Here is a 57,671-nt window from a genome sequence, read left to right on the forward strand (position 1 = left end):
AATACTCGGTTGGCAGCCAGAGTTAAAGTCTCGGGATCCACGCCGCTTTTTCCACTATATACTTCGATTGTATCTTTTATGGCTTTCCCGTCTTTTGCTTTTTTTATTTCAAAAAGAGTAGCTCTGTTTTCGTTTTCTGAAGAGAAAATAAGCAGATGTCCATCGTTCAATCCTTGTGCCTCTACGGCGGCCATCATTTGGTTGATGTTGTTTGTTAAATGGCCGTTGTAGTCCAGGTCGCTCTTTACCATATAGACCAGTACAGTACGTCCATTCTCTTTGATTATAATGTCATCATCGTTGTCTCGGATACACGAAGAGAAAATTAAAACAAACAAGATGAAATATATCCAATTTTTTATTTTCATAATTATTTAAAATATAAACGGTTGTGTTTTAGTGAGAATTGTATTTTTTAGTTCTTTGGAGCGATAAATAGTATCATCTCCTGTTGAGTAGATGGGTTAGTTTACAGGATGAACCTGTTAGTCATAGTTAACCTCTTTCTGTTCGTATGGCTCTTGGCGACTGTCCGAAGTTCGCCCGGCAGAAGTGGGAGAAGTTCGACAAAGACTCAAAGCCGAATTTGATACTGATATCCGAAATAGACATTTCTGTCGTCAATAAATCGTTCTGAATGTCCTCGCATTTCCTTTTTAGCATCCATTGATAAGCCGGTTCGTCAAAAGTCTCTTTAAAGAGGCGTCTGAAGGTCGGTACACTATATCCACCCAATTGTGCAAAGGCTTCCACATCTTTAACTTTCTGATAGTTCTGCATAATAAAGTACTGAAAACTTTTATTATAACGGAAGATGGTAGAGAGGAATGCGGCCAGATCCTTAATCGGGTAATAACAGTTCAATAAATAAAGTAATTCGGTCTGTTTGGCCTGTAAAAACATGGAGCAACGCAGGTCGTTGTCCAGAAATTGTTTCATGTTTTCTAAAAAAGAACGCATGGGTGTACAGCAGTCCAAAACGATCGGCCGCAGGTGACCGCCAGAAACCATATTGGTACTTTTCGTGAAACGATCATTACAGACATTCTGTATACGTTCGAAGAGGAAAATGATACATTCGCATTGTTCGAGCACTTTAAATTCGACCTGCGACCCTACCGGTTGCAAGATGAACTGCCCTTCATGAAAAATCGTATCAGGATACTCTTCACTATTTACTTTAACCTCTCCTTTGACAAGAAAATACATCGTATTTTGCAAACATCGTTCCTGTGGTATCATAATACCCTTCGGATAAGAGCGATATTTGAATATCTGCTTCTGGTAGAATTCACAAGAAGCACAATCAGTGTATTTCGTACATCTCTGGTCTATGATCATAATGCAAAGTTACAACTTTATTTTTTTTCTTTTCCCTTTCTTGCTCTCATTATGAAATCTATCCACCGCCGTGACCACGTAGGTATAGATTTTTTCACCTTTTTCATAAGGTAGTTTGTACTGTTTATCAGAGGTTATCGCTATAATTTTTGAAGGGTCGTTTAAATTAATTTTTTCTCCACGAGCAAACTTGTAGATAACAAAATAACAAGGAAACTCCGGATTTGTTCGATTCTGTCCGGTTCCCCAGCTTAAAAAGTACTCCTCTTTTCTTTTCTCCACGTATAAAACTTCAACCTCATCAGGGGATCTTTTATGTAAATGCGTGTATGCCGGTATAAGTGCCGGATGACGGTGGTAATGGCGCTTCAAACTATCCGCAACTCCTTTATTGTTCCACAAAATTTCATTCGCCGGCCAGAAGCAGTTCCCTTTGACATGGGGCAGTGTCCGTTCATAAAACATTTTATCCGTTAACTGATCCGCTTTCATTGTCCGACTGACATCCTGCCCGATATAGAGATGTCCGCCCCGATTATTTCTTGCCCACCATTTGGCCAGGGTGGTGTAATTGGCGGCCTGATGTCCGATCTCCCAATAAATTTGTGGAATGGTATAGTCTATCCATCCTTGTTTTTCCCAATGTAAAACATCGGCATACAGATCGTCGTAGTTCTGTAGTCCGTTTGTATTGCTGCCAGAACCATCCGGTGTACTTTTCTTGTTGCGATAAATACCGAAAGGACTTATGCCAAAGCGCACCCAAGGTTTGGCCAACAGGATCGTATGTTTTATTTCACTGACTAACAAGTTCACGTTCTCTCTCCGCCAATCACCGCGTTGTGATTCCGAATATCCTTGTTGTTTTCCGTACCGGCGAAAACTCTCATCGTCAGGAAACGGCTCACCTGCCGCCGGATAAGGGTAGAAATAGTCGTCCATATGAATGGCGTCCACTTCGTAGCGTGTGACGATGTCACGGACTATACGGCAGATGTATTGGCGATTCTCAGGCAATCCGGGGTCAAATAAAATTTGATTGTTATAGGTGACAAAACGTTGTGGATAGCGATGATAAATATGTGAATCTGCCAGTTTTGTGTTTCCGGAAGTACTTACCCGGTACGGATTCAGCCAAGCATGAAATTCCATGCATCGCTTATGGCATTCTGCAATCATAAAGGCCATCGGGTCAAAATTACCTTCAGGGGCTTTCCCTTGCTCGCCTGTCAGGAAGCGACTCCAGGGTTCTATGTTGGATTGGTAGAAAGCATCGGCCTCCGGTCTTACCTGAAAGATGATCGCGTTAATGCCGCATGCAGAAAGGAAGTCCAGTTTTCGGATAAAATCGGCTTTCATCTGAGCGGGAGTCATTCGCTGATACTCTTCCTGATGAACCGTTTGTATCCATGCCCCCCTGAACTCTCTTTTAGGGTTCCTCTGAATCGAGGCTGAAGAGTTTTTGCGAATGGAGGAGCATGAAATAATTGTAAGCAAAAAACATACCGTCAATAAATGACGGAAATATGGTATATACATCGTTAACGAGTAATGTGAATCAGTAATATTTTGGCAAAAATAGGGTTAATCTCTTAATTAATAAAGTAAATAGGTCATAGAAATTCGTTTATTTCCCCTAAAAAAATGAAAGAAGGAGTGGCCGTACTGCTTTTTTAATAATCCGAATCGGTCATTGAGGTGGTGTGGACTCAACTTATAAGACTCAGGCAAGATAGCGGAAAGAAGGGCGAGTTACAATCTGTCAGTTTTAACATATTGTCAATTGACCCCCTTCGAGATTCGTCTATTTGGAGTAAGCCGTGGGTTTGTTCGGAAAAATCGCAAGGATTTGAAGTTTGTTTTTGCAAGATGCTATGAATTTCATATTCTATAGCCCCTTTTTTTGTGATCTGAAAAAAATGTCGTTCTGGAGAAAAAAGAGCCGATTTTAACGCTGTTTTTTCACTCTTTTTCGACCCTGAAAAAATGATGCTGATGATTGGGTCGAACTATTTAGATGTTCTTTCAAAATTATCTGCATCATTAAAAAAATCATTAAGATAAATTCAGTGTGAGATGCAGAAGAAATAGGCAAACACCAGCATTATTTTGGTAAAAAGCAAGAAAAAAGCACCTGTTTGACTTAAAAAAGGTAAAGTGTGAGTTAGAAAAAGGAACATTTTTGTTTATTTATATCGCAAATATTTTGCTTTTTGCAGCAAAATGATAGAGTTTATTCGTCGTGTGAACCTGTCGTTTGGATTGTATAGTTAATGTGAATTTGATAGAACGATTTATCTTCAAATGGGTAAGATTGAAAGATGGGAACAGTTTGTGTGATCTTTAGATTGTGTAATGTTTGAAGATTTCAAAATTAGTAAGTGGACATTCTCTGCTCCTTGCCTGGACAGGCGAGGGGGACCGCTGCTCCGCAGCGGTGGAGTGGTTGTATGGTGATTGAGTGGTTGATTGTATTGTTAGTGTGTTGGCAATAGATGTTTAACCCAAAACACAACCTCTCCACCCCCGCAAGCGGTGGTACCCCTCTCCTGGCCAGGAGAGGAGCCCAGATAGTACTGGTCGCTACGTTTACATCTTCAAATTTTCTTCCATTTGAAGAATACGCCCATCAAACAAAATTCCGCAGAGGCATAACGCAATGTATGACGAATCAAACCGGCTTACACCATAGATATGTTGGAAAAGCGTCTCTATTCTCCGTACAATTAAATACGTAGAATTATGCATCAATTGTAAAATAATGTATATTTGCAGCGAATAACACCTATATTGGAATGAAACATACTACTTCGCAACTTTTTTTTGTTTTTTGCATTTTCTTGCTTCATCTTACGGGATGCCGCAATGCTTCTGAATTCATGGTGGAAGGAACTGTTTCCGGGGCAGATGGACAACTGATTTATCTGGAAAATGTAGGGATCTCTTCTATTACAACACTTGACTCTTTACGCCTTTCGTCTTCAGGGAAATTTAAATTTAAAGAACAGCGTCCGGATTATCCCGACTTTTACAGGTTGCGGCTGAATAATCAGTTGATCAATTTTGCGATTGATTCGACCGAAACGGTCTCTTTTGTGGCTGATGCGGGTACTTTTGCGACTTCGTATAGTGTGGAGGGGTCTGAAAACAGCAAAGCTATTAAAAGCATTACATTGGCTCAGTTGGATGCGAATCAGGCCGTAAAGAAGTTGCGGAAGGAACATGAAAATGATCAAATAGCAGACTCTACATATAGTCGGGAGATTAATGGGGTGGTTGATGCCTATAAAGCGGTGGCACGGCAATATATTTACGCTGCTCCAATGTCCACAGCTGCTTATTTTGCATTATTCCAGCAGATAGACGGTTTATTGTTTTTTGATCTTTACGACAAAGAGGACTCTAAAGCGTATGGAGCGGTAGCGACCAGTTTTGATTTCCGGTATCCGGATAGTCCCCGCTCAAAACATCTGCACAATTTAGCGTTGCAATCGTTAAGGGTGACTCGGGCACAGCGTGAGCGTCAGTTGGAAATAGAAGCGAATGAGATCTCATTCCTGGAGATCGACTTACCGAATATCCGGGGAGAACAGGTGAAGTTGTCGTCTGTGGCCAAAAACAGACCGGTGATTGTGAATTTTACCGCATTTCAATCGGAATGGTCGTCGGCTCTCAATTTGGAATTAGGAGAGTTGTATACGAAATATCAGAACAAAGGATTGACCATTTATCAGGTCTCTTTGGATAGTGATTTGCACCTGTGGCAAAACAGAGCTTCCAACCTGCCATGGACTTGTGTGCGTGACCCGGAATCGGTCTATTCGCAAATTGCAGCGTTGTATAATGTCAAACAACTTCCCACGATTTTTATTCTGGATCGTAAAGGGAATTTGATCGAAAAAATTGAAGACATCCGATTGCTTGAATCAGCAGTAAAAAAAGTCTTGTAAAAACAGATGGTATGTTATAAAGCATTTTTGTAAAATTTGCTTTGTAATGTTTTAAAGCCTATTTTTGCGTAGACATAAAATAATGAACAGTAAGAGTTCCGGCCAGTAAAATGGTCGGGATTCTTTTTTTATTTGCATAACCAGAAATTAAAAATATTAAACTAATAAGGAGGATTCGATTATGGCGGTTAGTTATATGACAGAAGAGGGTTACAATAAATTATTGGCTGAAATAAACTATCTTGAAACCGTAAAACGTCCGGAAATCTCCGCTCAGATTGCTGAAGCAAGAGACAAGGGGGATTTATCTGAAAATGCTGAATACGACGCGGCAAAAGAGGCACAAGGGATCATGGAGGCTAAATTGGCTCAATTGAAAGAACTTATGGCCAATGCGCGTTTGATTGATGAATCGCGTATTCAAACCGATGAAGTTCAGATTCTGAATAAAGTAAAGATAAAAAATACACAAAATAATGCGGTCATGTCTTATACGCTTGTCGCTGACTCGGAAGCGAATCTGAAAGAAGGCAAACTGGCTGTCAGTACCCCTATTGCCCAAGGGTTAATGGGTAAAAAAGTGGGTGACGTGGTGGAAATAAAAGTGCCATCGGGAGTGATGAGTTTTGAAATTATGGATATCTCCATTTAAATATATTTAGATTATGGCTTCTGTTTTTAGTCGTATTATTGCTGGTGAAATACCAAGTTATAAGATCGCAGAGGATGATGAATTTTATGCTTTTTTGGATATAAACCCTGTAGCCAAAGGGCATACACTTGTTGTCCCTAAAAAGGAGACTGATTATCTGTTCGATGTGGAGGATGATGAACTGGGACGGATGATGATCTTTGCCAAGCGGGTGGCGAAGGCGATAAAAGAAGCGATTCCTTGTAACCGGGTGGGGGTGACTGTTATAGGTCTGGAAGTGCCCCATGCACATATTCATCTGATTCCGATTAGTAAGGAGTCTGATATCTATTTCAACAAAGGAAAACTATCATTATCACAGGAGGAATTAAAATCAATCGGAGAAAAAATAAGTGGAGCATTCAAATAAATTTAGATTTATTTGTTTATTCTTAAAAACATTACTTATATTTGTCTCCGATATCCTGTTATATGGTTTTTACAGGATATTATTAATGAATTTGATTCATTAGTGGTTTTTACTCATAAATTTGTTAACCTTAGGAGAAAGGCCCCTCTGAGATAGAGCGGCCTTCTTTTTTTACACACAATTTATAAGTACAATCATCATCACAGGCGAACCTCTCTTATATATGATGGAAATTGGTATTCCAATGCCATCCCTCTATATTATAAACCGGAAATCCGTATTTTATGGCAAAGAATGTAAAGAAAAGGATTGATATCACCCAGAGTATGGTAAATGCCCATTTGGCGCCTTGCGATATCGGTTTCCATTTGAAGAGTCGTATACATAATATATAGATGGATACAACAACAGGAATGCCAATCATAAGGATCATTGATACGGCGGCAATAATAAGGGCTGTTTCGGGGAAGCTGGTAATCATACTCCAATCAGCAAAGGGGAATAGTTCGGATAAAATCCCTATGCCTCCACCGATTAGTCCAATGCCTCCACCAAATAAGCCGATAATAACGGCAAACAAGACGATGAATAAAATAAATAAGACGAATAATAGCGGAGGAATAACCAATATCCCGATCAAAATAGCAAGTGCTTTGATGATTACAGCAAAAATAGTGACAAACGCATCGGCCACTTTCTGCAAGATGGAGCGCGGTTTCCCGGAATTGACGTAGTCGTTTACGTTCGTTGAGACCCGTTCAAACCCATCTGTGACTGTTTTTCCTATGTTTTCGATCGTGACACTTTCGCCACGCATCTGCAATTTCTCAGCGGCCGTTCGTGCCGGTGGGATCACCAACCAAAGCACAAAGTAGATCGGGATAATCAATCCCCAAAAACACATCAATAGGATTAATGCCAGGCGTATCGCTGTCGGATCCCAGCCTGTATAAGCTGCAAAACCACCGGCTACACCTCCCAGAATTTTATCATCTGGATTCCGGAAAAGGCGTTTACTTGTTCCTTTGGTTTCTGTTCTTGCCTGATAGGTTTCCTGTTGATAATCTGTCTGGTCGTTGTCAAAAATCTCTTCCGGTCGACCCATTCGTTTGATCACTTCTTCCACTTGTTCTATGGTAATCACTTCATATCCCAAGCGAACGCGTTCGCTCAATAACTCAGATATACGCATCTCGAAGTCGTTCATGATTTCATCTGATCCTTCCTCTTTCCGGAAATGAATGCGCAGATTGGCCAGATATTTATCTAATAATTGGTATGCGTCTTCATCAATATGAAAGACTGTTCCACCTAGATTTATGGTAAGTGTTTTTTTCATCGTTTATTGAATTTTAATTGTTTTTGAGATGGTTGATTGTGTTATTCAGCTCCTGCCAGGAAGCTTCTAATTCACCTAGAAAAAGCTCACCATTTTCGGTCAGGCTATAATATTTTCGTGGTGGTCCCTGAGTGGATTCTATCCATTGATAGCTTAATAACTCACTGTTTTTTAAACGAGTCAATAAGGGGTATAATGTTCCTTCGACAACAATCAGTTTGGCTTCTTGTAACTTCTGTATTATGTCAGAGGTGTAAGCCGGCTCTTTCCGAAGAAGTAAAAGGATACAATACTCTAATGTTCCTTTTCTCATTTGTGATTTTACGTTCTCTGCATTCATTGTTTCAATTTTATGCAGCAAATATATGTAATGCCTATGTACTATGCAATGCATGCTACTGTATTTTAGAGATTATTAACCATAAAAGGTGTCATATTGCACATTTTCGAATGATTTGTGTAAAAAAACGTCTTGTTTCATCTGTTGAACCCCGGAAAATTTTACTTTTGCGGAAGAATTCAAAATTTAAAAGAGATGGTCTATTATCATTATGCAGAACTAATCCATCATCAGGCGGATAAATATGGTTCACGTACCGCACTTAAATACAGGGATGATGAAAGTGGAAAATGGCAAAAGATTTCCTGGCGGTGTTTTTCTGATCAAATCATGTTGGCGGCTAAAGCGATGGCTGAGTTTGGCATTAAGGAACAGGATAATATCGGACTCTATTCTCAGAACCTCCCGCAATGTTTATATACCGACTTCGCCTGTTTTGCCAATAGGGCAGTAGCCGTTCCGATGTATGCCACCAGTTCGCCGGCGCAAATCGATTATATTATAAATGATGCATCTATAAGTACATTGTTCGTTGGTGAACAATTACAATATAATAACGCATTTATTGTCCAAAAAGAGTCTAAAGTACTTAAACGGTTGGTCATCTTTGATCCTAAAGTCCGGCTGAATCCGGAGGATAAAACGTCTGTTTATTTTGATGATTTTCTCCGTTTAGGCGACAATGCAGTGGTCGAAGCAACGGTCAAAGTGCGTATGAAAGAGGCCTCGCCTGAAGATATCGCCACTATTATTTATACATCCGGAACGACCGGACAATCGAAAGGGGTGGTGCTTCATCATTCAAACTTCCTGGAAACGATGCGTATCCATGATATTCGTCTGCCGATTATTACCGACAAAGAAACCTCTATGTGTTTCCTTCCGTTGACGCATATTTTTGAGAAGGCATGGACCTATCTTTGTCTGCATAAAGGAGCAACGGTTGCGATCAATCGGGATCCCAAAATGATTCAGCAAACACTTGTGGAGATACAACCCTCTATGATGTGTAACGTTCCCCGTTTCTGGGAAAAAGTCTATGCCGGTGTACAGGAAAAGATCGAATCGTTTCCCGGCTTACTGCGAAAAATGGCTCATGATGCCGTAAAAACCGGATATAGTTACAATCTGGAGTATAAAAACAAAGGGAAAAAAGCACCTTTAGGATTAAAATTAAAATTTCATTTTTACGACAATACAATCTTCCTTGCGTTGAAAAACAGACTTGGAATAAAGAATGGCCGGTTATTCCCTACAGCAGGTGCTCCGCTTTCGGATAAAGTCAATACCTTCTTACAATCGGTAAACATCCCTATTGTTTATGGTTATGGACTAAGTGAAACGACTGCTACCGTCTCTTTCTGTCCGATGAAAGGGTTTATTATTGGTTCTATTGGAGAAGTCATGCCGGATGTACAGGTACGGATAGATGAAACAAACAATGAAATCCTGGTTAAAGGTAAAACGATTACCTCGGGCTACTATAACAAACCGGAAGAAAATGAGAAGGCATTTACCGAAGACGGCTTCTTCCGGACTGGTGATGCCGGACGATTGGAAGGGAATGTCTTATATTTTACCGAACGGATAAAAGATCTGTATAAAACATCTAATGGAAAGTACATCGCTCCTCAGGTCATTGAAATGTTGGTGGGGAACGATAAATATATCGAACAGGTTGCTGTTATCGGTGATCAGCAAAAATTCGTCGGTGCACTGATTTATCCCAATCTACCGCTACTGGAAGAGTATGCACAACAGAAAGGTCTTTCTTATACGAATCACGAAGAACTGATTCAGAAACCTGAAATTATCCGTTTGATTGAATCGCGGCTGGAAGAGCAACAGGTCGATCTGGCCTCGTATGAAAAGATCAAACGTTTTATCCTGCTTGCACAACCTTTTACCATGGAAGGGGGCGAGTTGACGGATACGCTGAAGTTGCGCCGACCTAAAATTCTTGAAAAATATGCGCAACAAATAGGTGAAATATATAAGGAATAAAGCGTACCATCCGATGTTCCTGATTATTGGCAAAATTAAATTGCTAATTAATTCATATCTTTGTGCCCGAATAAAAAACAGAACAATTATGATTACATCAGACCAACTACATAATGTGTTGGAGCGCGAGCAGGCGCTGAGGGGGTACCTTTGACATCGATGGAAAGACCATCCAGTTAGAGGAGGAAGAACTCCGCACACAAGATCCTGTCTTTTGGGAAGACGCCAAACGAGCTGAAGCTCAGATGAAGGTCGTCAAAGAACTCAAAAAATGGATTGAGTTATATAATGAACTCAAAGCCGCCACCGAAGAACTCGAATTAGCCTACGAATACGTCAAAGAGGGAATCACTTCCGAAGAGGAGGTAGATACGATCTATATCAAAGCGTTAGCCCTTGTCGAAAATCTCGAATCACGGAATATGCTTCGTCAGGAAGCCGACCAGTTAGGGTGTATTCTGAAGATCAATTCCGGAGCCGGCGGAACGGAAAGTCAAGATTGGGCTTCCATGCTTATGCGTATGTACATCCGTTGGGGAGAATCGAATAACTATAAGGTAAATATCAGTAACCTGCAGGAAGGGGATGAAGCGGGGATCAAATCGGTGACCATGCAGATCGAAGGCGATTATGCCTACGGTTATCTGAAAGGCGAAAACGGTGTACATCGGCTGGTGCGTGTTTCACCCTACAATGCCCAAGGCAAGCGTATGACATCGTTTGCTTCTGTCTTTGTCACCCCATTGGTCGACGATTCGATTGAGATTGAGATCAATCCGGCTGATTATACCTGGGATACGTTCCGTTCGGGAGGAGCCGGTGGACAAAATGTCAACAAGGTTGAAACCGGGGTACGTCTCCGATACAATTATAAAGATCCCGATACCGGTGAAACCCGGGAGATCCTGATTGAAAACACAGAAAGTCGTTCTCAGTTGGGTAATCGCGAAAACGCCATGCGTTTACTTCGTTCGATGTTATACGACATTGCGCTCCAGAAAAAAATGGCTGAACAACAGAAAATAGAGGCCGGTAAAAAGAAGATTGAATGGGGATCACAAATTCGCAGTTATGTCTTTGATGATCGTCGTGTCAAAGATCACCGTACCAATTTCCAGACATCAGATGTCAATGGTGTTATGGACGGAAAAATCGATGGTTTCATCAAAGCCTATCTTATGGAGTTCGCAGCAGAAGAAGCTGCTGAAAAGTAACTATCGACACACCATATACAAAAAAAACGGTTTAAACAAACCGTTTTTTTTGTATATGAACTTTTCTGTTTATAATCCCAATACCTCCTCCGCATATCGGGCATAATGTCCCTGCAAAGAATTTGCATAACGCTTCAATATCATTTCACCCATTCCATCTTTATCCCCACACAGATAAAGGGCACGAGCCAGATGAAGTTCTTTCAATGCTCTGTTTCGGATCGTTACGTCTATCTCATCGGGAACGACCTGGTTGCGGGCTGTTACATATGAGTCAATATCGTAAAAACGAACTCCCGGGGCAGTCAGCATTTCCGACAGGATCGGTATAGCCTCCTGGCTATTGACAGACTCAAAAGCTTTGGTGATCGCCCTGAAATGCGAAAAATAATCTTCAGGATTCAACAACTTCGCTTTCTCCAGGATGACCGGCAACGATTTTTTATCGGCAGCATTACCCAAAGCGATTAACAAAGCATCCAGGCGACTCATACTCATCCCGAACTGATGCATACCGGTATAATGCCACCCTTTATCCCAAGCGGTATATTGACGTATCTTTTCTTCCAATACATTGCAGTATGTCGCATCTCCTAAAATGCAAAGAATACTGGCATAGATTACCCGGCTATCAGAAGTTGTCGTCTTCTTAATCTGCTCATGTAACAGTTTCAGACAGCGCTCCTTATCCGTTAGCAAAATCTCCAGTCCTTTGTAATTCTCCACTACAGACTCCGCTGCCTGACGCATCTCCTGATGACTATACCCTTTAAACGCCTTGTCTTTTAACACACGTTCGGGTAGATTACCGATACGCACAAGATGTTGTTGGATTTTCTTGATGTCCACTTTACGTAACGGTTTCCCCTCTTTAACACTCACTGCCGAGAGGTAGCCCACAGCATATCCCTGATTTTGTAGGCAAGGCTGCATACGGATCACCGGCATGGCATCCCGGTGTGCACTGGCTCCTAATCCGGTTGTCAGAATTCCTTCCAATCCTTTGGGTAATAATGCCCTTAGCGGCACATCCGCATCATAGACCGTATGTCGCTCCATAGGCGGACTGAGGATAAAAAACGGATCAACAATCATTCCGTGTGTATCAAACGAACTTTTATGATAAGAGATCGTATCAGGGTATCGCCTGTGGTTCAATACGTCATATACCGAAACAATATGTTCACCGATGACCCTCCGCCGTTCGCGCGTTTGTGGCATCTTTACGATATCATAATGTCCTTTGAACTTCACTTTGGATTGAACATACACCCGCGAAACATCCAATATATCAGTATCATCGGTAAACAACCAATCATTGTTCACATAAAAATCTTCCGGATCTCGTTTCCCCATTCCGGCTCCTTGAACCGCTAAGGTCTTTTTACCGGTATACTCATAAGAGGCGCCTGCCGCGATAGCGATATCGGCACTGCCGGAACTATCTATCAGTACTTTCGATAGAATCACTCCCCGTCCGAAAGGAGTAGAGACGACCACCCCTTTTACCTGTTGATCCTCCACCAAGGCTCCACATCCTAATACGCCGAACCAGAGTTCACCTTTTGCTTTTAATAATTCACGGCGAAGCCACTCCATTTTCCAATCGACAGGCGCTTCCTCCGTCCATTTTTTCAGTTGGCGGGAATGGTTTTTCGGAGCCATCTCTTTGACTCCCTGATCAATCGTTGAAGAGTAACCTTCACGAAAACCGTCCCAATAACGACCGATCAATCCGGCCGTGCCCAAACCACCTAATGCGTGCAGATACTCCAGTACAAGCGTTTTGGCTCCCTGTCGCGCCGAAGAGATTCCCGCCGAAGCACCGGCAGTACCACCTCCCAGTACCACCACATCGTATGTGCCCCACACCGGCAGTGAGCCGGAGGGAATATGTACATACCCTTTTTGCTGTAAGACGCGTAATGGTTTTAATACTTCGCCCACCCGCCCATAATTAGAGGCTTTCCGATTGGGGGAATACACCTCCGCAACGGAAGGGAGTGTCAACGGTTTGATTTTCTCAGCGATTTGTTCTCCCAATAGTTCCCCCAGGAAAAGAGCCGGAACAGGACGCATCACCTGTGAAGCCACAGTCCGTGGAATATCCGCACAAGGTCCTAATACCCATAAACCATTCATCCCTTTGGGTTGAAATGCGGTTATGGGCAAATTCCGTATATCAGTATCTGCATGCAGATACTGCTCTTGGGCAACCACCTGTTGCGAAGGCGTATACCACAACAGATCAGCACTATCTACCTGATCGGGATCCCACGTCTCGCTGCGAATGATCTGTTCGGCTTCCATCAATGCGGCATAACTATTCCCATCAAACGGCAAGCGGCAGGTGTATCTGGTAACCGGATAAGACTTCTCTTTAAATACGAAAGGTTTATCCAATACATTTGCTTTCAGTATATGTGTACCGGTTTTGGGTGTATTCCCTACTACGGTGAAATCGAACTCCTGCTCAGTGGTCGTTGCCGCTCTGAACGGAACTTCAAATAAAGCGGCCACCGAAGCGGTATGAGTTGCGTCGATAACTGCTTTGCATCGTATCGTCTGTCGGCCCGAGCGGCTCACAAACACTACGCCACCCACATGACGTGATGCGTCGGTGATTGCATTTGTCGCATAACAACTGTAGAGGAAATCAACTCCATGGTCGATTAATTCGTTTTCCAGGACCGTCTTGACATGTAAAGGGGTCGGATAGGTTTTCCCCAGGAAAATTTTTCTGGACAAAGCAGTGTCCAACGACTCTTCTTCTTTCCGGTCGATCAAGAATGACCCACAGATATCATCCCCCAGATAAGGCATAGCGGCAATCAAAAAAACGTTACATCCGCTTTTTGCTGCTGCAACGGCTGCTGCTACAGCCCTGGAACTTCCACCAACCACAACGAGATCCGTTTCGGCAATCACCGGAATCTCCCGTTTACTCTCCATCGCATACCCTTCATCCGGCAGTAACGGCTCAACAGTAGTCCGGGCGGCAGATAATTTCCCGAACGAAGCCAAAGCGCTTCCTGCTGCCGTGGCTTGAATAAAATCTCTTCTCGTGATCATGGCTGTTGAAAGAACCAACTGATATAATCCGGTTCGGCAAACGCATTTGTCCAACTCCCGTGGTTCACTCCGGGGTACTCTTTATAACGCACATTTGCACCCGCTTTCTTTAGTGCCTGGTAGGCCTCCTGTGAATATTTGACATCAACCACGTTATCTTCTGCTCCATGATAAATGCGGATCGCTGTTTTTCCTTTGTATCGACCGATACGATCGACGTTCACCGCCCCACAAATCGGACTTGCCGTAGCAAAAAAGTTTGGATACCGGCACAACAGGTCAAACGTCCCCATTCCACCCATAGAAAGTCCGGTTACATGTATCTGTTGTGTATCCACTTTTCCTTTGGAAATAAAACTGTCTAACAACTCTTTGACAGCAGCCAGCGGTTTGGTTATCGCCGGATTCACCGGATAATAACGTGCCTGTCCGTCCGACGGACGACGATAGTCTACCCAGAACTCCTCCGCCGGACATTGCGGAGCAATGATGATCATCGGGTATTTCGAGCGATTGATATGTGAGGCCAACATATCCCCGCCATGAACCAGTTGAGCCTCATTGTCGGAGCCTCGCTCTCCGGCTCCATGCAGAAACAACAATACCGGATATTTTTTGCCCGGATCATAGTTTTCCGGATATAATACGCGATAGTTTAATTTATACCCGTTAGCGGTTGTAAACTGTTTTTTCAGGAAACTTGTTTTGTCGCCGGCAAATGCTTGTGCCGACACCAAAAGGCATACACAGAGTAATAACAGATGTCTAATTGCTTTCATGATCGTATTGATTTAAGGTATTTCTATAATACGGGTTAATTCAGAGACCCCATTTTCATTGAATGCTTCAACGGCAAAATAATAACGCTGATCGGTGGTTAATGATTTTAAGAGTAGTTCGTTCTTATCATAGACTAACCATGAACTGTATAATTTATCCGGTGCGATCCCCCAACGGATATTATAACCCTGGCAATCTTTTCCACTATCCCATGTGATCAGCGCATCCCGGCGATCATCCTGACGCTTGACCTGAAAGTTCTTCACCCCCGAAGGTTTCTTGCCAGCTCCTTTGCCAAAGACACGAAGGTCGGATATCGCCAGATTCGGTGTCGGGATTTCACTGTTTTTGTAACGGATATAGCGCACATATGTAGGGGTGTCCAGTTGTACGTAATCATTCGGTACATCCTTGTAATTCTCACGCCGGTCGACCAATACCTGCCACTCTTTTCCATTCAACGAACCTTCTATGGCGTACCGATGGCGTAAGCCCGGTATACGTCCATACATATTCGATTGATAATCGTGATAATTGACCTGAACGGCATATACTGTTGCCGGACTCTCCAAATCTATCTCCATCCATTCTGTTGAACCGTTGGTTTTTGCCATCCAAAAAGATTTACAGGCCTCATCAGTGGCAAGTTCCGGTTCGAATCCTTCCATAAAAGAAGAGGCTTTGACCGGTTTGCGATAAGAAAGAAGCATCCAACCTGTAAATTCACCCTGCATACCCGGAGTAGCCGGCGCATAATGCGGATAATCGCCGAAACGGGTATTGCAATACATCAACCCATCGTTGTCAAAAAATGTTGGATACATACAAAGGCGTCTCTCCCAATTGACCGTTGCCGAAAGCGACATGGAGCCAAAATGCCAGTAATTACCTCCCGGTCCAATCACCGTGCTGCCGTGTCCGGCACCGTTCATGAAACCACCGGGTTTATAACTGACCGGGTTGTTGGGGGCATACGTATATGGCCCTAATGGATGGTTGGCAGTATATACCCCATCGCCATAGACATTAAATTCTGTTCCGGGAGCAGCATATTGCATGTAATAGGTACCGTTGTATTTGGTCAACCAGGCTCCTTCCATATAGCCGCCCAAAACCGTATCGCCATGATTTTCCCCAAAGCGTTCCCATCCATGTTTTTCCATATCCAATCCAAACAACTCAACCGTTTCGCCTTCGATCAGAAAACGATCTTCCCGGTTCAACTTTTTACCTCTGATGGGGTAAACATTAGAAGATCCCCAGAACATATACGCCTGTCCGTCGTCATCGATAAACAAATCCGGATCTTGCAAGTTATGGAGGATCGCCGGAGTAGCTTCCCAATGCCCACTTTTAGGGTCATCCGTATACAGTACGCTCATGGCTCCGGATGGATCACCGGCGACATACAGTAACGAATCTTTATAGTTATGTGCTGCCGGCGCATTGCAACCCTGCGGATACCAGTTGCGACCGGGAGTAATAAAATTCCAGTTCAATAGGTCGGTCGAATGCCAATACCCATGTGAACGGGTCACGAACATATAATATTCACCCCTGAACTCAACAACTGCCGGATCGGCTCCCGAGCGATAAGAGAGATTCTGGTTCGAATTGTAAATCATATACGTGTAATCCAGATTCAATGGATTACAGTACGTGTTAGCCTGCATCGACTGGCCGTGCAGATTCATTGGATTACCAATCACTGCAGCGATTGATAATAAAGTTATAAGTATATTTTTCATGCATCAAATATAAAAAGAAATATGGATTTACAGGACGCTTTTATGATATGAACCCGTTGTTTTTTTAAGAGACGCCCAGGTCGGTTTATTGTTTGACGAAATTCTAAGAGTAAAGCATTCTTTATATTTCAAATAAACCGATAGGGATATTCGGTTTTTGTTTTGAATAGGGTAAGATTGGAAGATGGGAACAGTTTGTGTGATCTTTAGATTGGGTAATGTTTGAAGATTTTCCGAAAACCAAATCCCGCAGGGATTTAATGTGAATAACCCCGGGTGAAGAGGAGCGTAGCGGATCGACCCGGGGTATATAATGAGTGTAACAAACGAACGCCGAAGGTGTTCAATCATCTGCGGTTCAACACCTATCGGCGTTGATTGGAGAGTAGTTTCTATTCACCCCCGGGTCGATCCGCTACGCTCCTCTTCACCCGGGGTTATGCACATTTAACGCCTGTGGCGTTCGTCTTCACTATCTTTACATATTCTTCCATTCGAAGCTTATTTTTACAACTTACATGAACTGGTATACTCTTTGTCTTTTCGCAGGAAAATCCCGTTAGGGATTCATGTGCGTAACCGCGGGTGTAGCGAAGCAAACCCGTGGTTGTTGAAAATACTCCATACGAATCAACGCCAAAGGTGTTGAATAAATCATATAGATTCAATATTGAATGATTCAACACCTTCGGCGTTGTACTGATTAGATCCGATCTGTATCCCCCTGTGGCTCATTCTATTTCGCTCACAGGGGGTTACGTATATGAATTCCTGCGGAATTTTGCCTGAATCCTATCTTCACATATTCTTCAAATCGAAGCCTGTTTTTATACCCCGCGTTATTTCATAATCGAAAACACTAAGAGATATACAAAAAAACCAGGCCCCTCCTCGCGGAGCGGCCTGATCATCACTTTTCAATAAGATTTACATCTTAAAACAACACTTCTTCTTTTTGTTTATATATAGAAGACAAGGGTATTCAATTTTTTTTTAATACGTCAGAATAGAAATACAATCCCCATTTTCTTTCACGGTTGCAATTTTGTTTTTGTCGTTCTGGCTGAAATAAAACAGGTAAGACACCTCTTGGCCGTTATCCATCACGCGGATGTCGCTAACTGCTGCATGGCCATAAGAAGATGCTTTGAATTTATTCATCACCTGAGCAGGTACTACCTCTTCTTCTACCACCCAGAATGTAGAGATCCAGTTGTACTCCTGATCCAGAGCAATCAGTTTGAAAACATTGTTGCTGTCGATCACACCTACCTTGGCACTCAATGAATCATCCCAGTAATCCAATACCTGGAAATCATTGAACATCCCGTTAATGGTACGGCTTACTTGTGAAGGGATTACAACAGGTGCTTCCGATTCAGTGGCTGTACTGTTTTTTGTGCGGATCAGGTCACCGGCTAAAGAAAGATATACGTTCAACACTTCCGAATTGTTGCTTACTTTCACCATATAGATATCCGATGTGTTTGCTCTTTCAAGGATATAGGCGTTTAAGAGGCTGTAATCCGCATATGCGCTTGTGGCTAATGTTCTTTTTACCGATTGGTTCAATGTCTGGTAAGCGACAGTTGTTTGAGCAGATTCCAAGTTTCCTTTCTGGCTGAACCATGCTTTTACAACTGAGGCGTTCTCAGAGAAGCTGGCTGTGTAATAGCCGTTTTCGATACTCCATTTAACGCTTTTAGCGTTTGGGAACTGAATATCCATCGCTCTTAATACGTTCTCGTTAGGAGTCATTGCCGATGGAGTGGTAGAAGCGGTCTGGTTGGTTAGTGGTAAGCTTTCGAAATGTTCGTCAGAAGAACAGCTAGTGATAAATAATGTAATAGAAATTAAAACGAATAATTTAAAAAATACCTTAGTTGCCATGATGTAATAAATTTGAAAAATTAGTGGTTGTTGTTTTACTCATTCGTGCCTTAACACGATGCAAATATAGGGGGGCGATGGGAGGTGAGAAATTCTGGAAAAGGAAAAATAGGTTACAAATCGTAATTTGTCGGAATCTACCAAAAACGGCCTGAAAATGAATAGAATCTACAACTCATTCAAGTTGTAAATCCTAACTTTTACAAGTTGTGATTACAATTTTCAAGTAATGAGAGGGAGGAGGAAGAGGGAAAAGAGAAACGGGAGGGACAATTCTGTTATTTTGCTTTTGTGCGTGAGTAATTCGTGACATATATGAGGGAAAACAGCTTTTCAGCTAACGCGTACCCTGTTTATTTTTAATCAAATAGAGGCTCAACTTACAGATTTTAGACAAAATATCGACACTTTTTGCCGGTTTGTTCTGGTTCATCTTCCTAATTTCCCCTGGAGATTTTAAAAATGATGCTGATGATCTTGGAAAAGCATCTAAATAGTTCGAACCAATCATCAGCATCATTTTTTTAAGGGTCGGAAATGGGGAAAAAACGGATCGAAAACAGTCCTTTTTTTCTCTGGAAGGAGGATTTTTTCAGACCTGCAAAAATAGGCAAGAGAAAATGATAATCAACCGATCTGTCAAAAATAAACTCCCAATCACTAGCGTATTCACCAATAGCTTCACCCTCGGTGTCAAATAGGAGATTCTCGGAAGGGGTCAATTGACAAAGTGTAAAAACTGACAGTTTGTAATGGAGTTCATTTAAGGTGAGAGTGGGGGAGAAAGGCAATCACCGGATTATTATGAGTATGGATGATGAGATGCAGTTTGCTTATTTGGATTTGGGAGAATTACTGGATTAAAGGTTATGACAGTATTATTCGACATATATTCTGAGATAAACTATGAAGGTGACCCCATTAAAGGATCTGCCGATATGTAGTCAATATGCTCTTTTGCGTTCTCAAAGTGGATTTAGACAACCCTCTAACAAAAAAGTTTCCCGTATGATTTGCAAAAAAAGAGATCTGTATGTTGAAAAACATTGTAATTCGAAATAATATATTAAAAAATTCTTTCTAATCGCTTATCATGTGATTAAAAGCATTACTTTTGTGGCTTGTAATTAGTTGTAAAAGAAAAAGAATGGATAAAGTAAGTTATGCACTGGGGTTAAGTATTGGAAATAATTTTCTGAACTCAGGCATCAAGGATCTTCAGACGGAAGATTTTGTAAAAGGGTTGAACGATGTATTAGCCGATGCAGAGCCGGCGATTAGTTATGATGAAGCGAAAGAGGTCATTAACGACTATTTCGTCAAATTGCAGTCGGAGAAACTGGAAAACAATAAAAAGGCAGGTGAAGAATTTCTGAAAGTCAATAAACATAAAGCTGGTGTGGTAGAACTACCCAGCGGAATGCAATATGAAATATTGAAAAAAGGAGACGGCCCGATACCGACAGCAGCCGATAGTGTGAAGTGCCATTATCATGGAACATTAATAAACGGGACTGTTTTTGATAGTTCTGTAGAGCGGAATCAACCAGCTGTTTTTGGTGTAACTCAGGTGATTCAAGGTTGGGTAGAAGCCCTACAGTTAATGCCTGTCGGATCGAAATGGCGTTTGTTTATCCCTTCGGGTTTAGCTTATGGAGAACGTGGAGCAAGCGAACTGATTGAGCCGAACAGCACATTGATCTTTGAGGTGGAATTGTTAGAAATCGTAAAGCAATAATAAATAGAAAGTTTAAGAAAATGAAAAAATTAGGTTTGTTGGCAGCGATCGCTGTTGTTGGTGTAGGTGTATTTACCACATCTTGTAATTCAAGAAAAAGTGCACGATTGAGTAATAATGTTGACAGTGTAAGTTATGCACTTGGTTTGGCCAATGGTGATGGATTCAAGCAGAACTTGACGACTGTTCCTGGAGATCCGATTAATGTGGATGATCTTCTGGTCGGTTTTATTGCCGGGATAAAAGGTGATTCTAGTTCATATAAGATGACCGTAGAAGAGGCTCAGGCGTATATCCAAAGTTATTTTATGCAGGCTCAGATTCGTGAATCAAATAAAGCGAAAGAAGAAGGCGATGCCTTTTTGGAAGAAAACAAAACAAAAGACGGCGTGATCACAACAGAAAGTGGTTTGCAGTATAAAGTTGAAAAAGAAGGCACAGGAGCAAAGCCAACAGCAAACGACCGTGTAAAAGTACATTATACCGGTACATTGCTTGACGGAACAAAATTTGATAGTTCAATTGACCGTGGCGAACCAGCAGTCTTTGGCGTGCAACAGGTGATTCCGGGATGGACTGAAGGATTGCAGATTATGCCTGTCGGTTCGAAGTATATTTTCTGGATCCCTTCAGAGTTGGCTTATGGTGAAAGAGGTGCAGGTGCTGATATTAAACCGAACAGCACGTTGAAGTTTGAGGTAGAATTACTTGAAATTGTCAAAGAATAAGCGTTAAGGAACGAAAATTCCGAATAAATAAGACGGGCAAAATATGTCAAAAAGCATATTTTTGCCCGTTTTTCTTTTTATAAAGGAGTATTTTCTTTCATAATGTTAGGTTATTTAAAAATATTGCGTACTTTTGATAGGTGAATCTAATATCATATACAAAACAAATTACAGATGGAGAAAATAGACAAATTGGACAGGCAGATACTTAACATTATTTCTAAAAATGCCCGAATACCATTTAAAGATGTCGCTGAAGAATGTGGAGTATCTCGTGCAGCCATTCATCAACGTGTGCAGCGTATGATTGATATGAATGTGATCGTAGGATCGGGTTATCATATTAATCCTAAGATATTAGGCTATAACACCTGTACTTACATCGGTGTGAAACTGGAGCGTGGCTCCATGTACAAAGATGTAGTTCCTGAATTTGAAAAGATACCGGAAGTTGTGGAATGTCATTTCACTACCGGACCCTATACGATGTTGATTAAATTGTATGCCAAAGACAATGAACATTTGATGGAGTTGTTGAATACAAAGATTCAGGAAATACCTGGAGTTACAGCTACCGAGACATTGATTTCACTGCGTCAGAGCGTGAAGCGTGAGATCCCGATTTGTAAAGAAGAAAATAAATAACCGAATAGTCGATAGATGAAACCCGGCCTACTGAGTAGTGCCGGGTTTTATTGTTTTCTGTAGGTTATTCTTATCTTTGAATTAATAAATCGAAGATAGGACACGCCTTGGCAGAAACAAATACGTTTGCTTCTACACTCGGCTTTCACTATCTTTGTAGAAGTTAGTATAAGCCGAAATGGCTGGATATAATATGCGTAAAGGGAAATGAACAGATCTCAGATAATTCTTTTATTGTTGTGTTTTTTAGGCTCATTCCAACTGTTGGGAGGAGAGAGTTTTTGCTTCAGGGTCTATTTAAAGGATAAAGGCAATAGTGGTTATTCGATAGACCATCCTGAGGAGTTTTTATCACAAGAAGCGATTGAGCGCCGGCTCCGGCAGGAGAAAGGGGTGGATGTTTCGGATTTGCCGATTGCAGAGGCGTATCTGGACGCTCTTCGGGAGATCGGCTGCGAACCGGTCACACAAAGCAAATGGTTGCAAACAGTCGTTGTGGCAACAAGTGATAGTCTGCTCTCAGAGCGGCTGACGGATTTGTCTATTGTCGATTCTGTCAAATGGATCTGGAAAGGAGAGCGGGAGCATCTGACAGATAATCGCCATGACACATCTGTTATAGAACCGCAGACTGAGCCGATTAAAGCGTATTACGGTTATGCAGAAGCACAAATCAAAATGTTGAATGGGATCAAACTGCATCAGAAAGGGTATACAGGCGAAGGGATGCGTGTGGCGGTGATTGATGCCGGATTTAAGAATGTGGATCGTATCAGTTTATTTGATTCATTGAGGATTTTAGGCACTCGGAATATTGTATTTCCCGGTGAAAATGTGTTTTTTGGAGATGATCATGGCACCAAGGTTTTGTCTTGTATGGCAATCAATCAGCCAGGGATGATGGTCGGCACAGCGCCTTTGGCCTCTTACTTATTGATTAAAAGTGAAGATATACGATCGGAATATCCGGTGGAAGAGGATTATTGGGCTGCGGCAGTGGAATATGCCGACAGTGCCGGTGTCGATGTGATTACAAGTTCACTGGGCTATTTCCGTTTTGATACGGAGGGATTGAATTATACGTATGAGGATCTGAATGGACAGACTGCTGTCTCGAGCCGGATTGCATCGATGGCGGCAGAGAAAGGAATTCTTCTTTTCAGTAGTGCGGGAAACGAAGGGAATGGCTCATGGGAAAAAATAACCGTGCCGTCGGATGTTGCAGATATACTGACTGTCGGTTCGATCACATCCGATAAAAAACGGAGTGGTTTTAGTTCGATGGGACCGACGGCTGATGGTCGGGTGAAACCGGATGTGGTGGCATTGGGAAGCAGTAGCTGTGTGGTTGATGCCACTGGTGATATCCGTCAGGCGAGTGGTACTTCTTTTGCAACTCCTATTTTGGCGGGTCTTGGCGTTTGTCTATGGCAAGCTTGCCCTGAGTTGAGTAATCTGGAACTTATCGAATTGATCCGACATGTCTCCAGTCAATACCGACGGCCGGATATAGAGTTGGGTTATGGTATTCCTGATATGTATAAAGCGTATAAATTACACCGAAAAAATGCATCCAGACATTGATTTTAATTTACCAGCCGTCCGCGAAGAGTTCTCTCTTTCAGAACTGAATATCCGGATCAAAAAAGCGATACAACACGCTTTTCCTTCTACCGCTTGGGTGAGGGCAGAGATGAGTGATGTACGGGCAAACGGTGGCTCCGGACATTGTTATCTTGAGTTTATTGAGAAAAATCCGATCACCGGACAGATGGTGGCTAAAGCGCGAGGAGCGATATGGGCGAAAACATTTCGGATGTTGAAACCTTATTTTGAAAAGGAGACGGGGCAGGCTTTTGCATCCGGGCTGAAAGTATTGGTGAAGGTTTCTGTCGATTTTCATGAATTGTATGGATATAGCCTTACCGTTCTTGATATAGATCCCGCCTATACATTGGGTGATATACAGCGAAAGCGGATGGAAATCATTGCTCAACTGAAAGAAGAGGGTATTTTTACGCTGAATAAGGAGTTGCTATTTCCTGTTCTACCCCAACGTATAGCGGTAATAACCTCTCCTACGGCAGCAGGATATGAGGATTTTCTCAATCAACTGATATCCAATAAAAGCGGGTATCCGTTTTATGTCAAATTATTTCCGGCGATTATGCAGGGAGATAAAACAGAGGAGTCTGTTATTGCGGCATTGGATCGTATAAATGAATATATGGACTATTTTGATGTGGTGGTGCTTATACGTGGTGGAGGAGCAACTTCCGATCTGAATAGTTTCGACTCTTACTTATTGGCTGCAAACTGTGCTCAGTTCCCGTTGCCGATCATTACAGGAATAGGGCATGAACGTGATGATACAATTCTGGATATGGTGGCTCATACGCGTATGAAAACACCGACAGCTGTAGCTGAGTTTCTTATTGGACAGATGGATCGGGCGGCGTTGGAGTTGACCGGATTGCAGCAGGAAGTTTCGTTGCGCGCAACGGATATTCTATTGAAACAGAAAAACGGGCTTCAATTAATCGTCAGCCGGTTGCCGGGTATGGTGACCAACAGGATTGAGAGAAACCGGACAAGCCTACATACGTTAACCGGGAAATTACCGGCGGTGGCTTCGGGCTTGTTTATGAAACATAGTACGACTTTGGAGATGCTTCAAACGCGCTTGGTAGAGAAATCGCTTCAGCTGTTGTCGGAAAAACAGAAGCAGCTGCAGTTGGATGAACAGTATGTCCGGATGGTATCACCCGATTATGTATTGAAACGGGGATATAGCTTAACCTTAAAAGCGGGTAAAATTATAAAAAGAATAGACGATCTCGCTGTGGGTGAAGAGTTGGTTACTCGTTTGGCTGAGGGGGAATTTTCGAGTATAATCACGCGGAAAGCACATTTTACGGAAAAAGAGAAATAACATAGAAAATAGAATAGAAAGATGATAGAACAGAAAGAGTCCTATATCGAGGCCATGGAGAAACTTCGAAAAATTGTAGCTGATATTGAAGGGAATGAGTTGGATGTTGATGTCTTATCGGACAAGGTCAAAGAAGCGACCCGGTTGATAAAACTGTGTAAAGAGAAACTGTATAAAGCAGACGAAGAGGTTAAAAAAATATTAGAAGAACTGGATCAATGAAAAAGTATGTCATTGTTGTAGCGGGAGGGAAAGGCCTTCGTATGGGATCGGACTTGCCGAAGCAGTTTATTCCCGTAGAGGGGAAACCGGTGTTGATGCATACCCTGGAAGCCTTCTATCAGTGGGACGAATATGTCGACATTGTATTGGTATTGCCGGAAGAGCATCGGGAGTATTGGCATATGTTGTGTAAAGAGATCGGATGTAAGACCTCTCATCATATCGTAAATGGAGGGGATACGCGTTTTCAGTCGGTGAAAAACGGACTTAATTTCTTGTCGGAGGAATTAGGCGTTCAGCCCGATTGCAAAGAAAAGGCATTGATCGGTGTTCATGACGGGGTGCGTCCTTTCCCGGCACCTGAAGTAATTACGAACTGTTTTGATAATGCGGAGCAGGAAGGGTCTGCTGTTCCGGTGATACCGATTGTAGACTCTATGCGTGAAAAAAACGAAGAGGGGACACATTCGGTCGACAGAAATCAATTCTATATTGTTCAAACACCTCAGGTCTTTCGGAGTGATTTGCTTCTTCAAGCTTATCGACAACCTTGTTCTTCTGATTTTACCGATGATGCAACAGTGGTTGAAGCCAGTGGACATTCGATATTTATTGTGCCGGGAAACAGAGAGAATATCAAGATTACAACACCTTTTGATCTGTTGATGGCCAAAGCGTTATACCCTTATTGCCGAAAAGAATAAAAAATGCTTGAACTTGCGAAACGCTCGATCACTTATTTGCCGGGGGTAGGTCCGAAAAAGGCAGAAATTCTTCAGAAAGAAGCTGGAATATCTTCTTTTGAAGATTTACTGTATTATTTCCCTTATAAATATATTGACCGGAGTCGTTTTTATAAAGTGGCAGAAGTTTCGGGAACAATGCCTTATATCCAGTTGAAAGGACGTATTCTTTATTTTGAAACGGTTGGAGAGGGGCGTACACGACGTTTGATAGGGAAGTTTACAGATGGAACAGGCACAATCGATCTGGTTTGGTTCAAAGGGCTGAGTTTTGTGACTTCCAAATATTTACCAGGAAATGAGTACATCATATTCGGTAAACCGACAGAGTTCGGGCATATCGTCAATATACCTCATCCTGATGTTGATCCCATTGAACAGGCCAGTCAGGTGGCGGGTGGATTGACGCCTTTCTACAACACCACAGAGAAGATGAAAAAGGCTTTTCTGAATTCACGTGCAATACAGAACCTCCAATATACCTTATTAAGTTTGTTGAAATGGCAGCTGCCGGAAACGCTTTCGGCAGACATTTTGCAGAAGGTCGGGATGATCTCTCTCCCAGAAGCGATGCGGAATATCCATTTCCCGGAATCTGCGGAGAAATTGAAAGCGGCTCAGCTACGTTTGAAATTTGAAGAATTGTTTTATATCCAACTGAATATTCTTAAAACCTCAACTCTGCGCAAGTCAAAACTTAAAGGAATTGTGTTTCCGACAGTGGGGGCGTTTTTCAATACGTTTTATGCACATTATCTGCCGTTTGAATTGACCCATGCACAAAAACGTGTCGTTAAAGAGATTCGTGGTGATATGGGAAGCGGTAGACAGATGAACAGATTGTTGCAAGGAGATGTAGGAAGTGGAAAAACCTTAGTGGCTTTGTTGGCTATGTTGTTGGCTGTTGATAATGACTGTCAGGCGTGTATGATGGCACCTACGGAAATATTAGCCAATCAGCATTATGTGACGGTGATGGGTTTTTTAAAGGATATGGATGTTAAGGTCGCTTTGCTCACCGGATCCACAAAGAAGAAGCAGCGAAATGAGATACTGCCGGCGATCGCTCGCGGCGAGATACAGTTGGTGATCGGTACACATGCGCTTATTGAAGAAACAGTTGTTTTTCATTCATTGGGATTGGCTATTATAGACGAACAACACCGTTTTGGTGTGGAGCAGCGATCGCGATTGTGGATGAAAAATGCGATGGTTCCGCATGTATTGGTTATGACGGCAACTCCTATTCCCCGGACTTTGGCCATGACGTTATATGGTGATTTAGATGTCTCGGTGATCGATGAATTGCCTCCCGGACGAAAACCGGTACAGACACTACACCGCTACGATAATAAAAAGGCTCAATTGTATGATTTTTTACGCAAACAGATAGAACTGGGACGTCAGGTTTATGTGGTCTATCCATTGATAGAAGGAAGTGAAAAACTCGATTACAAAAATCTGGAAGAAGGTTTTCAGGTATTTAAAGAGGTCTTTCCCGAATATACTGTCTGCATGGTTCATGGCAAGATGAAAGCGGCGGATAAAGAGCAGGAAATGCAGCGATTTATATCGGGTGAGGCGCAGATACTTATGGCAACTACCGTGATAGAAGTCGGTGTAAATGTGCCGAATGCAACAGTGATGGTCATTGAAAGTGCCGAACGGTTCGGCTTGTCGCAGCTTCATCAATTAAGAGGACGTGTCGGACGTGGGGGTGAACAGTCGTATTGTATTTTAGTCTCTTCCTATAAATTGAGTAATGATACCCGAAAGCGACTTGAGATTATGGTGAATAGTACTGACGGGTTTGAAATTGCTGAGGCTGATTTACGGTTGCGTGGACATGGTGATCTGGAAGGAACACGGCAGAGCGGGGAGGGTATCGATTTGAAAATTGCTAACCTGGGTGCGGATGGACAAATCCTTCAATATGCTCGGGATATTGCACAGCAGATATTGAACGAAGACCCGGAATTATCGGATGAAACGCATCGGATATTGAACGAAAGGTTGAAGTCGTTGTACAAAAAAACGGTCAACTGGGGAATGATCAGCTGATATGTTATAAAACATTGTTTTTTATAATGTGTTGACTCATAGGCGTATTATAAATATTTAATATTCGGGGTGTATATGTTTTAGTATTTTTTTAAAGGAATAGTTTTTGCCGCTTTATCTAAAATCCCGAACTTTGTCTGCTTATTAACAAACCGAACCAATGGTTTGTTTCTCTTTCTTTCTGAAAAAAGCGTGAATATATCAAAATGAATATAAAGAAATTACTTGTTCTGGCTTGTACTGTTTGCCTGACTGTTGCGGTATCTGCTCAGGAGAATAAAACCAAAGAATCCACAGATATTACTCCTCAGACTCAGTTAATGGATGAGCGTGTGTCTGAGTTAATGGCTGATCGTGTCGGCATTAAAAAAGATATTGCGATAAAAGAGTTGATCCAACTCGATGAAGAAGCGGATCTTTTAAGTCATGAATCGTTAATGTTTCCGGCGGATGAATTATACAATTCTCATTGGGAAAATCAATATGTAAATCCGTTTCGGAATGGAGGTGTGGAGTTCCCGGATTCGTGTGAAATAGATTGTTCTACATTTATATTACCGATCGACAGCGAGATCAAAGTGACTTCCAAATATGGAATCAGACGGCGGCGTATGCATCGGGGAATTGATTTGAAAGTTCAGATTGGTGATACGATTCGTGCGGCTTTTGATGGAAAAGTGCGTATTCGTAGCTATGAACGGCGGGGCTATGGCTATTATCTGGTGGTTCGCCATCCGAACGGACTGGAAACGATCTATGGGCATCTCTCTAAATTTCTTGTAGAAACCAATGCTATTGTACGTGCAGGAGAACCGATTGCCTTAGGCGGAAATACCGGTCGCTCAACCGGATCTCATCTCCATTTTGAAACTCGTTTCTTAGGACAGGATATTAATCCGGCGGAGTTGATTGATTTTGTAAATGGAGTGCCTCATCAGGATTCATACGTATTTAGAAATATCAAAATCAACGGAAAGAAATCCAATATATATACTTCAGGCATGAATCAAATGGTTTATCACCGGGTTAAATCGGGTGATAATCTTGGGAAGATTGCCCGTATGTACGGAACGACTGTCGGTGAACTTTGTCGGTTGAACGGCATAAAAAGCACGGCTGTTTTGAGAATTGGACAAGCCATACGTTGTAGTGCAGGAATGGAAGTGGAACCTCAAAAGGCGACAACCAAACAGGAGACTCCTTCAACGGCGACTGTTAAAACAACTACTGTGGCTGCCAGAGCCGAGGCTGTCGCTTCTGTTTCAGAAAAGACGAATCAGACACAGGTTAACAACGACCCCGTCTACCATCGGATTAAATCCGGGGATACCTTAGGAGGTATTGCCAGAAGGTATGGGGTAAGTGTAAGTAAGCTGTGCGAGCTGAACGGAATTACCAAAACGACTATTCTACGTATAGGCCGTTCTATTCGTTGTTCATAAAGTTAATGTTGACTCTTCTTTTATCTTTCTGAATGGATGTGTTCATTTAGGAGATTATCCCTATATTTGTGAACATAGGATGCGTCTTGGATAAAATCTCAAGCAAGCTTGGCTTTTATCTCTCGGCTTTCACTATATTTGTATTAAATATGTAAATGTTGCGTGAATAGTGAAGCCTACTTTAGCGCTTACCGAGATGTTTCCCTGTTAGTTTCTGAATTATGTCTGATACAAATATACAATTTGAACAACTGATCGCTCAATGTCGCGAACTCTTCGAGAAAAAGTTGAAAGATTATGGTCCTTCTTGGCGGATTATGCGTCCGCAATCTGTTACCGATCAGATTTTTATTAAAGCCAACCGGATCCGAAGTCTGGAGATCAAAGGCACGAGTAAAGTCGATGAAGGGATTCGTCCGGAGTTTATTGCTATTGTCAATTATGGGGTGATCGGATTGATCCAGTTGGAGTTGGGTTTTGCCGAGACAACGGATATAACCGGTGATGAGGCTTTAGCCTTATACGATAAATATATCACAATAACGAAAGAATTGATGTATGCCAAAAACCATGACTACGATGAGGCATGGCGAAGTATGCGTATCAGTTCGTATACCGATCTGATCCTGATGAAGATTTACCGGACAAAGCAGATAGAAAGTCATAATGGGAAGACGATTGTCTCTGAAGGTATTGATGCCAACTATATGGATATGATTAATTATGCGTTGTTCGGACTGATCAAACTGGAATACGGCGAATGATGAAAACAAAAGATGTCGTTTTGAAGGTTCTGGTAGAGTTCTCACGGTTATTAATCGGAGTCGTTTTTATTTTTTCCGGTACTGTTAAAGCAATAGATCCGATGGGAGGGGCGATTAAGATCGGTGAATACCTTTCTGCATTCGGATTGGATTTTCTTCACGCTTTTTCGACATTACTTTCCATTAATCTTTCGGCCATAGAATTTACACTTGGAGTCTCTGTCCTTTTAGGAGTATATCGTCGATATGCTTCTTTTTTCACATTGGTTTTTATGGCTTTAATGACTCCGCTGACTTTATATCTGGCGTTGTTTGATCCTGTATCCGATTGCGGTTGTTTCGGAGATGCTGTTATTCTGACGAATTGGGAAACGTTTTATAAGAATGTTGTATTATTAGCTGCAGCAATTCTTTTATTTATCCATAATCAACGGATGTTACAACTCTATACCTTTAAAGTTTATTGGTTTGTTGCTTTGTACGCCTATCTTTTCTGTGTGGTGTTTGCTTATTGGAATTACAATCATTTACCTATGATTGATTTCCGTCCATATAAGTTAGGTGCAAATATTCCGGAACTGATGAGTATTCCTGAAGGGGCTCCCGAAGATGAGTATAATTATTCGTTTATTTATGAAAAAGAAGGGGTGAAGCAGGAGTTTTCATTGGAAGATATACCTACAGCAGATAGTTCCTGGGTGTTTGTGGATGCTAAAACAACACTGGTCAAAAAAGGGTATGAGCCTCCGGTCGCAGCATTTAATCTGTATACATCGGAAGATGACCTGGAAGTTACGGATAGGATACTTGATGATCCGAATGGGGTGTTGTTGTTAATTGCTCCGAAACTGGAAGAGGCGGATGATTCACGGATCGATGAAATAATCACTATTTACGATTATGCATTAGAAAATAAGATCACCTTTTATGGGGTTACGGGTTCCTCCTCCGATGTTGTTGTCGATTGGACGAATAATACCGGAGCCGAATATCCGTTTCTGATCGCTGATGCCGAATTATTGAAAACAGTTATCCGGTCGAACCCGGGATTAGTATTACTAAAGAGCGGTACGATTCTGGGTAAGTGGCACTATAAGGATATTCCTGAAGAGGAAGAGGTCAAAGAAGTGATGGAAGAATCTTTATCCGGTCTTACCGTGGTAAAAAAGAAAGAAGATGATCCCTCCTTGGTTATTATTTTAACTTTTACCTTACCTTTGTTGTTCGTTTGGATGTATGATTATTTCCGCAACCGGCGACGTAAAAAAGAAGAATGTGCCGCATCCATAGAAGAGGCGCACATTTAAAAGAAATCTATTGTATCACATAAATAAAAATAAATTGACTTATGAGAAAGAACATTATTGCAGGTAACTGGAAGATGAACACAACACTTCCTGAAGGTCTTGCATTGGCAAAAGGGTTAAATGAAGCATTAAAAGGAAAAACACCGAATTGTGATGTGGTGATCGGAACACCGTTTACACATCTGGCAAGCATCGCAGCCGCTATCGATACAACTAAAATAGGTGTTGCAGCAGAAAATTGTGCCGACCAAGAAAAAGGTGCTTATACAGGTGAAGTTTCTGCAGCAATGGTTGCTTCAACCGGTGCAAAATATGTAATTCTCGGTCACTCGGAAAGACGTGCCTATTACCACGAAACAGCTGAAATATTGAAAACAAAAGTAGGTTTGGCATTAGCCAACGGCTTAACACCGATTTTCTGTATTGGTGAGGTATTGGAAGAAAGAGAAGCTGGTACTCATTTTGAAGTTGTTGATGGCCAGATTAAAGATTCATTGTTTGAACTTTCTCCGGCAGATTTCGGAAAGATCGTATTGGCTTATGAGCCGGTATGGGCTATCGGAACAGGCAAAACAGCAACATCCGATCAAGCGGAAGAGATGCATGCACATATCCGTGCGACATTAGCTGCAAAATTTGGGAATCAGTTGGCTGATGATTGCACCATTCTGTATGGTGGAAGTATGAATGCCGGAAATGCAAAAGAGTTGGTATCCAAACCAAATGTAGACGGCGGTTTAATTGGCGGTGCATCATTGAGCGTTGAGAATTTTATGCCGATTATAGAAGCTTTTGATAAATAAGCAAGTATATCAAGGAATTAAGAAGTCGTAAAACACTTCTTAATTCCTTTCATTTTTTTAAGGTTTTACTAAGTATGAGCTTATGAAACGATTCTTTTCAATTCTTATTCCAGTCATAATTATTCTTTTCACCAAGGTTACAACACTTTCGGCTCAGGGACCATGGGCACACGAAGACGATCGTTCTATCTTTGAGGCACTCCAGCGGGTGGAGTCTGGAAAAGGTGAAGTGATTATAAATCAACCTTTCGCTTTACGGAATATGGTAGGGCGTCGCCAGGAAGGACAGAATGTAGAGACGACCGATGGATCAACCTATTTGAACTTACAAGGGTATCGTGTTCAGGTCTTTTCCGGAAACGATCAGCGTGTCGCTAAAGATGAAGCATTTAAAAAAGAAAAAGAAATTAAGGAATTGTATTCACATATACCTACTTATGTTACCTATACCGCTCCTTTCTGGCGTTTACGTGTTGGCGACTTTCGTTCCAATGAAGAAGCCTACCATCTGTTGCGTTTATTGAAAGAGGCCTTTCCTTCTTATGCCAAGGAGATGTATATTGTCAGAGAAGATATAAAACTTCAGTTGTATTAACGAATTTGACTGATATGACCAAAATAACCGAGGAACAGCTAAACGCCAAAGAAGAGTTAGTTTCTCATTACAAACACATTATTGAATTGTTAGGGGAGGATGTGACGCGTGAAGGTTTACTGAAAACCCCTGAACGTGTAGCCAAAGCCATGCAGTTTCTGACAAAGGGGTATGGTGAAGATCCTGAGGCGATACTTCGTTCTGCCATGTTTAAAGAAGAGGGTTATAAACAGATGGTCATTGTCAAGGATATCGATTTCTTTTCACTTTGTGAACATCATATGTTACCTTTTTTTGGAAAGGCTCATGTTGCCTATATCCCTAAAAAATACATTACCGGTTTAAGTAAGATTCCCCGTATCGTAGACATCTTTGCCCGGCGCCTACAGATACAGGAGCGAATGACCATGCAGATTAAGGAATGTATTCAGAACACCCTTGATCCTTTAGGTGTGATGGTCGTTATCGAAGCGCAACATATGTGTATGCAGATGCGGGGAGTAGAAAAACAAAATTCACTGACTACCACATCTGATTTTACCGGTTTCTTTGATCAGGCAAAGACGCGCGAGGAGTTTATGAATCTGATAAAGAATTGAGTTTTAATAAACCCTTTCGTCTGCCGTTTGTTTTATTGTAGCAATTCACTTATTCACTCATTGTACAAATCATATTATGCATACAGGAGCAAATCAATCTATCGGTTATATAGATAGACCTATACCTCAAGGGCTTGATCTGAAACAGGCCATTGACCAACTGCGTAAAGAGAAGAACGCCCTTATATTGGCTCATTATTATCAGACGGGTGATATTCAGGATATCGCCGATTTTGTCGGGGATAGTCTTGCTTTGGCGCAATGGGCGGCCAAGACCACTGCCGATATCATCGTTTTATGTGGGGTTCATTTTATGGGAGAGACGGCCAAAATTCTTTGTCCCGATAAGAAAGTCTTAGTCCCAGATCTCAATGCAGGATGCTCTCTGGCGGATAGCTGTCCGGCTCCTGAGTTTACAAAATTTGTGAATGCACATCCGGGTTATACCGTTATCTCCTATGTGAATACAACAGCTGCAGTTAAGGCTGTTACCGATGTTGTTGTGACTTCGACAAATGCCAAGCAAATCGTGGATAGTTTTCCTCCTGAAACAAAAATGATCTTCGGCCCGGATCGGAATTTAGGCAACTATATCAATAGTATAACAGGAAGGAATATGCTTTTATGGGATGGGGCTTGCCATGTGCATGAGAAATTCTCACTGGAAAAAATCCTTGCCTTGAAAGCCATTTATCCTGATGCGGAAATCATTACGCATCCCGAATGCAAACAACCTATTATTGAAGTCTCTGATTTTGTAGGATCTACGGCGGCATTAATTCGTTATACGACTCAATCGGCTCAGAAGCAGTTTATTGTAGCGACGGAGAGTGGAGTCATTCATGAGATGCGTAAAAAGAATCCGGAGAAAGAATTTATCCCTGCACCTCCCAATGACAGTACTTGTGCATGCAACGAATGTATTTACATGCGACTGAATACAATGGAAAAGTTATATAACTGCCTGAAGTATGAACTGCCGGAAATCCATGTGGATGAAGAGGTACAGCAAAAAGCAGTTAAACCGATCCTGCGTATGCTGGATATCTCTGAGCAGTTGGGGCTTTAATTCCGATTTATTTGATCACCATCACTTTGGTAACGACGCTTTCACCGGCTTCCGGTGTATGTGCCAATACCAGATAAATACCCGTAGCCACACGGTCACCCCGTTTATTCCTGCAATTCCAGGTATATTGTCCGCCCAATGATTTGCCTTGGATGATAATGTTCCCGCTGATATCCGTAATTTTTATATTCGAATCGGCCATCAGTCCGGTGATAGTCACTTGATCGTATTCTGGTCGTACAGGATTAGGGTAAGCATATACCTCCGAATAACTTTCGCTTCCGGTAGTTGCTCCACTCATATACGACACAATACCTTTGTCTGTTCCGATAAAGACTTCGCCTGTCGCGTCATTGATCGCAATACTTTTTATGTTGTTTGAGATCAAGCCGGAGTTGGCGGTTGTAAATTCTTCGATAATCTCAGAACCGTCTTCCGACAAAACAATCACACCGGCGGTTTCTGTTCCCAGCCATTTCCGGTTACTTCCATCAACAGCTATTGCTTTCACATTTTCACTGTCCAGAAAATAATAAGGCAGTCCGTCTTCTCCCGTGCGGATAATTCTTCTAACTAACAAATTCCTGTCTGCAAGCAACGCATTGGCGGGGTTTTCACAAATCAGCGGACCCACATTCGTTCCGATCCAGACCACACCATTTTTATCCTCTGTGATACAGTAATAAAATGAGGCGTCTACACTTTGTTGTTGCCCGTTAGACATCATATTGAATTTAGAGACAAAACGGGTATAATCGTCTGATGTATCCTCAATAGTGCCATTGTCGTCAAAAATCAATACACCGTTATTTCTGTTTTCATCTGTACGAAGCAGGTTGACCCATTTATGATTATTACGGGTGATCAGTATCTTGTCGATAATATATTCCGCATTTAACCGGGCATAATCACTGTTGCCGACCGAAGAGATCTTGGCCCATTTTCCATCGGATTTAAGAATCCGGATCGGGTCGTTAACCTCGCTATTGGTCATCCAAAGGTTATTGTTTTTGTCGAAACAGAGGCCATCCATGCGCACATTGGTTTCTTTACTGCTTTGGGAGGTTAGTCCGCCATTCGTATTGGTATGATCGTACATTCGGACAAACTCATTCTTTTCGAATTCAAAGATCCCATACCGCCAGGTTGATGCGAAATAACGATTCTCATTCTGTGGGTCTACAGCGACGCTGGTCACATCTCTGAATTTTGTTCCACTTTGTTGTTCAATTAATTTTTCATCAAAATTATACCATTTATTATCCTCATACACCATAAGTGTGCCGGGGTAATTACTGGGTGAAAGCCACCGGTCTCCACCAGCTACCATTAGTTTCTCTTTGTGGAATTTCAAAAAAGCAGCATATTCACGTTTAGGGCTGTTTATGGTTATGTCGGAGAGGATAATTTCATAATTATTCCCACTCTTTTTGATCCCTTTTAATCCGTCTTCTCCAGCGGCAATCCAGTAGGTATCCTGTTCTTTGAGTGAGGCGATATCATGAATTGTTCCTGTGCTCACCTTGTCATAATCTTCAACCGAAGTATAGATATAAGCTGCAGTGTTGGTATAGGCGATCAATTGTCCGTTTTGAACGGTCATTCCTTTCAACTCTTTCCCTGTACGAAGCGTTTTCATCGAACCGTTTGCTTGACGGTAGTAGATCCCATTCTCTTTTACAAAGAAAAAAAGCATATCCTGAAACAGACAGATTTGATGAATCTCTTTTTCGTTATTATCGGACAGACCGAATACTTCAGTATTCCAATTACCAATATCAACCAGATTATCCTTTAAATTTCCACGCAATACTCCTTTGTCGGTTGCAGCATAGATCATATCTTTATTCAGACAAACAGCATAGACTGCGTTGTTTAAACGATACGTCTCTGCTATTTCCTCTTTTTTCATATCCACACAGATCACCCCAAACTCTGCCGCGAGATAAGCAAATTCATTGTGGAAATAGAGATTATTAATAGTCTTATCCTGTATGTTCGTGTTATTCATCAAGGCCGGAATATTATATATTCGCTCACTCATCAGGTCGATATTTCCATTCGAATAACACACGATTAATTTGTCGACCTCCGCATTGTACCCTAACTGCGTAATTTGTGTATCGCTTAGTCCATCTATTTTAGAGTAAGTCTGAATCGTTTTACTTGCATCTTTACTGACGCTGTATAACGATCCGTCGGCTACAGCAAAAACATAATTGTTCCCTTCGGCGACTTTGGTGGTGGTGTGATACGGTAAATACGTTTGCCATGTGCCCACCCCCTGAGCAGAGAGACTCGGTAGCGAGGTGATTAAAAATAAGATGGGATAGATCAATTTTTTCATCATTTATTCGGATATAGTGGATAAAAATGCGGCCAACTTACGAACGGCCAATGCACGGTGGCTAATCTGATTTTTAATATCACTACCCAGTTCGGCAAAAGTCTGTTCATACCCGTCGGGTACAAAGATAGGGTCATATCCGAAACCGGTATTCCCGCGTTTGTCGGCTATGATACGACCGTTTATGACTCCTTCAAACAGATGTTGTTCTCCGTTGATCAAGAGGGCAATGACCGTGCGAAACCTGGCTTTGCGATTAGTCTCACCTTTCAGGTTTTCCAATAATTTAAGCATATTCGCTTCCGCACTGTGCTCCGGACCGGCATAACGGGCTGAATAAACTCCCGGTGCATTGTCTAACGCCTCTACTTCTAATCCGGTATCATCGGCGAAACAATCCAATCCGAACCGCTCCTTGATGTATTCTGCCTTCTGTAGGGCATTCCCTTCCAGTGTTTCGGCTGTTTCAGGAATTTCATCATAACAATTGATTTCGGATAAAGAGACCAATGAGATAGCAGACGGTGTGATCTGTTTTACCTCTTCTAATTTGTGTATATTATTCGTTGCAAAAACCAGTTTCATATCTGTTGTATAATAAAAAAGCACTTTTGTACGATCTATATAACGTAGAAAAGTGCTTTTAATTGTTTGATAATTTCCTTTATGTCTTTATTTGATCAAAGCCTTCACCGTATACTCCACGCACAATACTTTGCGAAATAAAAGCCTGTGGATCGACCTCTTTGATCAACCGGAAAATAGTGAGCGATTCAGATTTCTTGGCTAAGAGAACGACCACTTTGGTCGGCTTCTGAGAGTATCCGCCTACGCCGTCGAGCAAGGTACAGCCCCGTCCCAGATCTTTTAGAATCCGTTCGGTGATCTCATCATATTTCTGTGAGAAAATAAGAAATTGAACCGACTGGCGGTTGGCATTGATGATCCGGTCGAGCACGTAATTGTTGACACCCATTTCTACAAAACCATATACGATCTTATCGATATCCTGAAAAAGAATGTAGGAGGAGGCGATAATCACAAAGTCGAACATCAACAATCCGGTACCGATCGATACGTTCTTATATTTGTTGATAATTGCCGCAAGAATATCGGTTCCACCGGTACTCCCATTCGCCGCAAAGATCAATCCCAGTCCTGTACCGCAAATGGCACCTCCGATAATGATCGACATGAAGATCTCCCCCTGAATAAGCGGGACGCCCCCAAACAACCATTCAAAGAACGAAAGCGAAGCGGATAAAGAGATGACACCGAAGATCGTTTTTATCAGGAATTTATATCCCAATATTTTAAACGCAAAGGCCAATAAAAAGGCATTGATTACAAAATAAGAGATCGATACCGGAATGTTGGTGGCGTAAAAGATTAATGCGCTCACCCCGCTCACTCCACCGATCACAATCTCATTGGAAAGGATAAATCCGTTAAATCCAAACCCGTATAAAAGGGTTCCGAAGAAGATGATCACATAATCCTGAATATAGACGTATCCTTTTCGAATCTGTTTGGTTACCATCTTAAATCACAATGTTGACAATTTTACCGGGAACGACAATCACCTTTTTAGGTGTTTTGCCTTCCATCCATTTCGCGGAATTCTCATGGCCGAGTACAGCCTGTTCAACATCTTCTTTCTTCATATCAGCCGGAAGTTCCAGATTATAACGGGCTTTACCGTTGAAAGAGACGGCGTAAACAACACTATTTTCTTTCAGATACTCTTCGTTGTGTTGTGGCCATTGGGCATCACAGATCGTTGTCTGATGTCCCAGTGTATGCCATAACTCCTCACAGATATGAGGTGCAAATGGCGCTAAGACGATCAATAATTGTTCCAGAATGTCGTGTTTATAACATTTCAGAGCAGTCAACTCATTCAGACAAATCATAAATGCACTGACAGAGGTATTGAATGAAAAATGTTCAATATCCCAAGTTGCCTTTTTGATCAGTTTATGTAATACTTTGAGTTCCTCTGCCGTAGGGGTTTCTTTTGTCACCTGATAGTGACCTGCCCGGTCATAGAATAATCCCCAGACCTTTTTCAGAAAACGGAATACACCGTCAATACCGTTCGTATCCCAAGGTTTGGACTGTTCCAATGGACCAAGGAACATTTCGTATAAACGTAATGTGTCGGCACCGTATTTATCGGCAATCAGATCGGGATTGACTACATTGTGGTATGATTTCGACATTTTTTCGACTGTCCATCCGCAGATATATTTTCCGTCTTCCAGGACAAAATCGGCTGTTTTGTACTCCGGAATCCAGTTGCGAAACGCTTCAATGTCCAGGATATCGTTATTGACAATATTGACATCCACATGAAGCGGAGTCACCTCGTAATCCTCTTTCAGATTTAGGGATACAAACTTATTCGTTCCGTTTATGCGATAGACAAAGTTGGAACGTCCCTGTATCATGCCCTGGTTAATCAGTTTCTTAAACGGTTCGTCATCATGGATAACTCCCAGGTCAAATAAGAACTTATTCCAGAAACGGCTATAGATCAAATGCCCTGTTGCATGCTCGGTTCCTCCCAGATAAAGGTCGACATTCCGCCAGTATGCATTGATATTTTTATCCACCAATGCCTGATCGTTATGCGGATCCTCATACCGGATATAATAAGCCGAAGAACCGGCAAACCCCGGCATGGTGTTCAACTCAAGCGGGAAGATCGTTTTGTGATCTATTTTTGAGTTTTCAGCCACTTCACCTTTTACGGTATCCCATGCCCATTTAGTCGCATTTCCCAATGGAGGCTCACCGGTTGCTGTCGGAAGGAATTTATCGACATCCGGCAATTTCAACGGCAGTTTATCCAGTGGTAACATCTGCGGCAGACCATCCGCATCATAATAGACCGGGAATGGTTCACCCCAATAACGCTGACGACTGAAAATTGCATCGCGCAAACGGAAATTGACTTTGACACGTCCTAATCCTTTCTCTTCAATATAGCTTTTGGTCTTAGCGATAGCCTCTTGAACTTCCAGGCCGTTCAAATCGAGACCGCCTTCTCTCTCTTTCCCTTTTTGAGGAGAGTTCATCATGCGTCCTTCTTTGGCGTCAAAACTTTCTTCGGAGACATCACACCCTTCGATCAACGGAATGATTGGCAAATTAAAATGTTTGGCAAACGCGTAGTCGCGACTGTCGTGTGCCGGAACAGCCATAATGGCGCCTGTTCCGTATCCGGCCAATACATAATCGCTGATCCAAATCGGAATATCATCGTTTGTTATCGGATTCTTCGCATAAGCGCCGGAGAATACCCCAGTTACTTTACGATCAGCAATACGTTCGCGTTCGGTTTTTTTCTTTGTAGCCGTTTTATAGGCTTCAACGGCCGCTTTTTGATCCGCTGTAGTTAACAGGTCGACTAATTCACTTTCAGGAGCCAAAACCATAAAAGTTGCTCCGAAAATGGTGTCGGCACGGGTGGTAAAGATGGTAAAGGAGCCCTCCTGTGGGGGGGAGAGGTGAAATACAATCTCTGCCCCTTCACTCCGTCCGATCCAATTACGCTGGGTGTCTTTCAAAGAGTCTGTCCAGTCGATCGTATCCAGACCATCTAGTAAACGCTGTGCGTAAGCCGATACTCGCAAGCACCATTGGCGCATCATTTTCTGTTCAACTGGATGACCGCCACGTTCAGAGACCCCATTGACCACTTCGTCGTTGGCCAATACCGTACCTAAAGCAGAGCACCAGTTAACCATGGTATCGCCCAGATAAGCCAGGCGGTAGTTGAGTAATATTTCTTGTTTCTCTTTTTCGTTTTTCGCTTTCCATTCGTCGGCCGTAAAAGATAATTCACAACCACAGGCAACACGTAAGGGGGCTGATCCGACTTGTTCAAAAGCATCGATTAACTCTTCAATCGGACGAGCCTGCTGTGAATCATAGCAATAGTAACTATTGAACATCTTGATAAAAGCCCATTGTGTCCAATGATAATAATCCGGTTCCGATGTCCGGACTTCACGGCTCCAGTCGAAACTGAACCCGATCTTATCTAATTGTTCCCGATAGCGTTCAATATTTTTGTCCGTCGTTATGGCCGGATGCTGACCGGTCTGTATGGCATATTGCTCGGCGGGAAGTCCGTAAGCATCATATCCCATTGGATGCAATACATTGAAGCCTTGCAAACGTTTGTAACGGGAATAAATATCAGAGGCGATATAGCCGAGTGGGTGCCCGACATGTAGTCCGGCTCCGGAGGGATAAGGAAACATATCCAATACGTAATATTTGGGTTTACCCGACTCTTCTTTGACTTTATAAACACCGTTGGCTTTCCAGTCCTGTTGCCATCTTTTCTCAATCTCTCTGAAATCGTATTCCATTGCTAATCACTCTTTAAGTGTGTAACGTTATCATTTTAGAGCCACAAAGTTAGTGAATTATTTGCTCGGTTGATGTTTTTGGGAATAAGATAAGAGCGCTTTATAAAACCATTCGATTGTTTGTCATGAAAAAACAGCATGGTAAATTCGTTTGACAACTGTCAAATGATCATTCCACAATTGTGAAACAATCATTCGACAATTGTCAAACGATCATTTGATAATTATCGATCGATTTTTCTGTTCAGCACAAAAGAGAAAACCGCGAGCATCTCCGGATGAAACGGTCGAAACGATGAAAATTAAGATTTAGATATTTGACTTACTGGATTTTTATGTAAGTTTGTAGCTATACATTTGTCATTTTAAGAATGGCAACTATGGAATAATCAAATTTAACGAAATAGCTTATGAACGTGAAATTCAGACGAATTGCAGGCCTGTTCGTATTGGGATGGATGTCTGCGACAATGGGAGTAGTAGGGCAGGAGTTGATGCATTCTGTCGCATTAGTGGTGGAGAATGGCAATGATCAGGCCGGGAAAAAGGTGGTGACCTATTCGGAACCGCTCTCGAATAATTTTCTGCGATCGGTACAGTCTGCTCCGGATAGTTCGATGGTGTTTAATGCGGATGGGAGTCGTTCGGAAAAGGTCGTAAACATTTATGACAACAATAAATGTTTGTTGGAGCAGCTGACTTACCGTTGGAATAGTGAAGGAGAGAATTGGGCGCCTTATAGCAAATATGAAAATGAGTATGATGAGCAGAACAGAGTGATTGCCCGATCGAACTATACCTGGAGTGATGCAGCGTGGAGCCAAGAGACAAAGGTGGTGTATGAATATGAGGCGCAGAAAGTGATCGATTATTATTATATCGGTTCGTATAGTACTGAACAGGCATTGATGAAAATGGTCAATACGTACAATGAACAGGGTCAAAAATATTTGTCGGTAGGGTATGTCTGGGATCCGGAATCCAATACTTGGAAAGAAGGAGGTTGTGAATGGAAGAATGGTTCGAGTTACACGATCTTTAAAGGGGAATATGCGTATGATGAAGTCGGTAATAACACGTTCACCTTGGAATATCACTATCAATTAGATGCGGAAGAACCGTATTGGCGGGAGACAAACAAAACAACCCAGGCGTTTGATGCCAACGGAAATATCATTTACAGGAAGAATTTGAATCATAATGAAGCCGATCAATGGGTGGTGAATAGTATCGCGAAATACGCTTATCGGTATAATCAGGACGAAAGTATCGCTGCTTATCAACTGTTTATTTCGGATAGCGAAAACAACGCACCTCATTTCTCAACATATACCGTTTATTATCCGAATGATCTCAAGCAGGCTGTAGAAGTCCAACCTGCCGTTTCGGTAGATGAATCGAATAAAGGTCGTTTTGGTTTGAGTTTCACCTTGCCGACAGAGGCCAATCTTACCGGTTCATTTATCGTAGAATTCCCCGAAGGGATCACTTTGGATGAGCGCGAGACAAAATTGACAGACGCATTGGCTGAAGGTTTCGACCTGTTTGTCACTTCGCAAGAGGGGAATAAATGGCTGATCGAAATAGAGACAAAAGGCCTTCGTTCGGAATCGGCTAATACCCTTCTGAAGATTATGGATATCGCTTATGTTGTGGATGAAATGTTGGCCAAAGGTGATTATCAGGCGCAGTTGAAAGCGGTCGACCTGACCGTCGGCGACGGTTCGACCATTTCGGAAGAGAGCCTCCCGGTTACAATTGAGGTAGAACGCCAGGGTACGGATAAGAATAAAGAGATCGTAAATAATTCGGTGAATACGTATGTTTTTGAAAATGTGTTGACCGTTTATAGTGATTATGCAGAGCAGATCGACATATACACTCTTTCAGGACAAAAGATCCATACTGCAACAAAAGAACAAGGAACGTACAGTTGCTCAATCACATTACCGGCTCAAAATATCCTGATCGTAAAAGGTAGTTCGGGTTGGGAACGGAAAGTGATTTGTAAATAGAGTACGGTGTAATAACCGACAAAGAAAGTAAATCGTCCGGAAAGGACGTTTCAGTTGAGCCCGGAGTAGACATTAGTTGCTCCGGGCTAAATGTTTTATGGTTGGTCAAAGTTTTGAAGTAATCACCTTTCGGATTTTCGTTTTTAGAATTTGTATTGCAGCCGCAGTGTGAACACATTGTCTTTTCTGTTTTCGGTATAATCGGTGAGATGAATGGTCTTTTCGTTATTGTTGATCTCATAATACGCTTGTAGGCGGAGATAATCGGTCGCTTTCCAAAGTAGACCGAAACCAAAGGTGTTTTTAGATAAATCGACAGCTGTAGTACGATTTAGTCCGATTTCATCGCGACTTACTTGGGTGTTGGGGTCAAACCAATCATACTTGAAGAGGGCGGAGAGGGGGAGTTTGCCCAAATCTTGAACAAAAAGGACGTATCCACCGCAGAAATTACGAATATAGGTGTCGGTAGCGAAAAGTGATGATTGATTCGGACTTTTATGACTAAACTCGTTACCGGGTTGTTGACCGAACAGGTATTCGGCTCTGAGTTGGGACGTTCCTAAAACGGTAGTTAGACTCGCCTGGAGATCGACCCCGAAATATTCCCGTTTGGCAAATTTTCCGATATGCTCCAAGTTGTTATCAACGATAAAGCTTTTCCCATGTATCGTATAGATATGTTCCGTACCTTGAAAGACTCCTCCATAATAGTAGGAGATACCTCCTCCAAGACTGAAATAGTCACCAATATCTTTATTCCCGGATAAATGTCCGATAAAATCTTTTCGGTTGTCTGTTTCCGGTTTGATACCGTTTCCTGCAAATAATCCGGCTTCCAGTTTTAGGAAGTGGAACGGAGAGGTCTGAACCGGTTGTAATTGAAGCATAACACCCAGGTCGCGCTCATCCGGGAACAGGGTCTGAAAGATGGTCGATCGTTCGGGAACTTCCCGGCGGGAAGAGGAGTAGCTGATCTCATTTCCGAACGGACGGTCGAATAGACCTCCTTTTAATTGAATGGAACCAACCCACGGGTCTTTGATATTCAGATAGGCATCTTTTATGCCAACTCCTTTTTCCGTCAGATCGAGTTGAAAGACGGCGGAAGCGATTTTTTCTTCATACGCCAGTTTGATACGTCCCCGGCGAATACCGATCCGGTTAAATGATTTATCCAGGTTTACATTAGAACTACCCACCCGGAGTGTTGCATTGGGTTCTCCCCATTGTATCTGAGTCTGGATATACCCGGAGATTTTGATCTTTTGAATTCTTTTTACCGTTTCCTGAAAGCGTAGGAGTTGTTCTTGAGAAGGTCGATCAATCGTATCGGAAACGTGTTCTTGTTGTTGTCCGGTAATAGAACACGTCCAAAATAAACAATAAAACAGTATGACCTTATTTCTCATGGCTCTTTCTGAATTTACCTTATCGTTTTCTGCTGGTATCCCTAGCCTTTAACGCTTCCTTACGTGCTTTTTCCTTGGCTCTCAGTTCCTCTTGGCGTGCTTTCTCTTTCGCCCGTCGGTCGGCTTCGGCCTGTTTCAGTTTCGCATTTCGCTCTTTTTCTTGCTGTCTTTGTTTCGCTTTGTATTCTTTTTCTTTCTCTCTCTGGAGTTGTTTGCGTGCTTTCTCTTTTGCCTTACGTTCGGCTTCGGCTTGTTTCAGTTTCTCTTTACGTTCACGCTCCTGCAGTTTTTCACGCTCTTGTTTTGCTTTTAAAAGAGCAGCTTCCTCTTCTTCCTGCAGTTTCCGTTGTGCCTCCCGTTCACGCGTTTGTTGTTCTTTCAACTCTAACGCTTCTTTTTCTTTGGCTTCACGAATCAGACGTTCTTCTTCTTCGCGAGCTATTTTTTCTTCAGCCTCCCGACGACGGATCTCTTCTATATCTTTAAGCGTAAGTTCTTTTTCATTAACAGGCGGCCTGACCACTTGCTGCTTCTCTTCCGGAGATTCCTGTACGATGATTGTATCAGGAATAATCATTTCTTCAAGAGGTATTTCCGGTAATAAGACCTCTTCCTGTTGTTGTTTCTCTTCTTCAACGGGTTCGGGTATCTCTTCCGGAATAACAGGAATCTCTTCCTCTTTCTCTTCTTCAATCAACGGTTGAACTTCTTGTGGAGGTTCTGGAGTTTCTTCTTTTTGTTGTGCCTCTTCCATTTCTTGCATATCGGCATCGCGGCGTGCAATCCATCGGGCAACCATCTCTTCGGCATCGGCACCGAAAGCCTCTTCAAAGAAGGTGATATATTCATCCAATGTCTTACCTCTCATCAATGTTTCAAAGTTATTATCAGAGATCGGCAACACGGTGACATCACGGGTTAGTGCAGTGGCATAACCGTCTGATCCGTAAATCATTTTGTAGTAATGAGCGATTTCCTCGAAACTATTGAATCCAGTTATAATCAACATACTTACAGGGCCTGACTCTTGTTGGATCAAATCGAATTCTTTGACCATAAAATTGGCAAAGTTATAAGCGGCCACAGCAAATAATAGTTGGTTTTTATCGATACTACCGGTCGGGTAGATCAATACCATCCGGTAAGGTGCATTGTATTCTGTGGTGAAAGTACGTAATGAATCGGCGGCAGATAATTGGCCGTCTTCCCCGAGACCGAAACGCATATTCCAGGTCATCCCTTTGATATTCCCTTGTACAATAGCGCGTCCGCGTAATACCCCTTTAAGCATTTCGCCGGCAAGTTCGGAAACATCGGCCGACGGATATTTTTCCAATAACGTTTTTAAGGCCTCTTTAAAACCGTCTGTATCGCCGGCCTGCACATAACTCAAAGCATCGAGGAACATGAATTTGGGTAAGAGATTAGCCAATGGGTATTTAGTATTGACATGGCGGAAATTTTGTCTTACGACAGCCGTGTCGCCTTCCAGATAATGATCGTAAGTCGTTTGATAGATAGAGTCTTGTACAACATCCATCATGCGGATATTATAGGCATAATCCGGATCGGCTACGGCAACTGCATAATTGCTTTCGGGATATTCTGCCATTAATTTGTTTTTGTAACGCGTTGCCAATGCGGTATTGTCCAGACGAAGCGCCATCAGGAAGATTTGGTAATAACTTTCCAAGCGATGTTCGTTTTCGGGAAAACGGTATTCGAGATGTTCGAAGGCTTCGATCGATAGCGGCAAATCTTCCAGTTTATCTTTATAAATCATCGCCATATTGAAAAGTCCGTCTTCTATAATGATATTGGATGCGTCTATATCTTCGGGTGTTAAAGGGAGTTGCTGGATGTAGTATTCACGGGTTTTAGGATCGTCGGCAGCAACCGGCTCAAGTGGTTCACTGATGCTATCATTGGGTAGTGGTTCCACGAACGATTCCTGTTCGTTCTCTGCGATCTGATCATCAGGAAACTCATTGAAAGTGGACATTTTTTTGTTTCTCCGCCGCCAGTTATCTTCCAATGTGCGTCGTCCCCATTTGCGTTGGAACTGGTTTTTCCCTTGGGCTACTGTTTGTGCATTATAGAAATAGAAAGCACCACCTCCACCTACTCCGGGCATGACCGGCGCATTGATTTCTGAACCGGGTCGGTCGATACCTCCCAATCCTTCCATTTCGGCCAGATACGCTTCTTTCTCTGCTAATGCTTTGGCTTCCTCTTCTTCTTTAATGACCTGTTCGATGATTTTATCAATCACAGCCAATCGTTCACTTTCGGGCATCCGTGCCAAGGTCTGTAAACTGTCCTGCAAATGAACGGCTTCAACATGTATCACCAATTCGTCGAGTACTTCGGATAGTTTGGCGACCCGTTTGTAATCTTTATGCTCTTTCTGGATACCGGCTAATGCTCCGCTAAAACAGGGTTGCGCCTTGACATATTCACGCATTCCGAAATAAAGGTCGCCCAGTTTGATTTGCAGAATCGCCTTTTCGATGCCGTCACGTGTGCTTTTTTCGACGCCCAACTCGTAATTCGCTATTGCATTCGCTGTATCCTGTCTGTTGAGGTATATATTTCCCAATGCATAATAGACCTGATCGAGCAACTCTTTATTCTTGTCACTCTTGGCCATCTTTTCAAGCATTTTGACAACCTTAGGGAAATCGTTATCGGAAAAAACTTCCGTTTGGCGGATTCGCGCTGCAAATTCCAACTCATAAGGCGGATTGGCACGGAACACTTCACCAAACATTTTATAGGCCATACGCTCTTCTCCCTGATCGGTATAGAGTTGCCCCAACAGGTATTTCATCCGGGTACGCTGCAGTTTCTTTTTCTCTTTTTTGATGGCTGTCTGCAGATACGGAATCGCTTCTCCATATTTACCCTCTTTAATGAGATAATCGGCATAAAATGTCGCATATTCCCGTTGAGATTTATTCGGAATACCATTGGTATTCATCTTTTCCAGAATATCTTCCGTGTCATAAAGCCATCCCAGTTCAGCATACGACCGGGCTTGCCATAGTTTCGCTTCGGCAACAACTTCCGGATCCTGTGCGTAATGCCGGGCGATATACGAAAAGGTTGCTGAAGCTTGTAGGAAATCGGCATTGTAGAATTGTGCTTTCCCCATGATCAGCCAGCTGTTCTTCAAAAACGGATTGTACTCTTCCTGCGTTTGAAGTGCGACCTGTTTAGGATCATTTCTCCATCCGGGCTTTTTGGGTGGTTTGGTATGGATGGAGTGAAGTTTGATCGCTTTATTGCTTTTTTCGATGGTTCGGTCGAAAGGTCCTCCGGGGGTTGATTTATCTTTCGGTTGGGCACTGATCGGATGCATATGGATCAGTTCGGAATAATTTTCTTTATGGTTGGTCAGCATACCGTCTAACGACTCATCATAGGCTGTTTTTCCATTGTAATAGATGTTGTATCGGGTATTAAAGGCATGGTAAAAACGACTTGCTTTCGTGTTTTTTTTCGTACTACACGACCAAAGCAAGCTAATGACCAAAAGAGTGAATATATAAAAAAAGCCTTTTCTCATTCTTAATCAGTAGTCAGAAACCGCGACTACAATACGACATACTTAACGGTGAAACAATCCTTTTATTGCTTTGGCAGACAAAAAGAAAACGACCAATACAAGAATGATAAATGCACCGGAAGGTACATTGAAAAGATAAGATAGAATTAATCCGGCTATACATCCCAGAAAACCGACGATGATACTGCCCCAGATTATCTTTCTGAAATTGGAAGTAAAAATGTTGACTGTAATCTGTGGAAGAGTGAGTAAACTCATTAATAGCATGATGCCTACCAGACGAATGGAAAGAACAATGGTCACGGCAATAAGCGTCATCATTACATATTCGATAATCCTCACGGGCAGGTTTTGCGTAATGGCAAAATCACGATCAAAAGCGACATAGGTGATTTCGCGGATAAAACAGGAAAATAACAGAATGAGTACACCAGCTAATGCGCTGATCCAGACCAGATCGGTCGTTGTAATGGTTAATATATTGCCAAACAGATACGCATTTAGGTTAGGGGCATAACCGGGTGTAAGAAAGATAAAGATAACACCCAATGCCATCCCTAAAGACCATACACCGGCAATGGCCGAATCTTCGCGTACTTGTTGGGTTTTGCTTACCCATTCTACGCCAAAAGCCGATAATATCGAGAAGAGGAGTGCCATCACGATCGGGTTTGTGCCGAGATAAAAGCCCAATCCCAACCCGCCAAAGGAGGCATGGGTTATTCCTCCGCTGATGAATACCAGTCGACGGGCGACAATGTAAGTTCCTACTATCCCGCAGGTAATCGCTGTCAGTAGACTACCGATCAGTGCATGCTGGAAAAATGTATAATGCAGAATATCCATCGTTTAATGTATGCGTCTTTCTCCTACGATGAGGAATGCTTCGTCTTTTAAGGCATCCGGCAGATGAATCGCCCGTAATTGAAGGCTACGCAGCCATCCGGCTACCTCTATCTCCTGCAACGTATAGAGCACTTCCCGAAATTCGCTCACCTCTTCTTCTTGATAGGCATTGGCTTCAACACCCTGAAACCGATCTAACTCTTCATCATCGTAATATTCGATATCCCGGCTGACGGCAGCCAGAAGACTGTCGCGTTCGCAGGTGGCATGCTCTCCACAACACTCATCCGGGATCTCCTGAGCTTCGGGGATCTCTGATATTTTACCTTGTTCGAGCAGTTGTTGTAATCGCTTGTTGCGGAAATATCCCGTTACAGCAGCAATGCAACCTAAAATGATTAATCCTAAAACAATATACCACATAATTAATTGTCATTGTCCATTGCTTCTGGGATGATCTGAAATCCTATTGATTTCAAGTCATCCCAGAAGGCAGGGTAACTTTTAGTGACTACTTCAGGGTGTTCAATACGTATCCCTTCGGGACGAACCAATGCAATCGGGGCAAAGGCCATGGCCATCCGGTGATCTTCGTATGTGGCGATGACCGGATTGGAGTCAGCCTCGCAGCGTTCCCCGTCCCATTCAAGGATACTACCCTGACTGTCTTTTAAAATATATCCTAATTTCTTCAATTCGTTTTTTAATGCTTCAACACGGTCGGTCTCCTTGATTTTTAATGACTGCAAACCGGAAAACCGGAAAGGTATGTTTAACAAGGCACAGGTTACGGCAAATGTCTGAGCCAGATCGGGTTCATCGATAAAATGATAAACAAATTTCTTGCAACTCATCCCGTTATGTTTCAGTCGAATCCCTTGTTTGGTGTATGTCGTAGCTACGCCTAACTGTTCGAACAAACGGGCTACTTTTGCATCTCCCTGCAGACTGTTTTTGAAAAGACCCGACAACTCCATATCTGCCTGTTTAGATAAAGCCATGATGGCATACCAGTAGGAAGCACTACTCCAATCGGCTTCTACGGTGAACGGGATCGGCTGGTATGTTTGCGGTGCGATACGGATCGTCCGGTCGTTCCAAACCGATTGAACGCCGAATTGAGTCATCAATATTAAAGTCTGGTGGATATATGGTCGGGAGATGATATTCCCTTCTAGGTGAATCACCAGCCCTTTTTCCATATAAGGTGCGATCATTAACAAGGCGGAGATGTATTGCGAACTTATTCCGCCCGATAAGGTGATCTCTCCACCATGTAAGGCGCTACCGAATATACGGAGTGGAGGAAATCCCTCTTTTTCGATGTATTCGATGCGTGCTCCGAGTTGATTGAGCGCATCTACCAATGTTCCGATAGGGCGGTTCTTCATGCGCGTTGTGCCTGTAATCGTCCATTCGCCGACAATTTTAGCCAGAAAGGCCGTCAGGAAGCGCATGGATGTTCCGGCAGCACCAATGTCGAAATGACAATCATTGGAACGGAGTGCCCGTTCGAGTACCGTTGTATCGTCGCTGTCCGAAAGGCGTTGAATAGGGTAGGGACTATAGCTTAACGCATTCAAAATCAAAACCCTGTTGCTGATACTTTTGGAGGAGGGAAGCTGTATGGCTGTTCGGATCGCTGTGTCCGGCCTTTTGATCCTGTATATGGAAGACTCTTTTTTCATATCGGACTACAAAAGTACGGATTATATATGAAAGAAAAGATGTTTTTAGAACTTCATCTGGTAGAAAAAACAACACCATGCGGTCTGTTTTTCTGCAGCTTCCAGATCTGTTTTTTGTTACAGGTACGTCTGTTTTCTGTTAGAGGTACGTCTAAATTCGTTTAGAGGTACCTCTAAAATGATTTACACGTACCTCTAAATTGGTTTAGACGTACCTCTAACAAAAAAGTGTTCCATAGGTATAAAAAAAGGCATTGGATCTTTCTGATTTTCTTTCCAAATGAATATGGAACGCATTAAAAATCTTTTCCGGCAAAAGTGATGTTCATGCCTGGTTCGTTTTGTGCTGTTGAGGCCAGTTCCCGGCTTCGTGTCTCAACTTTTCCGGTGATAAATTCGGGGATGTTGTACGATTTCATGAAGCGATCGTAATATTTCGTATCTTTTTGAGGCAACAGAAATGGCTTTGCTGCCTGCCCGTTTTTGTCGATATACGCAAAGTGCGGACGGGTGTAAAGGCCGTCGATGCAGCGACTGCTGAAGACAATCCAATGGCTGTTGCTGCTCCAGGAGTGATAACTCTCTGTATCGTCACTGTTGGCTGCCTCTAACGGATAGTGTTCGCCGGTCTCTAAGTTGATCATATGTAAATCGGCATCTTTATGCCAGATTAAAAAATAACCGTGGTCGGACAGGGCGTACAAGAGGTATTTCCCATTGGGTGAAACACGCGGGAAAGAGGCGCTTAATCCGCCGATCTCCGCATTGTAGAGTGTATCCACCTCATGCCCGAAGCTGCGCGTGTCGGCATCGAAGGATATGGCACATAGACTGTACTTTAATTCATCGAATTCATCGGGCATTTGACGTGCTTTGGCCGAGTTGTAATAGAGGGTTTTACCATCCGGAGAAAAAGCGGGACAGGTCTCGTAGGCGCCTTCGGCAAACAACGCTTCTGTGGTAAACAGTTCATGCGTTTCGGTATCATAGATCACGATATCTGAATTGGAGTCGTATACCTCTATCCGGTTCTTGTTTTTCCGATGAAAACTCTGAAAATTTTCATTGACGGAAAAAGCGATGTAGCGGCCTGAAGGGTGCCAGGCGGGGAAAACGAGTGCCGACATTGTCTGTTCGGTTCTGGTGTTCAGTTTCTCAATTTTATTATCCTTGATCAACATGGTTCCGGCCGACTCTCCACGCATATGAAAGACCATATTGTGGGGCTCCTGCATACGGAAGGAGTGACAGTTCATACAGTTGTTGTCACTGATTCGGTTTTCTATGATCGCACTTTCCTGATAACTTTCCAAATTGCGCTGATAGAGTCCCATGCGGTACCACAACTCGTAGCCCGGCTCGATCAGGCGATAAGCCAGATGGGAGTCGATCGGTTCTTTGGCGACATGCATCTGAAAAGCGTTATATCTGATCCAGTCATTCTCTTTGGCATAGATGGTTATATCAATCGATTGCCCGGTAGCCGCAAGCAGTAGTTTTTCCCAGCTTTTTGGTGGAATATGGAACTGCCCTTTTTTTGCTTTTACCTGAAGGGTTTCATTGTTTGCGGTAAAAACAGCATAGGCTTCATCATGCGTGGATTTTAATTCGAAGTTTAATGGAGAAATATTCGGTGGAATCGTTACTTCCGTGTAAGGAGGGAATATCTCCGGTTCTTTATCCACCGGACGGCTGTCGGGGATGGATTGCGAACATGACAAACACCCCCAAAGTGATACTATGAGAAGAAAAAACACCCTATTCATCGCTATTTATATATATAATAATACCAATAAGAATTGCCATAACCCGGTTTTAATAACTCGGGCAGCTGTTGCGCGTTGTTTCTGTTTTGCATCACAATCCGGCCATATCCTGTAAAACGGTCTATAACGGTTTGAGAAACATTAAATCGTTTCCAATAATCCGGATTACGGTCTTCCAGTAAAATGACAGCTTCCTGAAAACTGTAAGGCAGTGTGGACAATGCATCGGTGCCATAATAGGTCTCAATCATTTGGCGGAAAGCGGCCATGTTTTTATGCAACAGGAAGACTGCGCCTAACTGTTGGAAAATTGATTGTCGTAAAGACCTTCGTCCACCCGGGATTGTAAAAGGCTGGGTACGCTTTCCAGTCCGGTCAATGTGGTTTTGGCAGGTAACATTTTTCGTTTGGAGCCGAATAGAGGATCAGCCTCCACGGCCGTATCATTATTCAGAAACCGGCGATGTTCTTTTGCCCAATCCCGGTATCCGAAAGTCTGTTCCAGTAGCCGGATGTATTTTTCAGCGACCAGATATTCGCCGTAAATCAGGTTGGTTTGTATCAGTCGCTTCAGGTTGTGTGGATTTCCAAAACCGACGACTATCTCATTTGCTTCAAAGGCCATTTGTTGTGCTAATGCCACTTCTCCCAACGTGAAATAGACATGGCTCAACAGGTTGGAGGTGACAATGGTTCGGTCCCAGGTGCGAACCAACCCTTCCATACCATGCTGGTCGAAAAAGAACATACGATCACCCAGTTCTTTTTTTTCTGCCAGAGCCATATTCAGGTAACCCAGATAAAGATAGTTGTTCATTGAGCCGTTGCTGATAGAGATGATTTTGTCCCAATCTTGCTGATGGGCATAGTAATCGAGTTCTTTTAATGTTTTCGATTCCTTGTCTTCATATTGGGGAATGAGCCAGAAGCAGAGTCCGGCAACCACCACCAATTGAGCAATAAAACTGAACAACTTTGTTTTGTCCGATTTCAGATCATATTTCCGGGAAAGGAAAGCGGCACCAATGATCAGTGGCAGACAGATCCAGGAATAATAAATGACAGTCGGAGGAGTAATGGTCGGGTGAAAATAGGCATCCGGTAAAAAGGCGAATGAATAATCGCGAACGATCGCCTGTTGATAGCAGATATAAACAAGAACCAAATATGTTATGGCAAATAAAAGACTTAAATACCCACGGGATGTCCGTTGTAAGATCTCCCATAAAATCAGGCATAAGGTAAATAATCCGGCAATAGGACCTGCTGCCCAAAAGAGTAATGGAATAGCGAATAATCCGATCGGCAACCGGTAATAAAAATTTGAAATACGAACATATCCGTTCAAAAACAACAGGAACAGGATATAAGCGATTGTTCCCTGATACAGATAATTGAAATTGAAATGGATAAGTAATAACGCTAAAGGAGGGAGCAGATAGAATGCGAACAACTCCATAGCGGTTATTCTCTTTAAGAGCCTATGGGTCAGTAATCCTACCAGGGCTAATAATGTTGCAGTAATGATTGCTCCAACATAAGGTTGCACGAAGAATTGCACACAAAATTCACCGATAGAGAGCGCTAGTCCACCCGGATAGGCCAATTGATCAACAATATATTCCCAGGAGAATAAGAAAAGCTGAAATTGTTCGATGTAATAAAAATGAAAGGCGTTAGTCGTTTGTAAAAAGAAAATCAACATCACAAACAACAATACCCCTAAGAGTAATTGTTTATATCTTTTCATGGACTAAAGGAGTAACACAACTTATTTCGCGACTAAAAGTAGCAAAACAATTTGTTTTTCAATGGCTTTTTATGCTTAATAACTTTTTTTTGCAATCATAGAACTCATTATACATAATGTCATATAATGGAATAATCTAAAAATTTTTACCGGCAAAGGTAATATCATTACCCGAATCGCGTGCCACTAAAGATATTTTCCGAGCCTGTTGTTTGACTTTTCCTGTAATAAATTCAGGTACATTGTACGACTCCATACAACGATCATAGTATTCCGAGTCTTTTTGTGGTAATAAAAACGGCTTGGCCGCTTGCCCCGCATCATCGATATAGGCAAAATAGGGGCGGGTATAAAGTCCGTCACCCCGGCGGCTACTAAATACGACCCAACGGCTGTTGCTGCTCCAGGAGTGATAGCTATCTACATCCTGACTATTTGCTTTATTCAACGGATAATGTTCGCCAGTGCGTAGATTAATCATATGAAGATCGGCCTCTTTATGCCAGATCATAAAGTTGCCATAATCACCAAGGGTATATAATAAATAGTTTCCATCAGGAGACACACGTGGTATGGATACGCTTCCGCCTTGTGTACGTGTGTTATATAATGTATCCACCTGTGTTCCGAATGTAGAAGTTGCCGGGTCGAAAGAGATCGAACAGAGACTGTATCTTAATTCGTTATACGTCTGTGGCATCGGCTGGGCATCGGCTGAGCAGAAATAAAGTGTTTTTCCATCCGGTGAAAAAGTCGGGAAGGTTTCAAATGCCTTTTCATCAAAGAGCAACTCACTGGTGATAATTTTGTAATTCTCTGTGTCGTAGACGACAACATCCGAATTGGAATCATATACTTCAATGCGGTTTCTGTTATTCCGGTGGAAACTCTGATTCGTCAGATTGACAGAGAAAGCAACATATTTCCCGGAAGGATGCCAGGAGGGATAAACCAATGACGACATGGTTTGATCTGTTTTTGTATTTATTTTTTCAATCTTTCCATTTTGAATGAAAATGGTTCCGGCATGTTTGTCCCGCATATGAAGCAACATCTGTTCCGGATCTTGCATACAGAATGAATGGCAGTTCATGCAATTATTATCGGTGATACGATTTTCAATAATCGCACTTTCCGTATAGTTCTCTAGATTTCGTTGGTAGATACCCATCTGGTGCCATAATTCATAACCTGGTTTGATCAGTCGATAGGCGATATAGGGGTCGATCGGTTCTCTGGCTACCGTGATATTGAACGAATTGAAAATGCCCCAGCCTTTATCGTTTTTCATACGAAGGGAAACATCAATAGTTTTTCCGGATGCTGTCTTTAAAATGTTCTTCCATTTTTTGGCGGGGATATGAAATTGCCCTTTTTTAGACTTTATACGAAAAGAGTCATTGGCTACCGAAAAGAGAACATAGGCTTCGATATGTGGATCTTTTAACTCAAAGTTCAAAGGTGCAATATTCGGTGGAATGGTAACTCCTGCGTAGTCCGGATAGATATCGGGTTCGACACCTAAAGCGGTATAATCGTGCGTTGGTGGTGAACAAGCGAAAACACAAAAAAGCAATATACCAATGAGTGTGATATTTTTTTTCATAACGTAATTATTAAGGCGAAATTGCAAAATCAAATATTAGCAAGTAATCTCTAAACAGAGTAAACGCTGTTTTATCTATAACAAATATAGTAAACTATCTTTTATGTTGTTGTTAATTGTTAAGAAACTATATATTGACTCGCTCTTTGTTTATCATCATCGGGTTTGATTCAGTTATTGTGAGGATGTCGGCCAGAAATCGGGTTTGTTTTTTGACGCGTTATATCTTGTCCGGCAATCGACACATTTGGTTCGCAAATAGACACTGCTGTAATATTCGTATATGGAGTAACCGGGTAATGGCGTGTATCTTCTATAGTCGTCATCCAAACAAGTAGAACCATAAGTTAACTCATAATACTTCTTACTTTTATCAATATACAACTCCTTTTCCGTCGTTGTAGAGACTTCGATATAACCGACGACATAGATATTCGGATTAGTCGTACAGGAGATATTCCCTTTCATCTCAGAAGGAATAGCCGAAAACAACCCTCCAGTCAACTCTACATTCTTCTGTAAATTTTGGAAAAAGGCATATGCTTCTTTTCTCAACGAGGATTGTTTTACCGAAATGTAATATAAAATGGACAATCTGTCGTCTGTCGGTTGTATTTCGGTTAGTTTTTGTCGGGAAATAATATTCTCTGAAATCTTATCCGTTGTCCCCAGGATCAGTTTTTTTGAATGATCCTTTCCCCAGCAGTAGTACGTGTTATAAGGTGTATTCAGATAAAACATCATGAATTGATCGTCTATATAACCTGCATTTGCAAATAATTCTGCCTGTACTTCCCAGTGTTCTTCGAACGACCATCGGTAGTACTTGTTTTGATTCTGTGAATCATGTGTCATGAGATAGAGCGAGACCGGCTTCCCTTTGGCTGGTTTTTCAGAAAAAATAGTATCGATAGCCGGAGCAAACAAAGGTGAAAGGAAACTTGATTTATAAACTTCGTTATTGGCAGCAATATGTAATCTGTATTGCTTCGCCGGATCAAGTTCGCCCATTTGAACGGTGTATATGCCATCCCCGCTTCTTTGACTTGGGAAAATATCTCCCTCTTCGGTCTCTACATATAACTCTGCGTCATTAACCAGTTTGGCTTCATACAACTCCTCTTGTAAACCTACACTCTGGGATACTTTGAACGTTGATTCTCCATTTGTGATTATACCGTCAACAACCAGTAAGTCTTTGATCTCTTCGATGTCAGTCGGAGTATATTCTTCAATACAACCGATCAAACAAATAAGTGCGGTACAGATTATATAAATGCTCTTTTTCATCTCTATTCTCTTTATTTCACATCAAAATAGGCTGTTCCCCGAATGACCTTACCCTCTTTTGTCAGTCCTTCTATGGTGACTTGATACTCTCCCGTAATGTCTGAGGTGCGGAAAGGTATGGATATAGAGGTGTTTCCGCCGGTATTTACGTTTGGTTCCCATAATAATGTGTGACGGAAATCCGGAATACGTTTGGTTTCTGCTTGTGCAGGGACATAAAAAAGCCGTTTAGCCTGTGTCCCTTCGTAATCGAAGAACTGTGTTGTCTCATCCAGTTTTAATCCCGGATAATCGTTATTATAGGAATACATAGCTACGACGCCTTCAAAAAGATCCTCCCCGAAGACATATTTCCCTCGATAGACATCGATCTTTTTTAGCAATAAAGGATCATAGCTAAAAATGAAATCATGATCTAAAATAGGTATGCCGTCTAATACCAGTAAAGAACGCAGGGAGGTATAACCCGTTTTGTCGTCCGTCAGTACGGCCAATGACCGTTTATTGTTACTTCTCCGGATAGTTACCCCCTGTATAAATTCGATAATCACCTCTTCCATAGTGGTAAACCGGGTGTATTCATCCAACAGATATGACTTCTCTATATTCCATTG

At 42.3% G+C, this 57,671-nt stretch carries 45 protein-coding genes (2 of these 45 running past the window's edge); 21 read left to right on the top strand and 24 right to left on the bottom strand.

What is annotated here, in order from left to right; translation table 11 throughout:
• The 3 genes from M2135_RS02860 to M2135_RS02870 all read right to left on the bottom strand — a co-directional run.
• A protein-coding gene (locus M2135_RS02860; RefSeq protein WP_280747081.1) for a clostripain-related cysteine peptidase crosses the window boundary here: on the bottom strand, window positions 1–368 show its 5' portion. The gene continues 793 nt to the left of window position 1, outside the view; the window shows 368 of its 1,161 coding nt (coding positions 1–368); the start codon lies at window positions 366–368; its stop codon lies off the left edge, out of view.
• Window positions 369–495: 127 nt separating this feature from the next.
• Window positions 496–1,341, bottom strand: coding sequence for an AraC family transcriptional regulator (locus M2135_RS02865; protein ID WP_280747082.1), 846 nt, complete (start codon window positions 1,339–1,341; stop codon window positions 496–498).
• Between the two features lie 9 nt (window positions 1,342–1,350).
• A complete protein-coding gene (locus M2135_RS02870) occupies window positions 1,351–2,880 on the bottom strand; it encodes a family 10 glycosylhydrolase (RefSeq protein ID WP_280747083.1) in 1,530 nt (509 codons plus the stop codon).
• Between the two features lie 1,256 nt (window positions 2,881–4,136).
• Between M2135_RS02870 and M2135_RS02875 the strand changes: the two genes are divergently transcribed.
• From M2135_RS02875 to M2135_RS02885, 3 genes are all read left to right on the top strand, one after another.
• Window positions 4,137–5,291, top strand: a complete 1,155-nt coding sequence (locus M2135_RS02875) for a TlpA disulfide reductase family protein (protein ID WP_348537100.1) — start codon at window positions 4,137–4,139, stop codon at window positions 5,289–5,291.
• 181 nt (window positions 5,292–5,472) lie between these two features.
• On the top strand, window positions 5,473–5,943 hold the full coding sequence (greA, locus tag M2135_RS02880; protein WP_280747085.1) for a transcription elongation factor GreA: 471 nt from the start codon (window positions 5,473–5,475) through the stop codon (window positions 5,941–5,943).
• Window positions 5,944–5,956: 13 nt separating this feature from the next.
• Entirely contained in the window at window positions 5,957–6,352 is a 396-nt protein-coding gene (locus tag M2135_RS02885) for an HIT family protein (RefSeq protein ID WP_280747086.1), read from the top strand.
• A gap of 217 nt (window positions 6,353–6,569) precedes the next feature.
• On the opposite strand, the gene M2135_RS02890 is transcribed toward M2135_RS02885, so the two are convergent.
• Window positions 6,570–7,691: a PspC domain-containing protein gene (locus M2135_RS02890; RefSeq protein WP_280747087.1), complete on the bottom strand. Its 1,122-nt coding sequence runs from the start codon at window positions 7,689–7,691 to the stop codon at window positions 6,570–6,572.
• A 13-nt stretch (window positions 7,692–7,704) separates the two neighbouring features.
• Complete coding sequence (locus M2135_RS02895; RefSeq protein ID WP_280747088.1) at window positions 7,705–8,031, bottom strand: PadR family transcriptional regulator; 327 nt, start codon at window positions 8,029–8,031, stop codon at window positions 7,705–7,707.
• Window positions 8,032–8,226: 195 nt separating this feature from the next.
• On the opposite strand from M2135_RS02895, the gene M2135_RS02900 reads away from it, so the two are divergent.
• Together M2135_RS02900 and prfB are read left to right on the top strand one after the other, a co-directional pair.
• Entirely contained in the window at window positions 8,227–10,035 is a 1,809-nt protein-coding gene (locus M2135_RS02900) for a long-chain fatty acid--CoA ligase (protein WP_280747089.1), read from the top strand.
• Window positions 10,036–10,123: 88 nt separating this feature from the next.
• Window positions 10,124–11,249 (top strand): peptide chain release factor 2 gene (gene prfB, locus M2135_RS02905; RefSeq protein WP_280747090.1). Its coding sequence is split into 2 segments (ribosomal slippage): window positions 10,124–10,186 and window positions 10,188–11,249, totalling 1,125 coding nucleotides; the frame shifts between segments, so codons are not numbered across the junction.
• A gap of 69 nt (window positions 11,250–11,318) precedes the next feature.
• Here prfB and M2135_RS02910 read toward each other — a convergent pair.
• The 4 genes from M2135_RS02910 to M2135_RS02925 all read right to left on the bottom strand — a co-directional run bounded on the left by M2135_RS02910 (window position 11,319) and on the right by M2135_RS02925 (window position 18,739).
• Window positions 11,319–14,321 carry an FAD-dependent oxidoreductase gene (locus M2135_RS02910; RefSeq protein ID WP_280747091.1) on the bottom strand — a complete coding sequence of 1,001 codons (3,003 nt, stop codon included), beginning with the start codon at window positions 14,319–14,321 and terminating at the stop codon, window positions 11,319–11,321.
• Window positions 14,318–15,100 carry an alpha/beta hydrolase-fold protein gene (locus M2135_RS02915; protein ID WP_280747092.1) on the bottom strand — a complete coding sequence of 261 codons (783 nt, stop codon included), beginning with the start codon at window positions 15,098–15,100 and terminating at the stop codon, window positions 14,318–14,320. The genes M2135_RS02910 and M2135_RS02915 overlap by 4 nt, the downstream gene beginning before the upstream one ends.
• A 12-nt stretch (window positions 15,101–15,112) precedes the next feature.
• Complete coding sequence (locus M2135_RS02920) at window positions 15,113–16,849, bottom strand: family 43 glycosylhydrolase (RefSeq protein ID WP_280747093.1); 1,737 nt, start codon at window positions 16,847–16,849, stop codon at window positions 15,113–15,115.
• Between the two features lie 993 nt (window positions 16,850–17,842).
• Entirely contained in the window at window positions 17,843–18,739 is an 897-nt protein-coding gene (locus tag M2135_RS02925) for a PepSY-like domain-containing protein (protein ID WP_280747094.1), read from the bottom strand.
• 1,147 nt (window positions 18,740–19,886) lie between these two features.
• On the opposite strand from M2135_RS02925, the gene M2135_RS02930 reads away from it, so the two are divergent.
• The 15 genes from M2135_RS02930 (at window position 19,887) to nadA (ending at window position 34,387) form a co-directional block, all read left to right on the top strand.
• Window positions 19,887–20,477, top strand: coding sequence for an FKBP-type peptidyl-prolyl cis-trans isomerase (locus M2135_RS02930; RefSeq protein WP_280747095.1), 591 nt, complete (start codon window positions 19,887–19,889; stop codon window positions 20,475–20,477).
• Between the two features lie 20 nt (window positions 20,478–20,497).
• Window positions 20,498–21,205, top strand: coding sequence for an FKBP-type peptidyl-prolyl cis-trans isomerase (locus M2135_RS02935; protein WP_280747096.1), 708 nt, complete (start codon window positions 20,498–20,500; stop codon window positions 21,203–21,205).
• Between the two features lie 174 nt (window positions 21,206–21,379).
• Window positions 21,380–21,850 (top strand): Lrp/AsnC ligand binding domain-containing protein, encoded by a 471-nt coding sequence (locus M2135_RS02940; protein WP_280747097.1) that lies wholly within the window; start codon window positions 21,380–21,382, stop codon window positions 21,848–21,850.
• Window positions 21,851–22,057: 207 nt separating this feature from the next.
• Window positions 22,058–23,434, top strand: a complete 1,377-nt coding sequence (locus tag M2135_RS02945) for a S8 family serine peptidase (protein WP_280747098.1) — start codon at window positions 22,058–22,060, stop codon at window positions 23,432–23,434.
• Window positions 23,418–24,782: an exodeoxyribonuclease VII large subunit gene (gene xseA, locus M2135_RS02950; RefSeq protein ID WP_280747100.1), complete on the top strand. Its 1,365-nt coding sequence runs from the start codon at window positions 23,418–23,420 to the stop codon at window positions 24,780–24,782. Before M2135_RS02945 ends, xseA begins: the two co-directional genes overlap by 17 nt.
• A gap of 21 nt (window positions 24,783–24,803) precedes the next feature.
• The gene (gene xseB, locus M2135_RS02955) at window positions 24,804–25,004 is read left to right on the top strand and encodes an exodeoxyribonuclease VII small subunit (protein WP_280747101.1); all 201 of its coding nucleotides are present in this window, start codon (window positions 24,804–24,806) and stop codon (window positions 25,002–25,004) included.
• The gene (locus M2135_RS02960; protein WP_280747102.1) at window positions 25,001–25,708 is read left to right on the top strand and encodes a 2-C-methyl-D-erythritol 4-phosphate cytidylyltransferase; all 708 of its coding nucleotides are present in this window, start codon (window positions 25,001–25,003) and stop codon (window positions 25,706–25,708) included. Before xseB ends, M2135_RS02960 begins: the two co-directional genes overlap by 4 nt.
• A 3-nt stretch (window positions 25,709–25,711) precedes the next feature.
• The gene (gene recG, locus M2135_RS02965) at window positions 25,712–27,808 is read left to right on the top strand and encodes an ATP-dependent DNA helicase RecG (protein ID WP_280747103.1); all 2,097 of its coding nucleotides are present in this window, start codon (window positions 25,712–25,714) and stop codon (window positions 27,806–27,808) included.
• A 206-nt stretch (window positions 27,809–28,014) separates the two neighbouring features.
• The gene (locus tag M2135_RS02970) at window positions 28,015–29,250 is read left to right on the top strand and encodes a peptidoglycan DD-metalloendopeptidase family protein (RefSeq protein ID WP_280747104.1); all 1,236 of its coding nucleotides are present in this window, start codon (window positions 28,015–28,017) and stop codon (window positions 29,248–29,250) included.
• A gap of 221 nt (window positions 29,251–29,471) precedes the next feature.
• Window positions 29,472–30,014: a DUF1599 domain-containing protein gene (locus M2135_RS02975; protein WP_280747105.1), complete on the top strand. Its 543-nt coding sequence runs from the start codon at window positions 29,472–29,474 to the stop codon at window positions 30,012–30,014.
• Window positions 30,014–31,321: a BT_3928 family protein gene (locus M2135_RS02980; RefSeq protein WP_280747106.1), complete on the top strand. Its 1,308-nt coding sequence runs from the start codon at window positions 30,014–30,016 to the stop codon at window positions 31,319–31,321. Before M2135_RS02975 ends, M2135_RS02980 begins: the two co-directional genes overlap by 1 nt.
• A 41-nt stretch (window positions 31,322–31,362) precedes the next feature.
• A complete protein-coding gene (gene tpiA / locus M2135_RS02985; RefSeq protein WP_280747107.1) occupies window positions 31,363–32,124 on the top strand; it encodes a triose-phosphate isomerase in 762 nt (253 codons plus the stop codon).
• An 82-nt stretch (window positions 32,125–32,206) separates the two neighbouring features.
• The gene (locus M2135_RS02990; protein WP_280747108.1) at window positions 32,207–32,719 is read left to right on the top strand and encodes an SPOR domain-containing protein; all 513 of its coding nucleotides are present in this window, start codon (window positions 32,207–32,209) and stop codon (window positions 32,717–32,719) included.
• Between the two features lie 14 nt (window positions 32,720–32,733).
• The gene (gene folE, locus M2135_RS02995; RefSeq protein ID WP_280747109.1) at window positions 32,734–33,318 is read left to right on the top strand and encodes a GTP cyclohydrolase I FolE; all 585 of its coding nucleotides are present in this window, start codon (window positions 32,734–32,736) and stop codon (window positions 33,316–33,318) included.
• A gap of 76 nt (window positions 33,319–33,394) precedes the next feature.
• Window positions 33,395–34,387: a quinolinate synthase NadA gene (nadA, locus tag M2135_RS03000; RefSeq protein WP_280747110.1), complete on the top strand. Its 993-nt coding sequence runs from the start codon at window positions 33,395–33,397 to the stop codon at window positions 34,385–34,387.
• Window positions 34,388–34,394: 7 nt separating this feature from the next.
• Here the strand turns inward: nadA and M2135_RS03005 are convergent, their stop codons facing one another.
• From M2135_RS03005 to leuS, 4 genes are all read right to left on the bottom strand, one after another.
• Window positions 34,395–36,734, bottom strand: a complete 2,340-nt coding sequence (locus M2135_RS03005) for a two-component regulator propeller domain-containing protein (protein ID WP_280747111.1) — start codon at window positions 36,732–36,734, stop codon at window positions 34,395–34,397.
• A gap of 3 nt (window positions 36,735–36,737) precedes the next feature.
• Entirely contained in the window at window positions 36,738–37,319 is a 582-nt protein-coding gene (locus M2135_RS03010; RefSeq protein ID WP_280747112.1) for a non-canonical purine NTP diphosphatase, read from the bottom strand.
• 79 nt (window positions 37,320–37,398) lie between these two features.
• The gene (locus tag M2135_RS03015) at window positions 37,399–38,274 is read right to left on the bottom strand and encodes a YitT family protein (protein ID WP_280747113.1); all 876 of its coding nucleotides are present in this window, start codon (window positions 38,272–38,274) and stop codon (window positions 37,399–37,401) included.
• 1 nt (window position 38,275) lies between these two features.
• Window positions 38,276–41,116, bottom strand: a complete 2,841-nt coding sequence (gene leuS / locus M2135_RS03020) for a leucine--tRNA ligase (protein WP_280747114.1) — start codon at window positions 41,114–41,116, stop codon at window positions 38,276–38,278.
• Between the two features lie 410 nt (window positions 41,117–41,526).
• On the opposite strand from leuS, the gene M2135_RS03025 reads away from it, so the two are divergent.
• A complete protein-coding gene (locus tag M2135_RS03025) occupies window positions 41,527–43,131 on the top strand; it encodes a hypothetical protein (protein WP_280747115.1) in 1,605 nt (534 codons plus the stop codon).
• Window positions 43,132–43,274: 143 nt separating this feature from the next.
• On the opposite strand, the gene M2135_RS03030 is transcribed toward M2135_RS03025, so the two are convergent.
• The 11 genes from M2135_RS03030 to M2135_RS03080 form a co-directional block, all read right to left on the bottom strand.
• Window positions 43,275–44,543, bottom strand: a complete 1,269-nt coding sequence (locus M2135_RS03030; RefSeq protein WP_280747116.1) for a hypothetical protein — start codon at window positions 44,541–44,543, stop codon at window positions 43,275–43,277.
• A gap of 19 nt (window positions 44,544–44,562) precedes the next feature.
• Window positions 44,563–48,111 (bottom strand): tetratricopeptide repeat protein, encoded by a 3,549-nt coding sequence (locus tag M2135_RS03035; protein ID WP_280747117.1) that lies wholly within the window; start codon window positions 48,109–48,111, stop codon window positions 44,563–44,565.
• Window positions 48,112–48,153: 42 nt separating this feature from the next.
• Window positions 48,154–48,957 (bottom strand): metal ABC transporter permease, encoded by an 804-nt coding sequence (locus M2135_RS03040; protein ID WP_280747118.1) that lies wholly within the window; start codon window positions 48,955–48,957, stop codon window positions 48,154–48,156.
• A gap of 3 nt (window positions 48,958–48,960) precedes the next feature.
• The gene (locus M2135_RS03045; RefSeq protein WP_280747119.1) at window positions 48,961–49,380 is read right to left on the bottom strand and encodes a phospholipase; all 420 of its coding nucleotides are present in this window, start codon (window positions 49,378–49,380) and stop codon (window positions 48,961–48,963) included.
• 2 nt (window positions 49,381–49,382) lie between these two features.
• Window positions 49,383–50,645 (bottom strand): 3-phosphoshikimate 1-carboxyvinyltransferase, encoded by a 1,263-nt coding sequence (locus M2135_RS03050; RefSeq protein WP_280747120.1) that lies wholly within the window; start codon window positions 50,643–50,645, stop codon window positions 49,383–49,385.
• A gap of 296 nt (window positions 50,646–50,941) precedes the next feature.
• On the bottom strand, window positions 50,942–52,411 hold the full coding sequence (locus M2135_RS03055; protein WP_280747121.1) for a hypothetical protein: 1,470 nt from the start codon (window positions 52,409–52,411) through the stop codon (window positions 50,942–50,944).
• Window positions 52,412–52,413: 2 nt separating this feature from the next.
• On the bottom strand, window positions 52,414–52,680 hold the full coding sequence (locus tag M2135_RS03060) for a DUF6057 family protein (RefSeq protein ID WP_280747122.1): 267 nt from the start codon (window positions 52,678–52,680) through the stop codon (window positions 52,414–52,416).
• A 26-nt stretch (window positions 52,681–52,706) separates the two neighbouring features.
• Entirely contained in the window at window positions 52,707–54,161 is a 1,455-nt protein-coding gene (locus tag M2135_RS03065) for a DUF6057 family protein (RefSeq protein WP_280747123.1), read from the bottom strand.
• A gap of 136 nt (window positions 54,162–54,297) precedes the next feature.
• Window positions 54,298–55,767 carry a hypothetical protein gene (locus M2135_RS03070; RefSeq protein ID WP_280747124.1) on the bottom strand — a complete coding sequence of 490 codons (1,470 nt, stop codon included), beginning with the start codon at window positions 55,765–55,767 and terminating at the stop codon, window positions 54,298–54,300.
• A gap of 174 nt (window positions 55,768–55,941) precedes the next feature.
• Window positions 55,942–57,057, bottom strand: coding sequence for a DUF4249 domain-containing protein (locus M2135_RS03075; RefSeq protein ID WP_280747125.1), 1,116 nt, complete (start codon window positions 57,055–57,057; stop codon window positions 55,942–55,944).
• Between the two features lie 11 nt (window positions 57,058–57,068).
• Window positions 57,069–57,671, bottom strand: partial view of a hypothetical protein gene (locus M2135_RS03080; RefSeq protein WP_280747126.1) — the 3' portion only. It continues 1,068 nt past the right edge of the window; only the last 603 of its 1,671 coding nucleotides appear in the window; its start codon lies beyond the right edge, outside the window; it ends in the stop codon at window positions 57,069–57,071.

It is taken from the genome of Parabacteroides sp. PF5-9 (assembly GCF_029893105.1).
GTDB lineage: Bacteria > Bacteroidota > Bacteroidia > Bacteroidales > Tannerellaceae > JARXWG01.

Excerpts from the sequence above, each read along its gene's own strand:
- M2135_RS02865 (WP_280747082.1), bottom strand. The coding sequence starts at position 1,341 with ATGATCATAGACCAGAGATGTACGAAATACACTGATTGTGCTTCTTGT.
- M2135_RS02870 (WP_280747083.1), bottom strand. The coding sequence starts at position 2,880 with ATGTATATACCATATTTCCGTCATTTATTGACGGTATGTTTTTTGCTT.
- M2135_RS02875 (WP_348537100.1), top strand. The coding sequence starts at position 4,137 with ATGAAACATACTACTTCGCAACTTTTTTTTGTTTTTTGCATTTTCTTG.
- greA (WP_280747085.1), top strand. The coding sequence starts at position 5,473 with ATGGCGGTTAGTTATATGACAGAAGAGGGTTACAATAAATTATTGGCT.
- M2135_RS02885 (WP_280747086.1), top strand. The coding sequence starts at position 5,957 with ATGGCTTCTGTTTTTAGTCGTATTATTGCTGGTGAAATACCAAGTTAT.
- M2135_RS02890 (WP_280747087.1), bottom strand. The coding sequence starts at position 7,691 with ATGAAAAAAACACTTACCATAAATCTAGGTGGAACAGTCTTTCATATT.
- M2135_RS02895 (WP_280747088.1), bottom strand. The coding sequence starts at position 8,031 with ATGAATGCAGAGAACGTAAAATCACAAATGAGAAAAGGAACATTAGAG.
- M2135_RS02900 (WP_280747089.1), top strand. The coding sequence starts at position 8,227 with ATGGTCTATTATCATTATGCAGAACTAATCCATCATCAGGCGGATAAA.
- M2135_RS02910 (WP_280747091.1), bottom strand. The coding sequence starts at position 14,321 with ATGATCACGAGAAGAGATTTTATTCAAGCCACGGCAGCAGGAAGCGCT.
- M2135_RS02915 (WP_280747092.1), bottom strand. The coding sequence starts at position 15,100 with ATGAAAGCAATTAGACATCTGTTATTACTCTGTGTATGCCTTTTGGTG.
- M2135_RS02920 (WP_280747093.1), bottom strand. The coding sequence starts at position 16,849 with ATGAAAAATATACTTATAACTTTATTATCAATCGCTGCAGTGATTGGT.
- M2135_RS02925 (WP_280747094.1), bottom strand. The coding sequence starts at position 18,739 with ATGGCAACTAAGGTATTTTTTAAATTATTCGTTTTAATTTCTATTACA.
- M2135_RS02930 (WP_280747095.1), top strand. The coding sequence starts at position 19,887 with ATGGATAAAGTAAGTTATGCACTGGGGTTAAGTATTGGAAATAATTTT.
- M2135_RS02935 (WP_280747096.1), top strand. The coding sequence starts at position 20,498 with ATGAAAAAATTAGGTTTGTTGGCAGCGATCGCTGTTGTTGGTGTAGGT.
- M2135_RS02940 (WP_280747097.1), top strand. The coding sequence starts at position 21,380 with ATGGAGAAAATAGACAAATTGGACAGGCAGATACTTAACATTATTTCT.
- M2135_RS02945 (WP_280747098.1), top strand. The coding sequence starts at position 22,058 with ATGAACAGATCTCAGATAATTCTTTTATTGTTGTGTTTTTTAGGCTCA.
- xseA (WP_280747100.1), top strand. The coding sequence starts at position 23,418 with ATGCATCCAGACATTGATTTTAATTTACCAGCCGTCCGCGAAGAGTTC.
- xseB (WP_280747101.1), top strand. The coding sequence starts at position 24,804 with ATGATAGAACAGAAAGAGTCCTATATCGAGGCCATGGAGAAACTTCGA.
- M2135_RS02960 (WP_280747102.1), top strand. The coding sequence starts at position 25,001 with ATGAAAAAGTATGTCATTGTTGTAGCGGGAGGGAAAGGCCTTCGTATG.
- recG (WP_280747103.1), top strand. The coding sequence starts at position 25,712 with ATGCTTGAACTTGCGAAACGCTCGATCACTTATTTGCCGGGGGTAGGT.
- M2135_RS02970 (WP_280747104.1), top strand. The coding sequence starts at position 28,015 with ATGAATATAAAGAAATTACTTGTTCTGGCTTGTACTGTTTGCCTGACT.
- M2135_RS02975 (WP_280747105.1), top strand. The coding sequence starts at position 29,472 with ATGTCTGATACAAATATACAATTTGAACAACTGATCGCTCAATGTCGC.
- M2135_RS02980 (WP_280747106.1), top strand. The coding sequence starts at position 30,014 with ATGAAAACAAAAGATGTCGTTTTGAAGGTTCTGGTAGAGTTCTCACGG.
- tpiA (WP_280747107.1), top strand. The coding sequence starts at position 31,363 with ATGAGAAAGAACATTATTGCAGGTAACTGGAAGATGAACACAACACTT.
- M2135_RS02990 (WP_280747108.1), top strand. The coding sequence starts at position 32,207 with ATGAAACGATTCTTTTCAATTCTTATTCCAGTCATAATTATTCTTTTC.
- folE (WP_280747109.1), top strand. The coding sequence starts at position 32,734 with ATGACCAAAATAACCGAGGAACAGCTAAACGCCAAAGAAGAGTTAGTT.
- nadA (WP_280747110.1), top strand. The coding sequence starts at position 33,395 with ATGCATACAGGAGCAAATCAATCTATCGGTTATATAGATAGACCTATA.
- M2135_RS03005 (WP_280747111.1), bottom strand. The coding sequence starts at position 36,734 with ATGAAAAAATTGATCTATCCCATCTTATTTTTAATCACCTCGCTACCG.
- M2135_RS03010 (WP_280747112.1), bottom strand. The coding sequence starts at position 37,319 with ATGAAACTGGTTTTTGCAACGAATAATATACACAAATTAGAAGAGGTA.
- M2135_RS03015 (WP_280747113.1), bottom strand. The coding sequence starts at position 38,274 with ATGGTAACCAAACAGATTCGAAAAGGATACGTCTATATTCAGGATTAT.
- leuS (WP_280747114.1), bottom strand. The coding sequence starts at position 41,116 with ATGGAATACGATTTCAGAGAGATTGAGAAAAGATGGCAACAGGACTGG.
- M2135_RS03025 (WP_280747115.1), top strand. The coding sequence starts at position 41,527 with ATGAACGTGAAATTCAGACGAATTGCAGGCCTGTTCGTATTGGGATGG.
- M2135_RS03030 (WP_280747116.1), bottom strand. The coding sequence starts at position 44,543 with ATGAGAAATAAGGTCATACTGTTTTATTGTTTATTTTGGACGTGTTCT.
- M2135_RS03035 (WP_280747117.1), bottom strand. The coding sequence starts at position 48,111 with ATGAGAAAAGGCTTTTTTTATATATTCACTCTTTTGGTCATTAGCTTG.
- M2135_RS03040 (WP_280747118.1), bottom strand. The coding sequence starts at position 48,957 with ATGGATATTCTGCATTATACATTTTTCCAGCATGCACTGATCGGTAGT.
- M2135_RS03045 (WP_280747119.1), bottom strand. The coding sequence starts at position 49,380 with ATGTGGTATATTGTTTTAGGATTAATCATTTTAGGTTGCATTGCTGCT.
- M2135_RS03050 (WP_280747120.1), bottom strand. The coding sequence starts at position 50,645 with ATGAAAAAAGAGTCTTCCATATACAGGATCAAAAGGCCGGACACAGCG.
- M2135_RS03055 (WP_280747121.1), bottom strand. The coding sequence starts at position 52,411 with ATGAATAGGGTGTTTTTTCTTCTCATAGTATCACTTTGGGGGTGTTTG.
- M2135_RS03060 (WP_280747122.1), bottom strand. The coding sequence starts at position 52,680 with ATGGCCGCTTTCCGCCAAATGATTGAGACCTATTATGGCACCGATGCA.
- M2135_RS03065 (WP_280747123.1), bottom strand. The coding sequence starts at position 54,161 with ATGAAAAGATATAAACAATTACTCTTAGGGGTATTGTTGTTTGTGATG.
- M2135_RS03070 (WP_280747124.1), bottom strand. The coding sequence starts at position 55,767 with ATGAAAAAAAATATCACACTCATTGGTATATTGCTTTTTTGTGTTTTC.
- M2135_RS03075 (WP_280747125.1), bottom strand. The coding sequence starts at position 57,057 with ATGAAAAAGAGCATTTATATAATCTGTACCGCACTTATTTGTTTGATC.